At 70.1% G+C, this 49,817-nt stretch carries 43 protein-coding genes and 1 pseudogene; 26 read left to right on the plus strand and 18 right to left on the minus strand.

The features are described 5' to 3' along the window. Positions 1–367: 367 nt before the first annotated feature. A complete protein-coding gene (locus BIV25_RS03360; RefSeq protein ID WP_071370557.1) occupies positions 368–1,135 on the plus strand; it encodes a helix-turn-helix domain-containing protein in 768 nt (255 codons plus the stop codon). Continuing rightward, on the plus strand, positions 1,135–1,608 hold the full coding sequence (locus BIV25_RS03365) for an NUDIX domain-containing protein (protein ID WP_071370558.1): 474 nt from the start codon (positions 1,135–1,137) through the stop codon (positions 1,606–1,608). Before BIV25_RS03360 ends, BIV25_RS03365 begins: the two co-directional genes overlap by 1 nt. On the opposite strand, the gene BIV25_RS03370 is transcribed toward BIV25_RS03365, so the two are convergent. Both BIV25_RS03370 and BIV25_RS03375 read right to left on the minus strand, forming a co-directional pair. Continuing rightward, positions 1,596–2,165, minus strand: coding sequence for an HD domain-containing protein (locus tag BIV25_RS03370; protein ID WP_177235140.1), 570 nt, complete (start codon positions 2,163–2,165; stop codon positions 1,596–1,598). The genes BIV25_RS03365 and BIV25_RS03370 overlap by 13 nt on opposite strands. Before the next feature lie 11 nt (positions 2,166–2,176). Then, a complete protein-coding gene (locus BIV25_RS03375) occupies positions 2,177–2,623 on the minus strand; it encodes a winged helix-turn-helix domain-containing protein (RefSeq protein ID WP_071370560.1) in 447 nt (148 codons plus the stop codon). A gap of 189 nt (positions 2,624–2,812) precedes the next feature. Between BIV25_RS03375 and BIV25_RS03380 the strand changes: the two genes are divergently transcribed. Together BIV25_RS03380 and BIV25_RS03385 are read left to right on the plus strand one after the other, a co-directional pair. Continuing rightward, positions 2,813–3,562, plus strand: coding sequence for a hypothetical protein (locus BIV25_RS03380; protein ID WP_143076580.1), 750 nt, complete (start codon positions 2,813–2,815; stop codon positions 3,560–3,562). Continuing rightward, complete coding sequence (locus BIV25_RS03385) at positions 3,559–5,163, plus strand: hypothetical protein (protein WP_071370562.1); 1,605 nt, start codon at positions 3,559–3,561, stop codon at positions 5,161–5,163. The genes BIV25_RS03380 and BIV25_RS03385 overlap by 4 nt, the downstream gene beginning before the upstream one ends. Positions 5,164–5,288: 125 nt before the next feature. On the opposite strand, the gene BIV25_RS03390 is transcribed toward BIV25_RS03385, so the two are convergent. From BIV25_RS03390 to BIV25_RS03405, 4 genes are all read right to left on the minus strand, one after another. Next, entirely contained in the window at positions 5,289–6,959 is a 1,671-nt protein-coding gene (locus BIV25_RS03390; protein ID WP_071370646.1) for an HNH endonuclease signature motif containing protein, read from the minus strand. Between the two features lie 400 nt (positions 6,960–7,359). Then, positions 7,360–8,235 carry a hypothetical protein gene (locus BIV25_RS03395; RefSeq protein ID WP_071370563.1) on the minus strand — a complete coding sequence of 292 codons (876 nt, stop codon included), beginning with the start codon at positions 8,233–8,235 and terminating at the stop codon, positions 7,360–7,362. An 858-nt stretch (positions 8,236–9,093) separates the two neighbouring features. Beyond that, entirely contained in the window at positions 9,094–11,814 is a 2,721-nt protein-coding gene (ppdK, locus tag BIV25_RS03400; RefSeq protein ID WP_071370564.1) for a pyruvate, phosphate dikinase, read from the minus strand. A gap of 452 nt (positions 11,815–12,266) precedes the next feature. After that, positions 12,267–13,502: an ROK family protein gene (locus BIV25_RS03405; RefSeq protein WP_177235141.1), complete on the minus strand. Its 1,236-nt coding sequence runs from the start codon at positions 13,500–13,502 to the stop codon at positions 12,267–12,269. A 131-nt stretch (positions 13,503–13,633) separates the two neighbouring features. On the opposite strand from BIV25_RS03405, the gene BIV25_RS03410 reads away from it, so the two are divergent. From BIV25_RS03410 to BIV25_RS03420, 3 genes are all read left to right on the plus strand, one after another. After that, positions 13,634–15,124, plus strand: a complete 1,491-nt coding sequence (locus tag BIV25_RS03410; RefSeq protein ID WP_071370566.1) for a hypothetical protein — start codon at positions 13,634–13,636, stop codon at positions 15,122–15,124. Next, positions 15,121–17,061 carry a glycogen debranching N-terminal domain-containing protein gene (locus tag BIV25_RS03415; RefSeq protein ID WP_071370567.1) on the plus strand — a complete coding sequence of 647 codons (1,941 nt, stop codon included), beginning with the start codon at positions 15,121–15,123 and terminating at the stop codon, positions 17,059–17,061. Before BIV25_RS03410 ends, BIV25_RS03415 begins: the two co-directional genes overlap by 4 nt. Positions 17,062–17,166: 105 nt before the next feature. Next, on the plus strand, positions 17,167–18,990 hold the full coding sequence (locus BIV25_RS03420) for a sulfatase-like hydrolase/transferase (RefSeq protein WP_371272981.1): 1,824 nt from the start codon (positions 17,167–17,169) through the stop codon (positions 18,988–18,990). Positions 18,991–19,003: 13 nt separating this feature from the next. Here BIV25_RS03420 and dusB read toward each other — a convergent pair whose 3' ends face one another. Together dusB and BIV25_RS03430 are read right to left on the minus strand one after the other, a co-directional pair. Then, positions 19,004–20,137 carry a tRNA dihydrouridine synthase DusB gene (gene dusB / locus BIV25_RS03425; protein ID WP_071370568.1) on the minus strand — a complete coding sequence of 378 codons (1,134 nt, stop codon included), beginning with the start codon at positions 20,135–20,137 and terminating at the stop codon, positions 19,004–19,006. A 71-nt stretch (positions 20,138–20,208) separates the two neighbouring features. Next, entirely contained in the window at positions 20,209–21,096 is an 888-nt protein-coding gene (locus tag BIV25_RS03430) for a helix-turn-helix transcriptional regulator (protein WP_071370569.1), read from the minus strand. A 55-nt stretch (positions 21,097–21,151) separates the two neighbouring features. On the opposite strand from BIV25_RS03430, the gene BIV25_RS03435 reads away from it, so the two are divergent. Beyond that, a complete protein-coding gene (locus BIV25_RS03435) occupies positions 21,152–22,648 on the plus strand; it encodes an MFS transporter (RefSeq protein WP_079176406.1) in 1,497 nt (498 codons plus the stop codon). Positions 22,649–22,695: 47 nt separating this feature from the next. Further along, entirely contained in the window at positions 22,696–24,138 is a 1,443-nt protein-coding gene (locus BIV25_RS03440; RefSeq protein ID WP_071370648.1) for an MFS transporter, read from the plus strand. A gap of 247 nt (positions 24,139–24,385) precedes the next feature. On the opposite strand, the gene BIV25_RS03445 is transcribed toward BIV25_RS03440, so the two are convergent. Beyond that, positions 24,386–25,282, minus strand: a complete 897-nt coding sequence (locus BIV25_RS03445) for a helix-turn-helix transcriptional regulator (protein WP_071370571.1) — start codon at positions 25,280–25,282, stop codon at positions 24,386–24,388. Between the two features lie 101 nt (positions 25,283–25,383). On the opposite strand from BIV25_RS03445, the gene BIV25_RS03450 reads away from it, so the two are divergent. From BIV25_RS03450 to BIV25_RS03460, 3 genes are all read left to right on the plus strand, one after another. Further along, the gene (locus tag BIV25_RS03450) at positions 25,384–26,814 is read left to right on the plus strand and encodes an MFS transporter (RefSeq protein WP_071370572.1); all 1,431 of its coding nucleotides are present in this window, start codon (positions 25,384–25,386) and stop codon (positions 26,812–26,814) included. Positions 26,815–26,911: 97 nt separating this feature from the next. Continuing rightward, positions 26,912–27,130 (plus strand): hypothetical protein, encoded by a 219-nt coding sequence (locus BIV25_RS03455; protein ID WP_071370573.1) that lies wholly within the window; start codon positions 26,912–26,914, stop codon positions 27,128–27,130. Between the two features lie 194 nt (positions 27,131–27,324). After that, complete coding sequence (locus BIV25_RS03460; RefSeq protein ID WP_071370574.1) at positions 27,325–27,777, plus strand: hypothetical protein; 453 nt, start codon at positions 27,325–27,327, stop codon at positions 27,775–27,777. On the opposite strand, the gene BIV25_RS03465 is transcribed toward BIV25_RS03460, so the two are convergent. Further along, positions 27,758–28,354 carry a TetR family transcriptional regulator gene (locus tag BIV25_RS03465; protein ID WP_071370575.1) on the minus strand — a complete coding sequence of 199 codons (597 nt, stop codon included), beginning with the start codon at positions 28,352–28,354 and terminating at the stop codon, positions 27,758–27,760. The two genes, BIV25_RS03460 and BIV25_RS03465, sit on opposite strands and share 20 nt — an antisense overlap. A gap of 40 nt (positions 28,355–28,394) precedes the next feature. Further along, entirely contained in the window at positions 28,395–29,405 is a 1,011-nt protein-coding gene (locus tag BIV25_RS03470) for an aldo/keto reductase (RefSeq protein WP_071370649.1), read from the minus strand. Positions 29,406–29,590: 185 nt separating this feature from the next. Between BIV25_RS03470 and BIV25_RS03475 the strand changes: the two genes are divergently transcribed. Further along, positions 29,591–30,634 (plus strand): chitinase, encoded by a 1,044-nt coding sequence (locus tag BIV25_RS03475; protein ID WP_071370576.1) that lies wholly within the window; start codon positions 29,591–29,593, stop codon positions 30,632–30,634. Positions 30,635–30,702: 68 nt separating this feature from the next. On the opposite strand, the gene BIV25_RS03480 is transcribed toward BIV25_RS03475, so the two are convergent. After that, positions 30,703–32,085 (minus strand): glycine--tRNA ligase, encoded by a 1,383-nt coding sequence (locus tag BIV25_RS03480; protein WP_071370577.1) that lies wholly within the window; start codon positions 32,083–32,085, stop codon positions 30,703–30,705. A gap of 175 nt (positions 32,086–32,260) precedes the next feature. On the opposite strand from BIV25_RS03480, the gene BIV25_RS03485 reads away from it, so the two are divergent. The 4 genes from BIV25_RS03485 to BIV25_RS03500 are packed head-to-tail and all read left to right on the plus strand — an operon-like array spanning position 32,261 to position 35,393. Next, a complete protein-coding gene (locus tag BIV25_RS03485) occupies positions 32,261–33,220 on the plus strand; it encodes a metal ABC transporter substrate-binding protein (protein WP_071370578.1) in 960 nt (319 codons plus the stop codon). Positions 33,221–33,240: 20 nt separating this feature from the next. Further along, positions 33,241–34,008, plus strand: a complete 768-nt coding sequence (locus BIV25_RS03490; protein WP_071370579.1) for a metal ABC transporter ATP-binding protein — start codon at positions 33,241–33,243, stop codon at positions 34,006–34,008. Next, complete coding sequence (locus BIV25_RS03495; protein ID WP_071370580.1) at positions 34,008–34,922, plus strand: metal ABC transporter permease; 915 nt, start codon at positions 34,008–34,010, stop codon at positions 34,920–34,922. Before BIV25_RS03490 ends, BIV25_RS03495 begins: the two co-directional genes overlap by 1 nt. Positions 34,923–34,982: 60 nt before the next feature. Continuing rightward, positions 34,983–35,393 carry a Fur family transcriptional regulator gene (locus BIV25_RS03500; protein WP_071370581.1) on the plus strand — a complete coding sequence of 137 codons (411 nt, stop codon included), beginning with the start codon at positions 34,983–34,985 and terminating at the stop codon, positions 35,391–35,393. Positions 35,394–35,440: 47 nt separating this feature from the next. On the opposite strand, the gene BIV25_RS03505 is transcribed toward BIV25_RS03500, so the two are convergent. Then, entirely contained in the window at positions 35,441–36,292 is an 852-nt protein-coding gene (locus BIV25_RS03505; protein ID WP_071370582.1) for an isoprenyl transferase, read from the minus strand. A 24-nt stretch (positions 36,293–36,316) separates the two neighbouring features. After that, on the minus strand, positions 36,317–37,066 hold the full coding sequence (recO, locus tag BIV25_RS03510; RefSeq protein ID WP_071370650.1) for a DNA repair protein RecO: 750 nt from the start codon (positions 37,064–37,066) through the stop codon (positions 36,317–36,319). Positions 37,067–37,166: 100 nt separating this feature from the next. Between recO and BIV25_RS03515 the strand changes: the two genes are divergently transcribed. Both BIV25_RS03515 and BIV25_RS03520 read left to right on the plus strand, forming a co-directional pair. Beyond that, on the plus strand, positions 37,167–37,442 hold the full coding sequence (locus BIV25_RS03515; protein WP_071370583.1) for a hypothetical protein: 276 nt from the start codon (positions 37,167–37,169) through the stop codon (positions 37,440–37,442). Next, on the plus strand, positions 37,439–37,843 hold the full coding sequence (locus BIV25_RS03520) for a hypothetical protein (RefSeq protein ID WP_071370584.1): 405 nt from the start codon (positions 37,439–37,441) through the stop codon (positions 37,841–37,843). Before BIV25_RS03515 ends, BIV25_RS03520 begins: the two co-directional genes overlap by 4 nt. 14 nt (positions 37,844–37,857) lie before the next feature. Here the strand turns inward: BIV25_RS03520 and BIV25_RS03525 are convergent, their stop codons facing one another. Beyond that, entirely contained in the window at positions 37,858–38,073 is a 216-nt protein-coding gene (locus BIV25_RS03525; protein WP_071370585.1) for a hypothetical protein, read from the minus strand. A 56-nt stretch (positions 38,074–38,129) separates the two neighbouring features. Between BIV25_RS03525 and BIV25_RS46365 the strand changes: the two are divergent. From BIV25_RS46365 to BIV25_RS03555, 6 genes and pseudogenes are all read left to right on the plus strand, one after another. Then, positions 38,130–38,339: pseudogene (locus BIV25_RS46365) on the plus strand (helix-turn-helix domain-containing protein); the annotation flags it as partial. Positions 38,340–38,692: 353 nt separating this feature from the next. Beyond that, positions 38,693–40,327 carry an ABC transporter substrate-binding protein gene (locus tag BIV25_RS03535; protein ID WP_071370587.1) on the plus strand — a complete coding sequence of 545 codons (1,635 nt, stop codon included), beginning with the start codon at positions 38,693–38,695 and terminating at the stop codon, positions 40,325–40,327. 4 nt (positions 40,328–40,331) lie between these two features. Next, positions 40,332–41,288 carry an ABC transporter permease gene (locus tag BIV25_RS03540; RefSeq protein ID WP_071370588.1) on the plus strand — a complete coding sequence of 319 codons (957 nt, stop codon included), beginning with the start codon at positions 40,332–40,334 and terminating at the stop codon, positions 41,286–41,288. Beyond that, positions 41,288–43,258: a dipeptide/oligopeptide/nickel ABC transporter permease/ATP-binding protein gene (locus BIV25_RS03545; RefSeq protein WP_071370589.1), complete on the plus strand. Its 1,971-nt coding sequence runs from the start codon at positions 41,288–41,290 to the stop codon at positions 43,256–43,258. Before BIV25_RS03540 ends, BIV25_RS03545 begins: the two co-directional genes overlap by 1 nt. Further along, positions 43,255–44,274: an ABC transporter ATP-binding protein gene (locus BIV25_RS03550; RefSeq protein WP_071370590.1), complete on the plus strand. Its 1,020-nt coding sequence runs from the start codon at positions 43,255–43,257 to the stop codon at positions 44,272–44,274. Before BIV25_RS03545 ends, BIV25_RS03550 begins: the two co-directional genes overlap by 4 nt. Then, positions 44,275–45,201, plus strand: coding sequence for a dihydrodipicolinate synthase family protein (locus BIV25_RS03555; RefSeq protein ID WP_071370591.1), 927 nt, complete (start codon positions 44,275–44,277; stop codon positions 45,199–45,201). Here BIV25_RS03555 and BIV25_RS03560 read toward each other — a convergent pair. From BIV25_RS03560 to BIV25_RS03570, 3 genes are read right to left on the minus strand one after another with little or no spacing between them, the layout of a single operon-like run. Beyond that, on the minus strand, positions 45,198–46,367 hold the full coding sequence (locus BIV25_RS03560) for an exo-alpha-sialidase (protein ID WP_071370592.1): 1,170 nt from the start codon (positions 46,365–46,367) through the stop codon (positions 45,198–45,200). The two genes, BIV25_RS03555 and BIV25_RS03560, sit on opposite strands and share 4 nt — an antisense overlap. Next, positions 46,364–47,101: an ABC transporter ATP-binding protein gene (locus BIV25_RS03565; RefSeq protein WP_071370593.1), complete on the minus strand. Its 738-nt coding sequence runs from the start codon at positions 47,099–47,101 to the stop codon at positions 46,364–46,366. Before BIV25_RS03565 ends, BIV25_RS03560 begins: the two co-directional genes overlap by 4 nt. Beyond that, on the minus strand, positions 47,098–48,207 hold the full coding sequence (locus BIV25_RS03570) for an ABC transporter permease (RefSeq protein WP_071370594.1): 1,110 nt from the start codon (positions 48,205–48,207) through the stop codon (positions 47,098–47,100). The genes BIV25_RS03565 and BIV25_RS03570 overlap by 4 nt, the downstream gene beginning before the upstream one ends. 192 nt (positions 48,208–48,399) lie before the next feature. Here BIV25_RS03570 and BIV25_RS03575 point away from each other — a divergent pair, with 192 nt between their 5' ends. After that, positions 48,400–49,647: a sensor histidine kinase gene (locus BIV25_RS03575; protein WP_071370595.1), complete on the plus strand. Its 1,248-nt coding sequence runs from the start codon at positions 48,400–48,402 to the stop codon at positions 49,645–49,647. Positions 49,648–49,817: the final 170 nt, after the last annotated feature.

Below are 49,817 nucleotides of genomic sequence, written 5' to 3' on the forward strand. Positions count from 1 at the left end.
GCGTATGGAGACATGACCTTTCGGTCTAAGCCCTCCCGAATGACCAGGGGTCGGGTGCGCCCTCGGCCCGCTCTGTCCCGGGCCCCTTGAGGCCGCGTCCGTGGACGTGGCCCCCATTGGTCGTGCGCTCGTCGGCGTGCTGACGCATCCCGACGAGAGGAACATGTATTACGTGTTCCTCATCTTGCAGAGAGGAGTTCGCCCCGTCAAGCCCTTCGGCTGTTTGAGTTCTGCGAGCCCCTCGCACTCGATGTACCTACAGACTGGCGCCGCCAACGACGACGATCGACTTCGCGACTGACCGGCTCAGGTCGTACTTGGCTCCCGTAAAGTCGAACCAAGTCGTCCCAACAAGTCGGAGGTTGGCGTGGCGAACGAGCGACTGCGCGGCGCGATAGTGGACTTGGGCCTGACGCTCGATGAGGTCGCCGAACGGCTAGGGGTCGCGTCCAAGACGGTCGAACGATGGATCAACGAACCTGAGCGCAAGCCATATCGCCGCTTCCAGTACGCGACAGCCTCGCTTTTGAAGTGCGAAGTGTCGTACCTGTGGCCAGACGAGCGCACATCAGCCGAGGTCACCGCCTCTGGCAACGCGGAGTTGGTCAGGCTCTATCCGCACCGGTCCGTCGTGATGCAAACCCTCTGGACGAACCTCTACTCCAAGGCGACCCGTCAGTTCGACCTGTTGGTGTACTCCGGGTTCTGGCTCACGGAAGACGCGACGTTCCACCGGATCGTGAAGGAGAAGTCAGCCGACGGAGTACCCATCCGCTTCATGTTGGGAGAGCCCACGTCGCCGGCTGTGGCGGTGCGCGGCGAGGACGAAGGAATCGGCGCGACGATGGCAGGCAAGATCCGGAACGCCCTCATCAACTACGGCCCGCTCTTCGGCCTCCCCGGAGTGGAGTTCCGGTTGCACGGTACGACCCTCTACAACTCGATCTACCGGGCCGATGACGAGATGCTGGCGAACGGGCACCTCTACGGCGTCGGTGCCTACATGGCCCCCGTGCTGCACCTGCGACGCGTGCCCGGCGGTGAACTCTTCGATGCCTACGCTGAGAGCGTTGAGAAGGTCTGGGAATCGGCCCGTCCGATCACCTCACCCGTCGAATGGGAAGGCACTGCCTGATGAGCCGCATCGACTACTTCCGCGACCCGAACGCCCCTCAGGCCAACTCGGTGGTGCCCTCGGTCACTGCGGTCGTCCGGGACGACTCGGGGCGGTTGCTGCTCATCCACAAGACGGACAACGATCTGTGGGCACTGCCCGGCGGTGGCCACGACATCGGCGAGCACATCGGAGACACCGCCGTCCGTGAGGTCTCGGAAGAGACCGGCATCGACGTTGAGGTAGACAGCATCGTCGGTCTCTACACCGACCCTGAACACGTGCTGGCGTACGACGACGGAGAGGTCCGGCAGCAGTTCTCCATCTGCTTCCGGGCTCACCCCGTTGGCGGCTCCCTGCGTACGAGTAGCGAGTCGAAAGAGGTCCGCTGGGTTGACCCAGCGGACCTTGACGGACTAGACATCCATCCGTCGATGATGCTGCGCATTCGCCACGGTCTCGACGACTCGCGGCACGAGCCCTACATCGGCTGACCCTCGGCAGAGACCTGCGCCAACCGACCCTCAACGCGCTTCGCCGCTGCGTGGATCTCGGGGGCCGCGCGCTGAATGAACCGTCCGACGATCGTGTCCGGGCCATACCTCTGCACGATCTCGTCCAGCCGCTCGACCGGCGTGGTCTGCGTCCCGTCCGGCGTCGTGGTCATGTCGCAGTACAGCAGGGCATCGACCAGGTCCGGACGCTCTAGCTCGAACTCCCCCTCTAGCTCCTGCCTCAATCCGCGTTCCTCGGCTTCCAGCAGGGCACAGGAGTGGTGAGCCACAAGACGAACGACCCGGTCGTCCGCCATTTCCTGGTCACGGAGGAAGCGCGCGCCGTCCAGCGGGTGAAAGCCGGTTGTGGCGATGGCCGGCGCGTACCCGATGTCATGCAGCACCGCGGCGGCTTCCAGCAACTCAGCATCACCGCCCAGGATCGAACCCAAGGAGCGAGCGCGCTTGGCGACCCCCAGCGAGTGCGCCCACCGCCGCGGGAGCGGATCGGACAGCAGCGATTCGGAGAGCGAGTACGCCCATTCAGTCAGTCCCATGGCGGCCAAGGCTACGGCCGGCCGGTGGGAGTCGGGAGAGCGCGTACGGTCCGCCCCTTGCCGTGGACCGTGGCGAGCAGGCCGTTTCCCTCCATCTGCGCAAGGACGCGACGCACGGCGGTACGGGACGCGCCGAACCGCTCGCAGAGCTTCGCTTCAGACGGGTACGGGTCGCCCACCGAAAGCGAGTCCTCCGTGATCACATCGGCCATACGCTCGGCAAGAGACCGACGGTCCTCACCCCGAACGACGCGCCACCCGATCCCGGGGGCGGACTCAACGAGACCGTCGGCTTCGAGAAGCTTGAGGGCACGACGGATCGTGTTGCGGCCAACACCCTGCGAGCGCATCATGTCGGCTTCCGACGGAAGGGTGTCGCCCCCCTTCCCTTCTTCGATGGCGGTCCGCAGTGCCTCTGCGATGACCAGGTAGGTTCCACGCGGACTAGCCTCGGGCACTTCCGCTCCTCTCGCGTCGCTCCATGACTCGACGCCAAGGGTCCCACGGTCGCGGAACGTCGAGGGGCGCCTCTGTGACGACCGGCCTATCTCCGGCAAGGTCGATCCCCCTGTCACTTCGTACGAAGCTTGATCTGCTCCTCCAAGAAGCCGACGACAGTCAGTGTTCACAGTGCTACATTAAGGCCCATGTCGCAGCGAAGCGCAGAAAATGCTTCGAGCGTTGAAAAAATAATGCTCAAGCTACACAAGTCCTGCCTGGACCATATCGAGCAGGCAACGGGATCCAACGAACTCGAAGTGAATCAGGTCTTGCACCTTGAGGCCGATCTAGCTGCTTGGCTCGAAGCCTTGGGCTCAAAACCAGAGGCTCAACAATTTCAATCGGCGCATCGCGACTTCGGACTTGCCTTCTATGCCGCAATGACCGGCCTCTATCGCCAGGCTTTCTCCACTCTCAGATCATTCCTTGAAGTGACGGTGGGCGCCACATATTTGAGTTCCCACGAATTCAAACGCCGCCAGTGGGTGAGTGGTAAGCACGACATAAGCTGGAAGGCAATCACCTCAACCGAGAGCGGCCTCTACTCCACCCCGTTCCTCGAGGAATTTTGCCCCGAGGCGGTAGACGAGCAAGAAGAGATGCTCGAAAAACTCAAGCGGACATACCGGCGATGCTCGGAGTACATCCACGGCAACGTCTCAACTTCCCAGATGCTCCCTACCGAGATTTCTTATCGGGAAGACATTACGAAGGAATGGCTGGCAGTTGCCGATTCCGCCCTCAATGCGACGATGCATTGCTTCATAGTCAGGTACTACAAGGACCTCTCTCGATCTTCTAAGGGAATCGTTGAAGGTTCCCTCGAGGATCATTTCTCTCACCTTGTATCCGTCAGGAAACTGCTGGGTCTACCACTCGAGGAGACGCGCTCTTGAGTAAGAACGAACTACAGTTTCGGACGGAAGACCTCACGCTGGAGGACGTCGGTAAGTTCTTTGTCGAAACCGAGTTTGACCGCCAGACCATCGACGTATTGAAGAGCAAGAAGACCGTCGTACTACAAGGTGCGCGTGGCGTCGGCAAGTCCTTCTTGCTGAAAGTAGCCCAGAAGGAGATGGATGAAGAATTCTCCAACTCCAAGACGCTCGCCGTTTACGTTACATTCAATAAGGCCGGACTCCTTCAAACGTCAGACCCGGAACGGTTCAAGCATTGGATGCTTGCCAAGATCTGCAATAGGATAATTCGCGAGGCTCGCAAGAAGGGGGTTTTGCAGAACACAAGCAGTGTATTCGCAACGCTGTCCAGCGGGGCAGACGACGAAGCTATCGCTTCAAGGCTTGAGACGCTATGGACCAGCCTGGAGGACGCCTGGAAGAACGACTCAGCGCCACTTGAAACAGATTCCGGTATCGACCCAGAGATGATCAAGGACGCGGTCGAGGATCTGTGCGATCAATCTGGCGTGAGAAGGATCGCTCTACTCATCGACGAAGCAGCACACGTGTTCATCCCCGAGCAGCAGCGCCAGTTCTTCACGGTGATGCGCGACCTGCGCAGTCCATACCTTTCAGTGAAAGCCGCGGTCTACCCCGGCGTCACATACTTCGGCGACTCATTCCAAATGAGTCATGACGCCGAATTGATCAACGTGAATCGCAACATCCTTGATCCCGACTACCTCGCCTCCATGCGCCAGATTGTAATTCGCCAGGATTCGACTCTGGAGAAGGTGATCAATCGAAATGGGGCAGTTTTCGACGCACTGGCGTTTGCCTCTAGCGGAAACCCGCGGACTCTACTGAAGACCATATCTGCCGCTTCACCCCTGAACACGACTAATGCTCAGCGTGTCATGAAGGAGTACTACCGAGATACCATTTGGTCTGAGCACTCAGCTCTGGCCGACCGCTATGTTGGTCACAACTCGGTGATCCATTGGGGAATCGAGTTCATTAAACAGGAGGTCATTTCAACCCTACGCAGAGGGTCACGGCAGGCAGGAGATCACGACAAGCGCGTATTCTTGTGGATCCATCGTGACGCCCCCGCCGCCGTGAAGGAGGCTCTGCGCCTACTCTGCTACAGCGGAATTCTACACGAATCCGGGACTTGGGTAGTCGCAACGCGTGGCCTAACCGGAACTCGATACATGCTGAATATCGGTACGAGGACCGCTCCCGAAGCTGACCCCGTCTCCGCCACGAACCAACTGAGGGGTTCCATTTCAATTAAGCGCTTTGTTGAATTTGGGGCCAACCATGAAGCCTATGAGAGCATTGCAAGGCTCGACGTCGAAAAGATGGATGAGGTACAGCAGGAGTACATCAGGTCACAGCTCGATCGAAGTGTCGACCTTTTGGACCTGACTGCTTTCGCTCGTAAGAAATGCAAAGAACTTGGGTACGACACTGTGAGAAAGATTTTGGCGGCGTCAGAGACTGACCTTCAAAAAGCCAAACAGGTCGGTCCGGTGAGGTCGCGTCGAGTGATGAACACCGCAACCGCAGCGGTAATGGAGCACCTCTCTGGTTGACGGATTTCGCCGGCTATAAATGGCTAAGTCACGGCCTCCTCTCAGACGAGAGGAGGCCGTGACTTAGCTTCATTGGCCCGTAGATCCATAATTCAAAGTGCGGAGTCAAGCGTCTGTCCTTCCCGCTACCCAACGGCCTCCGCATGCAGGCGGCGGGCAGTAGCTGCGAGTAGACGTCGAAGCTTGTCCTTGTTGGCGCCGTAGGTCTTTAGCGCATGGCAGTTCGGGCACAGGGCAATCATGTTCGAGGGGAGGTCAGCCCCGCCCTTGGCTAGGTCCTGTACATGGTCGACCTGCAAAATCGGCTCTCCCGCCGTGGTGCGTTCCTTCGGGTGACCCGCGCATTGGGGACTCTCGCAGTTGCCTCCACTACGTCGAATGACTGCTGCCCTGGCGCTCGGGTCACGAATGAAGCGATCAACAAGCGACGGCTTCTTGGTTTGTTCCCGCCGCTTGGCATTGGCCTCCGCGGCTTTTGCCAAGCGCTTGTAGGCGTCCTCGTCGGTCTCCGTCGTATCGCGTGCCTCGGCATCCAGATCGCCGGGGCGGTACCTGTCTGTGTCGTCGTGAAGCGCGCCGGTGTCGGCTTCGAGTGCCTCGAGCACGTCCGGAGCCCAGAGCTCGCGCTCTGGAGAGGGGACAGGGGCCAGAACCCAGAGGAACTCGCGGCGCCAGTGGCCGTCGGCTCCTCGGCCCCAGCGCAACCGGCGTTGAACAATGACGGCCCAGGTTTCGAAAGTGAACTGCTTCTGGAATGGCTTGTGCCAGTAGCGCAAGGGCCGGCCAGCGGCTTGGTACTCGGCCATGAGTTCGTTGCCATCCGCGATCCGCTGATCTCCGGAGAGACCGTCGCCGACGTAGGCGATCCAGCCTGTGTCGGGCAGACGGCCGTCGGCATAGGGGCCCTTGTCGTCCGAGAAGACGCTCAGAATGCCGTCAGCAAGGCAACCGATACCTGCCATCTTCTGTCCACCGTAGACGCGCCAGATGGCATCCCGGTCCTTGAAGCTCTCCCCGAGCTGTGGACGCAAAGCATCGGCCCACCTGCCAGCGAGCAAGTCGTGAAGACCAAAGTCCTCCAGCAGGCCTGCCGGCAGGGGGTAGAAGTAGCGCAAGAGGAGTCCTGCGGCAGCTTCGGCGGCAACCTGGGGTTGCGAACGCAGCAGCTCGTAGTCGTCCTCGCGCAGCCCTCCCGACGGGTCAACGCGATTCAGTGACTCGAGCGTCGGGCGCCGTCCCCGGCTGGTCAGAGTGAGCTCGTGTACAGGGTCGACGGTCCACAGGTCGTCGTTCACGAGCGCCCAAAACGGGTACAAGGCGCCGTCCTTGCCGTCCTCGGCATGGGCGTACTTCTCCAGCAGGGACGCCAATGCATCGCACGTGGTCGACCACGACTGCATGCGATGTGCGCCAGCTGCGGCCTGACCGATCGCCCACAGGAGAAGCGCGGGACGGTGCACTGCTGTGCCGCCTGTCCTGCGCGCCGGCCGCACGTCACCCACCCGCCTGAGAAACGGCTTCGGCGGCTCCACGACAGTGAATCCCTCCCGCCTCAGCCAAGCCACCGCGTGCTTGAGCCCACCGCTGAACTCCGAGGGCTTGAGCGCATCTCCGAAGTCATACCGGTGAGCAACGCCAGCTATGGATTTGGAGTCGTACTGCCGTCCCTCGTGAACGAGTAGGTACGTGACAGCCGCGCGATAGCCGTAGGCGTCACGGAATGTCTCTGGCCCAAGACGATCGTGCTCTGCGATCGCACGTAGGATCCCCGCGCGCGTGATCTCGGAAGGCGCCATGCGCCACACGGTAGGGGATGCCACCGCTGCACAGGAACGGCTTCGCGCACGCCAGCGGGTACTGCAGGATGAACTGGCGCAGGTTCAGCGACAACTGGAGACGATGGTGGCTGCCTCCCAGTGGCGGCATGCCCCCAGTGGCCCGAAGGGACGCGGCACCGTCTATCACACGGCGGCGAGCCGGCGTTGCTGCCTGACAAACGGGCCGGAAGAGATCACCCTCTATGAGGCCCTGCAGACCGGATTGGTCCCGCGCTCCAAGTGCAAGCCGAAGAGGGTCTAGCGCAGGCCGTGGGGCCGACCCTGCCGGTAAGGCGGGGCAACCTGTCCATCAGCCGGACCCACGCCTCTTGCTTCTTGCGTCCCCACAGCCCCCCATTTGTCAGGCACGCACGGGCTTTCAAGCCGCGTGCCCCAAGCGACCGTCAGCGCGCAGGATTTCGTAACCGACGATGGTCAGTAGCTCCCGGCAGCAGCCGTTGGCTAGGTCGTTTAGCGTCGGTTCGGCGAAGGCTGCGGCCAGTGTCCCCGAGGCGGCTGCTGCGAACTCGGAACGACGGGCCAGGTACTCGGACTTGGTACCTCGGTGCACCAGCCGGACACGCTCGAAGAGGCCGGTGTCGAGGTCTCCGTCCCGGATGCGACGGATCGCCGTGCACATGGCCTCAAGGTGGGTCAGGAAGTTTTCCAGCGTCAGTGCTGCTTCCGGGTGTCCCACAGCACGGATGAGGCCGGTTCCGGCGAACGCGCTGGAGGGCTCAAACACCGCCCGGGCCGCCCCGGCAAGTTCCTCCCGGTCGAAGCGCCCTGTGTAACCGACGTCTGTGAGTAGGCGCAAGAGCCGGTTCCGGGCTGTGTCCGTCGCGAGTGGGTGATCTAGCTGTTGCAACATGCCACGGGCTCCCTCTCTCGCGACATCCTTGTTGCGCAGCCCATCCCTTAGCCACGTGCGCAGTGCCTTCACCGCCTGACGCGTCGGGACGTACTCATCGCCGCAGTACAACCACAGGTTCAGCGGAACCAACGCCAGGCTGGGGATCTTAGGCATCTGCTGACGCTTCTCGAGAAGCAGCAGGAACAACTTGCGCTGATTGATCGCGTGGAGAGCCTTGTCCGATCCGCGCCGTCCCTTCGGCCTGCGGGTCGGCTTGTCCAGCAAGCCCTTGGCAACCCAGTCGTGCACAAGGCGGGCCGTCACCTTGTAGCCGGCCTCACCGGCATCGGCGACAAGGTCATCGATCGTGCCGGGTTCTGTGATTCTGCTCCAGGGCTCCACGGTTGGAAATTACATCGCCTTCGCCACCGGTGTGGGCCGTCTTTGGCACCGTGAGCCCAACTGTCCTATCTAGGCTCGAAATTGAGCAGGGAAGTCCCTCCGACTGCATGCTTTGGTCGGCTCAGCCGAAGGTCCTCCCCTGCCCGAGAGCGCATCCCCACACAGCAAGGAGGGCCCCATGACCGTTGACTCTAGCCCCGCCCCCTCGAATCACGCCCCGAGCAGTAGCAAGCGAACCTGGAAGCGACTGAGGCGCAGCTACGGCCGACTCGTCACCACCCAGTTCCTCAAGGGAGCGGCGAGTGCGGCGGGGGCAGCCATCATCAGCGCGGCTTCATGGTGGTTCCAACAGCGCTGAACGATCACTCACGAGATACAAGACGTGGGCGTCCGTCTCAGATTCCGTCTCGTTCATCGCCATACACAGCCGTACGGCGCAGTTCGCGCTACCCGGCGGGCGCGGCCGTTCATACGGGGCTGAACGACGACGGACGCACCCGACACAACGCTCTGAGCAGCGCCGCCAAACCTGCAAAGCGGGTCAAGCGGGCCCGGTTCCGCCTGGGGCGCACCCGGTACACGCCCTCGGCGGGAGCCACCGTGCGTAACTAGGGCCAAGCCGCGCCGGGAGGGCACAACGAGGGCACAATGGCCCCACGCGGGTTCAACGGCGACCAACGCCAACAAACGCCATTTCGCCTGGTCAGCGACGTAGCTTGACAGTCTCCCCAGGTGATGCACGGAGAGGCGACACCCCCGCACAGGGTGTCGCCTCTCCTTCTCGTGCGCCGGGGCCGCCGCCGATCGGTGAGGGTCGGGGACCGACGGCGGCTCCGGGGATCAGGTGGCAGCCGGGGCCTACCGGTGGTCGCTGCCCGCCGACTGGGTCGCCGCGCGGCCCGCCTCCAGGCGGGCGACCGGGATGCGGAACGGGGAGCAGGAGACGTAGTCCAGGCCGACCTCGTGGAAGAAGTGGACCGACTCCGGGTCGCCGCCGTGCTCGCCGCAGACGCCGAGCTTGAGGTCGGGGCGGGTGCGCCGGCCCGCTTCGGCCGCCAGCTTCACCAGGGAGCCCACGCCGTCCTTGTCGATCGTCTCGAAGGGGGAGACGCCGAAGATGCCCTTCTCCAGGTAGGCCGTGAAGAAGGAGGCCTCGACGTCGTCGCGGGAGAAGCCCCAGACCGTCTGCGTCAGGTCGTTCGTGCCGAAGGAGAAGAACTCGGCCGCCTCCGCGATCTGGCCGGCGGTGAGCGCGGCGCGCGGCAGCTCGATCATGGTGCCGATCGCGAGCTTCAGCTCGGTACCCGTCGCCGCCTCGACCTCGGCGATGACCTGGTCGGCCTCCTCGCGGACGATCTCCAGCTCCTGGACCGTGCCGACCAGCGGGATCATGATCTCGGCGCGCGGGTCACCCTTGGCGCTCCTGCGCTCGGCCGCCGCTTCCGCGATCGCGCGGACCTGCATCGTGAACAGGCCGGGGATGACCAGGCCGAGGCGCACGCCGCGCAGGCCCAGCATCGGGTTCTGCTCGTGCAGGCGGTGGACGGCCTGGAGCAGGCGCAGCTCGTTCTCGTGCGGCTCCTGGCGGGACTCGGCCAGGGCCACCCGGACCGACAGCTCGGTGATGTCGGGGAGGAACTCGTGCAGCGGGGGGTCCAGCAGGCGGACCGTCACCGGCAGGCCGTCCATCGCCGAGAACAGCTCCACGAAGTCCTGCTTCTGCAGCGGGAGAAGGGCCTTCAGGCTCTCCTCCCGCTCGGCCTCCGTGTCGGCCAGGATCAGGCGCTCGACCAGCTCACGGCGGTCACCGAGGAACATGTGCTCCGTACGGCACAGGCCGATGCCCTGGGCGCCGAAGCGGCGGGCGCGCAGCGCGTCCTCGGCGTTGTCCGCGTTGGCGCGCACCCGCAGCCGGCGCTTGCGGTCGGCGAAGGCCATGATGCGGTGCACGGCCTCGACCAGCTCGTCGGCGTCGTGGGCGCCCGCGTGCATGCGGCCCTCGAAGTACTCGACGACCGGGGACGGGACGACCGGGACCTCGCCGAGGTACACCTTGCCGCTCGAACCGTCGATGGAGATGAGGTCGCCCTCCTCCACGACCTGCCCGCCCGGCACCGTCATCCGGCGTCGCTTGGTGTCGACCTCCAGCTCCTCGGCGCCGCAGACACAGGTCTTGCCCATGCCGCGGGCGACCACGGCCGCGTGCGAGGTCTTGCCGCCGCGGGAGGTCAGGATGCCCTCGGCCGCGATCATGCCGTCGAGGTCGTCGGGGTTGGTCTCCCGGCGGACCAGGATGACCTTCTCGCCCGAGCGCGACCACTTCACGGCGGTGTACGAGTCGAAGACCGCCTTGCCGACCGCCGCACCGGGCGAGGCGGCGATGCCGCGCGCGACCTGGGCGACCTTCGCGTGCTCGTCGAAGCGCGGGAACATCAGCTGGGCCAGCTGGGCGCCGGTGACGCGCTGGAGCGCCTCGGTCTCGTCGATCAGGCCCTGGTCCACCAGCTGGGTCGCGATACGGAAGGCGGCGCCCGCCGTACGCTTGCCGACCCGGGTCTGGAGCATCCACAGCTGACCGCGCTCGATGGTGAACTCGATGTCGCAGAGGTCCTTGTAGTGGTTCTCCAGGGTCTCCATGATCTGCATGAGCTGGTCGTACGACTTCTTGTCGATCGACTCCAGCTCCGCGAGCGCGACCGTGTTGCGGATGCCCGCGACGACGTCCTCGCCCTGGGCGTTCTGGAGGTAGTCGCCGTAGACGCCCTGGTGGCCGGAGGCGGGGTCGCGGGTGAAGGCGACGCCGGTGCCGGAGTCGGGGCCGAGGTTGCCGAAGACCATCGAGCAGACGTTGACGGCCGTGCCGAGGTCGCCGGGGATGCGCTCCTGGCGGCGGTAGAGCTTGGCGCGGTCGGTGTTCCACGAGTTGAAGACCGCCTCGATGGCGAGGTCCATCTGCTCGCGCGGGTCCTGCGGGAAGTCCCGGCCGGCCTCCTTCTTGACGATCTTCTTGAAGGTGGTGACCAGCTTCTTCAGGTCGGCGGCCTCCAGGTCGGTGTCGACCGTGACCTTCTTGGCCTCCTTGGCCTTGTCGAGGGCTTCCTCGAAGAGCTCGCCGTCGACGCCGAGGACGGTCTTGCCGAACATCTGGATCAGGCGGCGGTAGGAGTCCCACGCGAAGCGGTCGTCGCCGGCCTGCTTGGCCAGGCCCTGCACCGACTTGTCGGACAGGCCGATGTTCAGGACGGTGTCCATCATGCCGGGCATGGAGAACTTGGCGCCCGAGCGGACGGAGACCAGCAGCGGGTTGTCCGGCTGGCCGAGCTTCTTGCCCATGTTCCGCTCAAGGGCGTCGAGGTGCGCACTCACCTCGTCACGCAGTGCCGCGGGCTCCTCGCCGCTCTCCAGGTAGACCTTGCAGGCCTCCGTGGTGATGGTGAAGCCGGGAGGGACCGGCAGACCGAGGTTGGTCATCTCGGCGAGGTTGGCACCCTTACCGCCGAGGAGGTCCTTGAGGTCCTTGTTGCCCTCGGTGAAGTCGTAAACGAACTTCGCTACGTGGGGTTCTTTGTTTTCCGACACGGGTCTCGACTCCTTGAGGCCACGGTGGCTGCCCTGACGGCGAGGAACATACCCAGATCGAAGGTTCCTGGGTACGTCTACTTGTGCGTCATGCGCCTGTAACCACCCGTCCGCCACCGGATCGAAAGTCAAAGCTTGGCAAGCCAATGCGGCTCGATGTGTTCATTTCTTGAACGCAAGCACCCCTCGACGCCGGGTATTCCGCTCAGATGAGCAGGGATACCGCACGTCTGATTTCGATCGATGAACGATCAAGGGGTGGCACCGAGTGCCACCCCTTGGAGAAGTGCAGTCGCCCATGATTCGCTCATCTGAGCGCAACCCTTATCAAGGGTGGCGAGAATCACGCTGCCACACCGGCCGGGATTTCACCATGCGGACCCTCGTCCGAGACGCGAAACGCGCCCGGAAACCCCTCGAAACCCCTCGTCACGCACCCGCCGGCAGCGGCGTCACACCCCCAGCGCCAGCAGCCGCGCCTCCACCCGCTCCGGCGCGTAGAGATGTTCCACGACCAGCGCCCCCGCTCCGATGAGCGCGGCCCGGTCGCCGAGTGCCGAGGTGACGACGTCCAGGTGGGCGGTGGAGCGGGGCAGGGCCCGCTGGTAGAGCAGTTCGCGCACGCCGGTGAGGAAGGGGGTGCCCGCGAGGTCGCCCGCGATCATCAGCACCCCGGGGTTCAGCAGGGTCACCACCGTCGCCAGCACGTCACCGACCCGGCGCCCGGCCTCCCGGGCCAGCGCCGCCGCCTCCGGGTGCCCGGCGGCCAGCAGGTCCCGTACGTCCGAGCCGGACGCGGCCGGCACACCGGACTCCGCCAGCCGCCGCGCCACGGCGCCCCCGCTCGCGACGGCGGCGAGACAGCCGTGGGAGCCGCACCGGCACAGCGCGTCCGCGCCGACCCGGATGTGCCCGATGTCCCCGGCGCCGCCGTCGGTGCCCCGGTAGATCGAGCCGTCGACCACGACCCCGGCGCCGATCCCGGTGGACACCTTGACCAGGACGAACGCTCCGCAGTCGGGGTGTCCGGCGCGCTGCTCGCCGTACGCCATGAGGTTGGCGTCGTTGTCGACCAGGACCGGGACGGGGGCCGTGGCGCCGGCGTGGCCGGTGTGCTCCGTGAAGGCGCGCGAGAGGCGGCCCCGTATGTCGTAGCCGTCCCAGCCCGGCATCATCGGCGGCTGCACCACCCGGCCGGTCTCGCTGTCCACCGGACCGGGCACCGCCAGCCCGATGCCGGCCACCTCCGTCGCCGCGTGGCCCGTCTTCTCCAGCAACGCGCCGAACCAGCGGCCGAGTTCACCGAGCACGGCCTCCGGCCCGTCCTCCACCACCAGCGTGCCCGCGTGCTCGGCGAGCGGTTCGCCGGTCAGGGACAGCACGGCCGCGCGGGCGTGCCGGGTGTCGAGGTCGGCGGCGAGGACGACGGCGTGGGAGCCGTCGAACTCCAGCGTGATGGAAGGGCGCCCGCCGAGCGGCGAGCCGACCGGGCCGCCCGCTCCCTCGCGCAGCCAGCCCGCCCGAAACAACCGGTCCAGACGCTGGCCGACCGTGGCCCGGGACAGCCCGGTGACCTGCTGGAGCGCACCCCGCGTCACCGCCCGGCCGCTGCGCACCAGTTCGAGCAGGTCGCCGGCGCCGGCCTGGCCGCCGCCCGTCCTGACGGCTTTTCCCGGACGTCCGGTCATGCGCACCCCCTTGTGTTCTTCAACTCTGCATTACATAGTGGGTTTTGCGTGTTAAGTAGACGTAACCCTACGGTAGCCACAACCGAACCCGGTCGGCCCGGCCGGGCGTCTTCGTCTTCGGGGAGCCCCGAGTGGATCGCACTGCCCAGCTCACCACCCGCGCCACGGAGCATGCGATCGCATACGATCCCCCGGCCCGCGGCGACGGTCTGCACGTCAGGGCGGCCCGGGTGCTCGCGGCGAACTGGACCGGCAACGCGACGGTCCCCTCCCGGAGCCTGTATCCGCACCAGTGGTCCTGGGACTCGGCGTTCATCGCCATCGGCCTCCGGCACGTCTCGCCGCTGCGGGCCCAGACCGAGCTGGAGACGCTGCTGGCCGCCCAGTGGGGCGACGGACGCGTACCGCACATCGTCTTCAACCCCTCCGTCCCGCTCGACGCCTATTTCCCGAGCCCCGACTTCTGGCGCTCGGCCACCGCCGGGCGCACCGCGGGCGCCCCGCGCACCGTACAGACCTCCGGGATCGTGCAGCCACCGGTGCACGCGCTCGCGGCCTGGCTGGTGCACCGCGCCGACCCGGTGCTCTCGCGCTCCCGCGGCTTCCTGGTCCGGGTGTACCCGCGCCTGGCCGCCTGGCACCGCTATCTGACGCACCGGCGGGACCGGGGCGGCGGAGGGCTCGTGTCGGTGGTCCACCCCTGGGAGCAGGGCATGGACAACAGCCCCTGCTGGGACGCCCCGCTGGCCCGGATCACCCCGGCCCCGGCCCGCTCCTTCCGCCGGGCCGACCTCGAACACGGGGCGGCCGAGGACCGTCCGACGGATCTGGACTACGGGCGGTACGTGCGGCTGGCCGCGGACTACCGGGACGGCCGGTACGCCGACGGCGAGGGCGAGTTCGCCGTCGAGGACCCGGCGTTCAACGCCCTGCTCATCGCCTCCGAGTACGCACTCGCCCGGATCGCCGAGGAGCTGGGCGCGACCGGCACCGCCCGCCGCGCGCGTGCGCAGCGACTGACGGCGGCGCTGGTGGAGCGGCTGTGGGACCCGGCGGCCGGCATGTTCCTGTGCCGGGACCTCACGGGCGGGCAGGAGCTCGTCCGCGAGCGGAGTGTCTCCGGGCTGATCCCGCTCCTGCTCCCCGGCCTGCCGCACGAGATCGCCGCCACGCTCGTCCGGACCCTGCGCGGCCCGCACTTCGGATTCGGGGCCGGGCCCGGCGACCGCACCCGGCTCGTGCCGAGCTACGACCTGCTCGGCGAGGCCTTCGACCCGCACCGGTACTGGCGCGGGCCCGCCTGGTTCAACACCGCCTGGCTGCTGGAGCGGGGCCTGCGCACGCACGGGGAGCCACAGCCGGCCGACACCCTGCGGGCGGCCGTGCTGCACCTCGCCGACGCCACCGGCTTCGCGGAGTACGTCGATCCGTACACCGGCGAGGCCTGCGGCGCGACCGGCTTCGGGTGGACCGCCGCGCTCGCCCTCGACCTCTGCCACGACCTGCGCGGTCAGCGCCGCCCACAGCCGTACCAAGAGCTTGTCAAGGGCGCCCGCGAGGGCGTGTCCAGCGCGGCCACCGGCACGTTCGACACGAGTGACGAAGGAGGAGACCGGCGATGACGGACCGGCATCATCTGCTCGTGCACGGGGCGACGTTCGCCGCTGTGGGCGACCGGGGCGACATCAGCGGAGTACGGGGCAGCGGTGCCCCGGACGGACTGTTCGTACGGGACGCGCGGCACCTCAGCCGCTGGCAGCTCACCGTCGACGGCGCCGTGCCCGAGGTGCTCACCCCGGTCACCGAGGGGGACGCGGCCCGCTGCGTCCTGGTCCCGCGCGGCGGCCGCCAGGAACCCCCGGCGCACACCGTCTTCCGTCACCAGGCCGTCGGCGACAGCTCGTTCGTGGAGTCGCTGCGGGTCACCAGCAACCGCCCGGTGCCCACCACGGTCCGGCTCGCCCTCACCGCCGACGCCGACTTCGCCGACCAGTTCGAACTCCGCTCCGACCACCGCACCTACGTCAAGCCCGGCGCCGTACGCTCCCGTGAAGTGACGGGCGACGGGATCGAGTTCACGTACCGGCGCGCCGAATGGAGGTCCCGTACGGCGATCACGGCCGACCCGGCCCCCGACGCCGTGGAGGAGACCGGCACCGGCGCCCGCCGTCTGGTGTGGACCCTGGAGCTGCCGGCGCACGGCACGAGCGAGCTGCTGCTGCGCGTGATCGCCCGTCCGCACGGCGAGAAGCGGGCCGTCCGGGTGCCGCGCGACCCCGCCGCCGTGCACGGACAACGGCAGGCGCACGAAACGGAGTTCATGGAGGGCGTGGCCTTCCCGACCGGCTGGCCGGAGCTGGCGGAGGCGTGCGCGCGCGGCCTCGCCGACCTGGCCGCGCTCCAGGTGCCGGCCGGCGGACCGGACGGCGAGGAGCTGCGCGTCCCGGCCGCCGGCGCCCCCTGGTACCTCACGCTGATCGGCCGGGACGCCTTGCTCACCTCCCTGTTCGCGCTGCCGTACCGGCCCCGGCCGGCCGCCGCCACGCTGCTCGCCCTCGCCGCGGCCCAGGCGACCGGCTCCGCCGCCCCCTCGCGCGTCGCCCAGCCCGGCAAGATCGTGCACGAGGTGCGGCACGGCGAGCTGGCGCACTTCGGGCAGGTGCCGTTCGGGCGGTACTACGGCTCCGTCGACGCGACCCCGCTGTTCCTGGTCCTGCTCGGCGCGTACGTCGAGCAGACCGGGGACACGGAGCTGGCCCGCGGCCTGGAGCGGCATGCCCGCGCCGCCGTCGGCTGGATGCTGGACCACGGCGGGCTGACCTCGCGCGGCTATCTCGTCTACCGCGCCGACGAGGGCGGCCTCGCCAACCAGAACTGGAAGGACTCCCCCGGCGCGATCTGCTGCGCCGACGGCACCCGGCCCACCGGCGCGGTGATGGCGGCGGGCGCGCAGGGGTACGCGTACGACGCGCTGCGCCGCACGGCCTGGGTGGCGCGGACGGTGTGGGCCGACGAGACGTACGCGGCGCTGCTGGAGCAGGCGGCGGCCGATCTGCGGGACCGTTTCCAGCGGGACTTCTGGATGCCGGAGCACTCCTTCCCGGCCCTCGCGCTCGACGGGCGCGGCCACCGTATCGACGCGCTGGCCTCCGACGCCGGGCATCTGCTGTGGTCGGGGCTGCTCGACAAGGAGTACGGCGAGGCGGTCGGCCGGCGGCTGCTGGAGCCGGACTTCTTCTCCGGGTGGGGCGTGCGCACGGTGGCCGCCGGGCAGGCCGCGTACCACCCGCTGTCGTACCACCGGGGTTCCGTGTGGCCGCACGACAACGCGCTGATCACGCTGGGGCTGGCGCGGTACGGGCTGCACGACGAGGCGCGGACCGTGGCGCACGCGCTGGTCGACGCGGCGAGCACCGCCGGACACCGGCTGCCGGAGGTCCTGGCCGGGTACGGGCGGGACACGCATCCGGAGCCGGTGCCGTATCCGCACGCGTGCGTGCGGGAGTCACGGTCGGCCGCGGCACCGCTCGCGCTGCTCACGGCGGTGGGCGGGGTATAGCCCGGGGTACTGGATTTGCCCGGTGTTTGCACAGTGGTCTGAACAGGGGTCCGCGGGGGGCCGTACGAGACTGCGGTACAGGTCTCGCACGGAAGGACCTTCGGGTTGTCTCAGGACACGAGCACGCGCCAGGAAACCGGTACGGACGGGGAGACCGAGGCGCCGGACAGCATCCCCGACGGAACTCCCGCGGACTCCCCCAAACGCCCCTTCACGCTCACCCTCAGGTCCCTTCCCCGGCCCCGGTTCGCCGTGCGGGCGCGGGCACGGCGATGGCGGGCGGCGCATCCGGGCGCCGCGCAGGCGCTGTCCGTCACGGTCACCCTGCTGGCCGCGGCGCTCGTCGTCGTCGCGCTGGGGATGCCCAACTCCGTCGACCGGGTGCACACGTCGACGTTCGTGCGGATACCGGCGGAAGCCGTGATCGGGGCGGCGGTGATGATCGCGCTGCCGCGCCGGCCGCGGGTGGCGCTGGCCGTCGTGTCCGGGGTGGCGCTGGCCGCGATGACCGTGCTGAACGTGCTGGACATGGGGTTCAACCAGTACCTCGGCCGGGGCTTCAACGCCGTGCTCGACTGGAGCCTGTTCGGTGACGCGGAGTCGTACCTGGTGGACTCCATCGGGCACACGGCCACGGTGGCCGCCGTGATCGCCGTGATCCTCCTGGTGCTGCTGATCTTCGTGCTGCTGGCGCTGTCCATGGTGCGGCTGAGCAATCTGCTCGCCCGTCACCCCGTCCTCGCGACCCGGGGCACGCTGATCGCCGGAGTCGTCTGGATCACCAGTTCCTCGCTCGGCCTGCAGATGTTCGGTATGCCGCTCGCCACCGACACCACCGCCAACGCGCTGAAGGACCAGGCCCACCGGATCTCGAACGCGATCAAGGACGAGGCGGCGTTCCGCAAGGTGGCGAAGGTCGACGCCTTCGGGAACACCCCGGGCAGTCAGCTGGTCCCGGATCTGCGCGGCAAGGACATGATCTTCACGTTCATCGAGAGCTACGGCCGCAGCGCCGTCGAGGACCCGATCATGGCGCCCGGCGTCGACGCGACCCTCGACGCCCGCACCAAGGCGCTGGCCAAGGCGGGCTTCCACGCCAAGAGCGGCTGGCTGACGTCGGCGACGTACGGCGGCAGCAGCTGGCTCGGCCACTCCACGACCATGTCGGGCCTGTGGATCAGCAACCAGCAGCGCTACCGCACGGTCATGGCGAGCGACCACCTGAGCCTGACCGACGCGTTCAAGAAGACCGGCGGCTTCGACACGGTCGGCGTCATGCCGGGCGTCCAGAAGGGCTGGCCGGAGCAGAAGTGGTACGGGCTGGACAAGGTCTACAACGCCTTCCAGCTCGGCTACCAGGGGCCGAAGTTCAGCTGGTCGACGATGCCGGACCAGTACACGCTCCAGCAGTTCCAGGACCGGGTGCACAGCAGGAAGCCGGCCGACGGCAAGTCACGGATGTCGTTCCTCATCCTGACCTCCAGCCACCAGCCCTGGGCGCCGATCCCGAAGATGGTCCCCTGGGACCAGCTGGGCAACGGCTCGGTCTTCGACTCCATCGAGAAGGCCGGTCACCCCTCGTCGTACACCCTCACCGACGACACGCACTCCAAGCAGGAGTACGGCAAGTCCATCCAGTACTCGGTGACCGCGCTGACCGAGTGGCTGGAGCGGTACGGCACGAAGGACACCGTGCTGGTCTTCCTCGGCGACCACCAGCCGAACGCCCACGCCAGCGGCAACCACGCCAGCCGTGACGTGCCGGTCTCGATCGTCGCCAAGGACCCGAAGCTCCTCGACAAGGTCGCGAGCTGGAACTGGACCGACGGCCTGCGCCCCGCGCACAACGCCCCCGTCTGGAAGATGAGCGCCTTCCGCGACCGGTTCCTGACGGCGTTCGGCTCGACACCACACCCGAAGAAGAACTGAGGCGAGCGCGGGCTCAGCCGCCGGAGGTGTCGAGTTCCGCGTCCTCGCTGATCCCCGCGTAGTCGTACGGGTCCTTCAGCCAGCCGTCCGGCAGCACCACGCGGTTGTTGCCGGACGTGCGGCCGCGGGGCCCGTCCGCGCCGGTCGGCCAGGGCTGGTCGAGGTCCAACTCGTCCAGTCCGGCGCGGAGTTCGGCGAGGGACGAGGTGATCGCGAGCCGCCCCCGCATCTCCGAGCCGACCGCGAAGCCCTTCAGGTACCAGGCGACGTGCTTGCGGAAGTCGACCACGCCCTTGGACTCGTCGCCGAGCCACTCGCCCAGCAGCGTCGCGTGCCGGACCATGACGTCGGCCACCTCCCGGAGCACCGGGCGGGCCAGATCATCGAGGCGCCCCTCGAAGGCGGCCACCAGGTCCGCGAACAGCCACGGCCGTCCCAGGCAGCCCCGCCCGACCACGACACCGTCGCAGCCGGTCTCCCGCACCATCCGCAGCGCGTCCTCGGCCGACCAGATGTCGCCGTTGCCGAGCACGGGGATCTCCGGCACGTGCTCCTTGAGCCGGGCGACGGCCTCCCAGTCCGCGGTGCCGCCGTAGTGCTGGGCGGCGGTGCGGCCGTGCAGCGCGATGGCGGTCACGCCCTCCTCCACGGCGATGCGGCCGGCGTCGAGGAAGGTGATGTGGTCGTCGTCGATGCCCTTGCGCATCTTCATCGTGACGGGCAGGTCACCGGCCCCGCTCACGGCCTCCCGCAGGATCGCCCGCAGCAGGTTCCGCTTGTACGGCAGCGCCGAGCCGCCGCCCTTCCTGGTGACCTTGGGGACCGGGCAGCCGAAGTTCAGGTCGATGTGGTCGGCCAGGCCCTCCTCCGCGATCATGCGGACGGCCTTGCCGACGGTCGCCGGGTCGACGCCGTACAGCTGGATCGAGCGCGGCTGCTCGCTCGCGTCGAACCTGATCAGCTGCATGGTCTTCTCGTTGCGCTCGACCAGCGCCCGGGTCGTGATCATCTCGCTGACGAACAGCCCCTTGCCGCCGCTGAACTCCCTGCACAGGCTGCGGAAGGGCGCGTTCGTGATGCCCGCCATGGGTGCGAGCACGACGGGCGGCGACACGGTGTGCGGGCCGACGGCGAGCGGGTGGGACATCAGACGGCTCCGGGACAGGTCTACGCCGCGGACAGCGGCGCGGGGAACACAGGGCAAGGACCCATTGTCCCTCACCCGGTCCCCTGCTCTCCCGCGAGCTCCGCCAGCCGCTCCAGCCGCTCCTCGCTCTCCTCGTCGGCGGGGACGTACGCGACCACCCGCTGGGCCGGCGATTGCGGGGCCAGCCACATGTTGCGGTGCTCCAGCCGGATCAGCCCGACCACCGGGTGCCGGTACCGCTTGACGTGCGGGGACATCGGCGCGACCTCGTGCCGCTCCCACAGCTCGCGGAACTCCTCCGAGACCGCCAGCAGCCGGTCCAGCCGCTGCTTCCACACCGGCTCGGCCATGTGCTCGGCCATGCCCGCCCGGTACTTCGCGATCAGGTCGCGCAGCATCTCGTCCCGGTCGAGGAAGTCCCGCTGCCAGCGCGCGCTGGTGGTCAGCAGCCACAGGCAGTTCCGGTCGGCCGGGGACAGCTCGGCGGGGTCGCCGAAGACCTGGGCGAAGGGGCGGTTGGCGTGGAGGATGTCGTAGCGGGCGTTCTGGAGGGTGGCCGGGTAGGGCGCGAGCCGTTCGACGACCTTGATCGCGGACCGGGCGGCGACCGTGCACTCGGCCTCGGTGCGCGGGTCGGCGGCCCGGGCGAGGGCGAAGAGGTGGGCGCGCTCGGCGGGATCCATGAGCAGCGCGCGGGCGACGGCGTCCAGCACCTGGGGGGAGACATGGGCGGCGCGGGCCTGCTCGATCCACGTGTACCAGGTCACCCCGACCGCGGAGAGCTGGGCGACCTCCTCGCGGCGCAGGCCGGGGGTGCGGCGGCGCGGGCCGCGCGGCAGGCCGACCTGTTCCGGGGTGACGCGCTCGCGGCGGCTGCGCAGGAAGGCGGCCAGCTCCCGGCGCCGCACGTGCTGCTCCCCGATGTCGTGGGTGTCGTGTTCCGGCGCTGCGATGGTCATGGGACCAAGGGTGCCGCGCCCGCGCACCCCGGTGCCAGGTGGTGCCGGTACCTGGATGAGCACCGCCTGGTACCCGGCTGGGCATGGGCGCAGAGTCGGGGACGTGACCACGAAGACGACTCCTCGCACGACTCCCACGACGACCGCCGGACCGCCCCGGCCGCCCGGCGCGCTCACGCCCCTGGGCCTGTTCACCCTGCTCCTCGGCACCGCGCTGCCGATGATCGACTTCTTCATCGTCAATGTCGCCCTGCCGACGATCGAGCGCGATCTGCACGCGCCGCCGGCCACGCTGGAGATGGTGGTGGCCGGGTACGCGGTGGCGTACGCGGTGCTGCTCGTCCTCGGCGGCCGGCTCGGGGACGCCTTCGGCCGGCGGCGGATGTTCCTGTGGGGCGTGGCCGGCTTCGGGCTGACCTCGCTGGCCTGCGGGCTCGCGCCGGGCGCCTGGTGGCTGGTGGCGGCGCGGGCGGCGCAGGGAGCGGCGTCGGCGGCGCTGCTGCCCCAGGTGCTGGCGACGCTGCACGCGACGACGTCCGGCGAGCGGCGGGCCCGCGCGGTCGCGCTGTACGGCTCGGTCGGCGGGGTGTCCGTGGTGCTCGGGCAGGTGCTGGGCGGGGTGCTGATGGCGGCCGACCTGGCGGGCACCGGCTGGCGCGCGGTGTTCCTGGTGAACGTGCCGGTGGCCGTCGCGGCGCTGGTGTGCGCGCTGCGGTCGGTGCCGGACAGCCGGGCGGAGCGCCCGGCGCGCACGGATCTCGCCGGTACGGCGCTGCTGGCGGCGGCGCTGACCGCACTGCTGCTGCCGCTGACCGAGGGCCGGGCGACGGGCTGGCCGCTGTGGTCGGTCCTGCTGCTGGTCGCGGCGCCGGTGTGCGCGGCGCTCTTCTACGGCGTGGAGCGGCGGGCCGAGCGGGCCGGCGCCGGCCCCCTGCTGCCGCCGTCGCTGCTCACCTCCCCCGGGGTGCGGCGGGGGCTGCTGCTCGGCGTGCCGGTGTTCACCGGCTTCGCGGGCTGGATGTTCGTGAGCGCGGTGACGCTCCAACAGGGCCTGGGGTACGGGGCGTTGACGGCGGGGCTGACGTTGGCGCCGATGGGGGTGGCGCAGTTCGCGGCGTCGATGCTGGCGCCGCGTGCGGTACGGCGGTTCGGCGGGCGGGCGGTGACGCTCGCGGCCGTGGTCCACATCGCCGGTCTGGCGACGGTGGTGGCGACCGCCCTGCTGGGCCCCTGGCCGCATCTGAGCCCGCTCGCGCTCTCCCCCGGTCTGGCCCTGTGCGGCATCGGGCAGGGCCTCCAGCTCCCGCTCTACTACCGGATTCTGCTGGCCGCGATCCCGGCGCGGCTGGCGGGCGCGGGCAGCGGACTGGCGGCCACGCTGCAGCAGTCGTGCCTGGCCGTGGGGGTCGCGACGCTGGGTTCGCTGTTCCTGTCCCTCGCGCCGGGGCTGGGGATGCGGGAGGCGCTGGCGGTGGTGCTGGCGGTGCAGGCGGCGGGGCTGCTGGGGCTGGGGTGGCTCGGTCTGCGGCTGCCCTCGGCAAAGATCATGTAGCAGTCATTAGTTAGACGCACTATTGAAATGAGCGTACAGTGAAGCTCATGCCCGAGCTGAGCCCTCGCCGTCGTCTGCTCGTGCTCGCGATCTGCTGCATGAGCCTGCTCATCGTGAGTCTCGACAACACCGTCCTGAACGTGGCGCTGCCCTCCATGCAGCGCGATCTGCACGCCTCGACCTCCGGTCTCCAGTGGACGATCGACGCCTACACCCTGGTGCTGGCCTCGCTGCTGATGCTCGCGGGGTCGACGGCCGACCGGATCGGCCGCAAGAAGGTCTTCATGACCGGCCTGCTGGTGTTCACCGTCGGCTCCGTGCTCTGCTCGCTCGCGCCGAACCTCTCCCTGCTGATCGTGTTCCGCATGGTGCAGGCGGTCGGCGGCTCCATGCTCAACCCGGTCGCCATGTCGATCATCACCAACACCTTCACCGACGCCCGTGAGCGCGCCCGCGCGATCGGCGTGTGGGGTGCGGTGGTCGGCATATCCATGGCGGCCGGTCCGCTGGTCGGCGGGCTGCTGGTGCAGTCGGTGAGCTGGCGCGCGATCTTCTGGATCAACCTCCCGGTCGGCCTCGTCGCCGTCCTGCTCACGCTCCGCTTCGTCCCCGAGTCCCGCGCCCCGAAGGCCCGCCGTCCCGACCCGGTCGGCCAGTTCCTGGTCATCGCCCTGTTCGGCTCGCTGACGTACGCGATCATCGAGGCGCCGGACTCCACCGCGTCCGTCGTCGCCCCCTTCGCGGCCGTAGCCGTCGTGGCCCTCCTCGCCCTCCTCCGGTACGAACCCCGCCGCGACGAACCCCTCATCGACCTGCGCTTCTTCCGCTCGGCACCGTTCAGCGGGGCCACCGTGATCGCGATCAGCGCGTTCGCGGCGCTCGGCGGCTTCCTGTTCCTGTCGACGCTGTACCTGCAGAACGTCCGCGGCCTGGACGCCCTGCACGCGGGCCTGTGGATGCTCCCGATGGCGGTGCCCACCTTCCTGTGCGCGCCCCTGTCCGGCCGCCTGGTCGCCGGCCGCGGCCCCCGCCTCCCGCTCCTGATCGCCGGTACGGCGATGACGGCGAGCGGCGTCCTGTTCGCGGCCTTCGACGCGGAGACCTCGAACACCACCCGCCTGTTCTGCTACGCCCTGTTCGGCATCGGCTTCGGCTTCGTGAACGCGCCGATCACCAACACGGCCGTGTCGGGCATGCCGCGCGCCCAGGCCGGGGTCGCCGCCGCCGTCGCCTCCACCAGCAGGCAACTGGGCCAGACCCTCGGCGTCGCGGTGATCGGCGCCGTCCTGGCCTCCGGCATCGGCTCGTCCTCGCAGCCCCAGGCCTTCACCTCGGCGGCCCGCCCCGGCTGGTGGATCCTCACGGGGTGCGGCCTCGCCGTCCTGGTGCTCGGCCTGCTCACCAGCGGCCGCTGGGCCCGCGCGACAGCGACCCGCACGGCGGAGAGCCTCCAGGCACCGGAGATCCGCCAGCCGGTGGGCACCGTCTGAGCGCTCCGCTGGAAGTGCCGCAATGTGCCGTCGGTCATCCGCGGGTCCGTCGTGGCTGGTCGCGCCCACGCGGCGGAGCCGCATGTCGATGGAGCCCCGCGCCCCTTCGGGGCGCCGCCGAACCGCACCGGACTGCGCCGGACCCGCTCAGAGGTCCGTCGTCACATTCCCGTCCTCGCCCGAGGGGCGGCCTCCCGGCGTCCGGTACGTGCTCCGGAGTCCCCCCGGCCGAACGTCTCGGCGGGGCCTAGGCACCGCCGACGGACGGCAGCGGCTCGCAGGACATCTCGTACAGCCTCTCCAGCCGCTCCCGGGTCTCCTCGTCCTTCGCCGTGTACATCACCATGCGGGCGCCCGCCTCGGGGCCCAGCCACAGGTCCGTGTGCACCAGCCGGAGGTGGCCGACGTAGGGGTTGCGGTACTCCTTGGTCTTCGTGCGGGCGCCGACCACCTCGTAACGCTCCCAGTGCTCGCAGAACGCGGGGGACGCCGACTCCAGGCGCTTGAGGAGCATCTTCCAGGCCGGTTCGCCCAGATGACCGGCGAGGGAGGCACGCAGCCGGGCGGCCATCACCCGCTGGGTCTCCTCCAGGTGGACGACCGCCTCCTGCCACTCCTTGTTGGTGTACACGAGGATCATGCAGTTGCGGTCCTCGGGCGCGATCGCGTCCAGGTCGCCGAGGAGGCGGCCGTAGGGGCGGTTGTAGGCGAGGATGTCGTACCGGCTGTTCTGGATGCAGGCCGGGAGCGGCTCCAGCCGGCGCAGCATCTCGCGCAGGGCCGGGGTGACGCTCGGGCAGCTCGCGGCGGGCGTCGGATCGGTGGCACCGGCCAGCCGGAACAGATGGGCGCGCTCGCTGGCGTCCAGCATCAGGGTGCGGGCCAGGGCGTCCAGGACCTGCACGGAGACCTGGATGTTGCGGGCCTGTTCGAGCCACGTGTACCAGGTGACGCCGACCGCGGAGAGGTGCGCGACCTCCTCCCGGCGCAGTCCGGGCGTCCGGCGCCGGGCCCCGCGGGGCAGGCCCACCTGCTCGGGGGTGATGCGCTCACGGCGGTTGCGCAGGAACGCGGCCAGCTCGTGCCGCCGGATCTCCGCGCCCCGGGCGGACCGCGTCGCGCCGTCCTGTGCCATCGTCGTCATGCGTCCAGGGTGCCGCCGGGCCGATCCTGTTGCCAGGTATTTCTTCTACCAGGATGAACACACTCTGGTACCCGTCTGAGCGAGGGCACAGGGTCGAAGGCATGAGCGAAACCGTCGTCTCCACCCGGGCCGTCCGCCCGACGGCCGCGCCGCCCGCACTCGGCGGGCTCGGGCTGTTCACCGTGCTGCTGGCCGCGGCACTGCCGCTGATCGACTTCTTCATCGTCAACGTCGCGCTGCCGACCATCCGCACCGATCTCGCCGCGAGCGAGGCGGTGTTGGAGCTGGTCGTCGCCGGGTACGGGGTCGCGTACGCCGTGCTGCTCGTGCTCGGCGGGCGGCTCGGGGACCTGTTCGGCCGGCGCCGGATGTTCCTCGGCGGGATGGCCGCGTTCGGGGTGACCTCGCTGGCCTGCGGGCTCGCGCCGAACGCGTGGAGCCTGGTCGCGGCGCGGGGCGCGCAGGGCGCCGCGGCCGCCGCGATGCTGCCGCAGGTGCTCGCCACCATCCAGGCCACCACACGCGGCGCGCACCGGGCGCGGGCCATGAGCCTGTACGGCGCGACGGCCGGACTGGCCATGGTGGCCGGGCAGATACTCGGCGGGGTGCTCGTCGCCGCCGACATCGCCGGGACCGGCTGGCGGGCCGTGTTCCTCGTCAACGTGCCCGTGGTCGTGGCGGGTCTGCTCCTCGCCGTACGGTTCGTGCCCGAGACCCGCTCGGCGCACCCCGAGCCCGTCGACGGCCCCGGCACCGTCCTGCTCGCGGTGTCCCTGCTGACGCTGCTCGCGCCGCTGACCGAGGGCCGCGCGGCGGGCTGGCCGCTGTGGACGTGGCTGTCGCTGGCCGTGTTCCCGTTCACTGCCGGTGCGTTCTGGGCGGTGGAGCGGCGGGCCGACCGGGCGGGGCGGACCCCGCTGGTGCCGCCGAGCCTGCTGGCGCTGGCCTCGCTGCGGCGCGGTCTGCTGCTGATCGTGCCGTTCTCGATCGGCTTCAGCGGCTTCATGTTCGTGATCGCGCTGGCGCTGCAGCAGGGCGCCGGTCTCTCCCCGGTGCCGGCCGGGCTCGCGCTCGCGCCGATGGCCGTGGCGTTCCTGCTCACCTCCCTCGCCGGCCCCCGGCTGATCGCCCGGTACGGCACCCGCGTGGTCACCGCCGGTGCCGTCGTCCAGGGCGTGGGCATCCTGCTGCTGGTCCTGGCCGCCTGGCGGGACTGGCCGCACGTCGGCCTCGTCTCGATGCTGCCGGGCGCGGCCGTCGCCGGTGCCGGGCAGGCGCTCCAACTCCCCAATGTCATGCGGCTGGTGCTGTCCGAGGTGCCGCCGGCCCGGGCCGGGGTCGGCAGCGGCGTGATGGTCACCACCCAGCAGTCCGCGCTCGCCCTCGGCGTCGCCACGCTGGGCACGCTGTTCCTCACCCTCGTACCGCGCGTGGGCATGCGGGAGGCGCTGGTCGTCGCGTTGCTGGTGCAGTTGGCCGGGATCGTGCTGACGGGCCTGCTCAGCCTGCGGCTGCCGCGCGAGATCGGCTGAGTCCCGGCCACGACTCGCCCAACCGACCGTGAACAACCCCCTGTTGATGTTGCTTCTGCTGCACACTCCCAGCGGGCACGCAGAGACGGAGGCAGGGATGGCGCGGGACAACAGCACGAGCAAGGTCAGCCGCTGGGACCGGCACGGCCGGGAGCACGTCGTGCGCGTGGAGCGCACGGGCGTGCAGCGGCTGATCAGATGCGACACCTGCGGCTGGCGCAGAAGCGCGCAGTTCCTGCCGTGGCTGAAGGCGGAGGAGCACCTGGCCGAGGCCCACCAGGCGACGGTCGACCCGGCGAACAGTCACCAAGGGTAAAAAACGGGTAACGGAGAGGAGCGGGAAAACGTTGTCCAACCTGCGCTTTTACGGAAAGCGATAGACGTTTCAACGGCTGCCGGGGCCTGCTCGACATGCCGCCCCGGCACACTCGGGCGAGCCTGGACTGGCGAGCAGGCCCCGCGAGGTTCGCTCGCGACAGGGGGGAACTCCCTCGAAAACAGGAGACCCACATGAGCTTCACCCGGAGCCGCTGCGCCCGAGCGCTCGCCGCCGGCACCCTCTCCGTCGCCCTGCTGTCGGCCGGTACGGCCGCGGCCTTCGCCGCGAACGAGAAGCCGAGCCCCTCACCCACCACCCACATGACGGGAAAGCCGAAGCCCACGACCAGCCCCAGCATGGTCAAGGCCTCGATCACCCTGACGGCCAAGCCGACTTCGGTGAAGGCCGGCAAATCGGTGAAGCTCGCCGGACGCACCACGGGCCTGAAGATCGGCTCTCCGCTGGTGCTCCAGCACGAGACGAACGGCAAGTGGACCAAGCTGACCCCGACCGCGGTGGTCAAGAAGAACAACTCCTACGCCTTGACCGCCAAACTGCCCAAGGGCACACACGTCCTGCGGGTCGTGAGCGTGACCAAGTCCGGCAAGGTCGTCTCCCCGACCGTCACGGTGAAGGTGAGCTGAGTCCCCTCACCAACAGGTCCACCACCGCCGTGAACTCCTCGTCGATTCCGGGGCTGGTCCAGTCCCGGGCGTAACAGGGGTCGTGGAAGCGGCCGGTGGCCTGGAAGACGGCGCGGGCCGCAGGGGCCGGGTCGGGTACCGCGAAGGTGCCCGCCTCGGCCCCTGTCTCGATGATCCGGGTCAACTGCCCGGTCAGTTCGTCGATGTGCCCGGCGACCGCCGCGACGTTCTCGTCGGTCAGCACCGTGTACGTCGCGAACAGCTCCGGATCGTCACCCGCCTTGTGCCGCTTGGCGTCGAACAGCGCCGCGAGCCAGGCCCGCAGCCGCTCCTCGGGGGTGCCGTCCATGGAGACGATGCCGGCCAGCCGCTGGGACGTGCGGTCCAGCCAGCGCTTGGTGACCGCCTCGCGCAGTGCCGCCTTGGTGCGGAAGTGGCGGTAGACACTGCCGTGGCTGACGCCGAGCGCGCGGGCCACGTCGACCACGGTGGCCTTGGCCGGGCCGTGCCGGCGCAGCACCTCCTCGGTGGCTTCGAGGATGCGCTCGGCGGTCAGGGTCCCGGTGGGCGGTGTCATGTCATAGACCGTACGTCATCGGCCTGGTCCGGCTGCCGGGTCAGCGCTCGCTGTCGAGCGTCGTCATCTGCGCGGACGGGTAGCGGTCGCCGGCCGCCGCGTCCGCCGGCACGGCCTCCTCGATCGCCGCCAGGTCGGCCGCGTCCAGGGCGACGTCCAGCGCGCCGAGCGACTCGGTGAGCCGCTCGCGGGTGCGGGCGCCGACCAGCGGGACGATGTCGTCCCCGCGCGAGAGGACCCAGGCGATGGCGGTCTGCGCGACCGTCGCGCCCTTCTGCTCGGCGATCTTGCGCAGCGCCTCGACCAGGTTCAGGTTGTGCTGGAGGTTCTCGCCCTGGAAACGGGGCGAGTGGGCACGGAAGTCGGTCGGGGCGAGCTGCCGGTCGCGGGTGAAGTGGCCGGAGATCAGGCCGCGGGACAGCACGCCGTACGCGGTGATCGCGATGCCCAGCTCGCGGACGGTCGGCAGGATCTCCCGCTCGATGCCCCGGCTGATCAGCGAGTACTCGATCTGGAGGTCGGCGATCGGGGCGGTGGCGGCGGCCCGGCGAACGGTCTCGGCGCCGACCTCGCTGAGGCCGATGTGCCGGACGTAGCCCTTCTCGATCAGTTCCGCGATCGCACCGACGGTCTCCTCGATCGGCACGTCCGGGTCGAGGCGGGCGATCCGGTAGACGTCGATGTGGTCGACGCCGAGGCGCTGGAGGGAGTAGGCCGCGAAGTTCTTCACGGCGGCCGGGCGGCCGTCGTACCCGCTCCAGTTGCCCTCCGGGTCGCGCAGGGCGCCGAACTTCACGCTGGTCAGGGCCTTCTCGCGCAGGGCGGCCGGGGCGGTGCGCAGGGCCTCGCCGACCAGCATCTCGTTGTGCCCCATGGCGTAGAAGTCGCCGGTGTCGAGCAGCGTGACGCCCGCGTCCAGGGCGGCGTGGACGGTCGCGACGGACTCCGCGCGGTCGGCTTCGCCGTAGAGCGCGGACATGCCCATGCAGCCGAGGCCGAGGGCGGAGACGGTCGGGCCGGTGGTTCCGAGGTTTCGGGTTCGCATCGTCATGCCGTCCACTCTGTCATGACGGATGACAGATTTCAACATCTGTCATCTGTCATTCCATCTTCGTCAACCGTCGGAAGAATGGTCCAGACCTATTGACGAGAGGTCTGGACCACGAGCAAGGTCAAAGAACGAACTGTCATGCCTACGACACCTCACCGCATCCCACCCCCACCGGGAGGCCTCGCATGCTCAGACGTCTGCTCGCCGCCGCGCTCACGGCCGCCGCCCTCGTCCCCCTTTCCATCGCCACCGCCCCCGCCGCCTCCGCCGCCGACACCTGCGCCGTGAAGTCCCGGCCGGCCGGCAAGGTGCTCCAGGGCTACTGGGAGAACTGGGACGGCTCCGCCAACGGCGTCCACCCGCCGTTCGGCTGGACCCCGATCACCGACTCCCGTATCCCCGCGCACGGTTACAACGTGATCGACGCGGCCTTCCCGGTGATCCGGTCCGACGGCACGGCGCTGTGGGAGGACGGCATGGACACGGGTGTGAAGGTGGCGACACCGGCGGAGATGTGCGCGGCCAAGGCGTCCGGCCAGACCGTCCTGCTCTCGATCGGCGGCGCGGCGGCCGGCATCGACCTCAACTCGACGGCCGTGGCGGACACGTTCGTCTCGACGATCGTCCCGATCCTGAAGAAGTACAACTTCGACGGCATCGACATCGACATCGAGACCGGCCTGACGGGCAGCGGCAGCATCAGCCAACTGTCCACGTCCCAGGCCAACCTGATCCGCATCATCGACGGGATCCTCGCGCAGATGCCGTCGGACTTCGGCCTGACGATGGCCCCGGAGACGGCGTACGTCACCGGCGGCAGCGTCACCTACGGCTCGATCTGGGGCGCGTACCTGCCGATCGTCAAGAAGTACGCGGACAACGGCCGGCTGTGGTGGCTGAACATGCAGTACTACAACGGCAGCATGTACGGCTGCTCCGGCGACTCCTACGAGGCCGGCACGGTCGCCGGCTTCACGGCGCAGACCGACTGCCTGGACAAGGGGCTGGTGGTGCAGGGCACGACCGTCAAGGTGCCCTACGACAAGCAGGTCCCGGGCCTGCCCGCGCAGCCCGGCGCGGGCGGCGGCTACATGTCGCCGTCGCTCGTCTCCCAGGCCTGGCAGCACTACGGCGGCTCACTCAAGGGCCTGATGGACTGGTCGATCAACTGGGACGGCTCGAAGAACTGGACGTTCGGGGACAACGTGAAGGCGCTGCAGGGGCGTTGAGGCAGGCGGGACATGCGAAAGCCGGGCGGGCCGAGATGATCGGCCCGCCCGGCTTCACGGCTGGGTGACTAGGCGCCGATGAGACGCTGGGCGAGGTACCCCTCGATCTGGTCCAGCGACACGCGCTCCTGCTTCATCGAGTCACGCTCACGCACGGTGACGGCGTTGTCCTCAAGGGTGTCGAAGTCGACGGTCACGCAGTACGGCGTGCCGATCTCGTCCTGGCGGCGGTAGCGGCGGCCGATGGCGCCGGCGTCGTCGAACTCGATGTTCCAGTTCTGCCGCAGCGCCTGCGCGAGGCCCTTGGCCTTCGGGGACAGCTCGGGGTTGCGGGAGAGCGGGAGGACGGCCACCTTCACCGGGGCGAGGCGGTGGTCCAGGCGCAGCACCGTGCGCTTCTCCATCTTGCCCTTGGCGTTCGGCGCCTCGTCCTCGACGTAGGCGTCGAGCAGGAAGGCCAGCATGGTGCGGCCGACACCGGCGGCGGGCTCGATGACGTACGGGGTCCAGCGCTCCTGGGCCTCCTGGTCGTAGTAGGCCAGGTCCTGGCCGGAGGCCTTGGAGTGGGCGCCGAGGTCGTAGTCAGTGCGGTTGGCGACACCCTCCAGCTCGCCCCACTCGCTGCCGCCGAACTGGAAGCGGTACTCGATGTCGGCGGTGCGCTTGGAGTAGTGGGAGAGCTTCTCCTTCGGGTGCTCGTACCAGCGCATGTTCTCGGTACGCAGGCCGAGGCCCGTGTACCAGTTCCAGCGCTGCTCCATCCAGTACTCCTGCCACTTCTCGTCCTCGCCCGGCTTGACGAAGAACTCCATCTCCATCTGCTCGAACTCGCGGGTGCGGAAGATGAAGTTGCCGGGCGTGATCTCGTTGCGGAAGGACTTGCCCATCTGGGCGATGCCGAACGGGGGCTTGCGGCGCGAGGTGGTCTGCACCTGGGCGAAGTTGGTGAAGATGCCCTGGGCGGTCTCGGGGCGCAGGTACGCGACGGAGCCGGAGTCCTGGGTCGGGCCGAGGTGGGTGGACAGCAGGCCGGAGAACTGCTTGGGCTCGGTGAACTGGCCCTTGTTGCCGCAGTTCGGGCAGTTGATGTCCGCGAGGCCGTTCGCCGGGGCGTGGCCCTTCTTCTCCTCGTACGCCTCTTCCAGGTGGTCGGCGCGGAACCGCTTGTGGCACGCGGTGCACTCGGTCAGCGGGTCCGTGAACGTGGCGACGTGGCCGGACGCGACCCAGACCTCGGAGGCCAGGATGACGGACGAGTCGATACCGACCACGTCCTCGCGCGACGTCACCATGTAGCGCCACCACTGGCGCTTGATGTTCTCCTTGAGCTCGACACCCAGCGGTCCGTAGTCCCAGGCGGCGCGCTGTCCGCCGTAGATCTCACTGCACGGGAAAACGAAGCCACGGCGCTTGCTCAGGCTGACGATGGTGTCGATCTTGTCGGCGGCCACGGTGCTCTCTTCATGACGATTACGACGACGGGCGATGGAGCGAGATGCATCCAGCTTGCTTGCGAATGATTCAGGGTACCGGCGGGGGCTCCCCCTCAATCAAATCGGTACCGCTCCCGGTACCGCTCACCAGGCTTGTTGACAACGGTTTCCATGTTTGTTGAAAATGACTGTCATGAACGTACGACGACGCCTCATACCCACCGCCGCGCTCACCGCGGTCACCGCCCTCGGTATCGGCACCCTCTCCGCCTGCTCCTGTGACAAGGCGGAGGCGGCGGGCACCGGCAGGTTCGACGTCGTCGCGTCCTTCTATCCCATGGCCTTCCTGGCCGAGCAGATCGGTGGCAAGCATGTGCACGTCACCAGTCTCACCTCCCCCGGCCAGGAACCCCACGACCTGGAGATCAGCCCCAAGCAGATCGCGCTGCTCCAGGACTCCGACGCCGTGCTGTACCTGAAGAACCTCCAGCCCTCCGTCGACGACGCGGTGGCCCAGTCCCCGGTGCGGACCAAGGTCGACGCGGCCGCCCTGACCACGCTGGAGAAGCACGGCAACGAGGTCGGCGGCCACGCGGCCTCCCACGACTCCGCCAAGAACGAGGAGCTGGCCGGCCTCGACCCGCACATCTGGCTCGACCCGGTGCGTTACGCCCAGGTCGCCCAGGGCGTCGGCAAGGCCTTCGAGAAGGCCGACCCGAAGCACGCGGCCGACTACGAGAAGAACACCGCCACGCTGGTCAAGAAGCTGAACGGCCTGGACAGGCAGTTCAAGGACGGCCTGGCCGGCACGAAGACCAAGGTCTTCATCACCACGCACGCCGCCTTCGGCTACCTCGCCGAGCGCTACGGCCTGACCGAGGAGGCCATCACCGGCCTCGACCCCGACTCCGAGCCCAGCGCCGCGCGCGTGAAGGACCTGGAGAACATGGCCAAGGCCGACGGCGTCTCCACCGTCTTCTACGAGACGCTCGTCAGCGACAAGACCGCCAGGACGATCGCGGGCGACGCCGGTCTGAGGACCGACGTGCTGGACCCCATCGAGGGCATCACCGCCAAGTCCCGCGGCAAGGACTACTTCTCCGTCCAGGAGGCCAACCTCAAGGCCCTCCAGCAGGCGCTGGGCGCCAAGTGACCGGCAGGGAAGGCAGGATCATGGGAGAGCCCGTCATAGCCCTGCGCGGGGTGAGCGCCGAACTCGGCGCCCGTCCCGTGCTGCGCGGCATCGACCTCACCGTCGGCCGCGGCGAGGTCGTCGCACTGCTCGGCGCGAACGGCTCCGGCAAGTCCACCGCGATCCGCACGGTCATCGGCCAGGTGCCGGTGAGCGGCGGCACGATCGAGCTGTTCGGCACCCCGCGCCGCTCCTTCCGCGCCTGGTCGCGCGTGGGCTACGTACCGCAGCGCACGACGGCCGCCGGCGGCGTCCCCGCGACGGTGACCGAGATCGTCTCCTCCGGGCGGCTCTCCCGCACCCGCTTCGGCGTCTTCCGCCGGGCCGACCGGGAGGCCGTGCAGCGGGCCCTGACGGCGGTCGGGATGGCCGACCGCGCCAAGGACTCGGTGAACGCCCTCTCCGGCGGCCAGCACCAGCGCGTGCTGATCGCCCGCGCGCTCGTCGCCGAACCCGAGCTGCTGATCATGGACGAGCCGATGGCGGGCGTCGACCTGGCCAGCCAGGAGATCCTCGCCCGCACCCTGAGGGAACAGGTGGCTGCCGGCGCCACGGTCCTGCTCGTGCTGCACGAACTCGGCCCGCTGGAGCCGCTGATCGACCGCGCGGTGGTCCTGCGCGACGGCTGCGTGCTCCACGACGGCCCACCGCCGCGCGCCGTCGGCCAGCACGCCCTGCCCGGCCACGACCACGTACACCCGCACGCGGCGACGGGTGCCGAACCTCTGCGGACGGGACTGCTGAGCTGATGGACTTCCTGAACTACGCCTTCATGCAGCGGGCGCTGCTCGCCGCCGTCCTGGTCGGCATCACCGCCCCCGCCGTCGGCATCTACCTGGTCCAGCGCCGCCAGGCCCTGATGGGCGACGGCATCGGCCATGTGGCGATGACGGGTGTGGGACTGGGCTTCCTGCTGTCGACGTCCCCCGTGTGGATGGCGACGGCGGTCTCGGTCCTCGGCGCGGTCCTGATGGAGCTGATCCGCTGGTACGGGAAGACGCGCGGCGACATCGCCCTCGCCATGCTCTTCTACGGCGGCATGGCCGGCGGCGTGATGTTCATCAACCTCGCGCCGGGCGGCTCCAACGCGAACCTGACGTCGTACCTGTTCGGCTCGCTGTCCACGGTGTCGCAGTCGGACGTCGTCTCGATCTGCCTGCTGGCCGCGTTCGTGGTGCTGGTCACCCTCGGTCTGCGCCGCCAGCTGTTCGCGGTCAGCCAGGACGAGGAGTTCGCCCGGGTCACCGGCCTGCCGGTGCGCGCGCTCAACCTCCTGACGGCGGTGACGGCGGCGGTGACGGTGACCGTCGCGATGCGTGTGGTCGGGCTGCTGCTGGTGTCCGCGCTGATGGTCGTGCCGGTGGCGGCGGCCCAGCAGCTCACCCGCAGCTTCACCGCCACGTTCGTGATCGCCGTCGCGATCGGCATCGCCGTGACCGTCAGCGGCACGATCACCTCCTACTACCAGGACGTCCCGCCCGGTGCGACGATCGTTCTGCTGACCATCGCCGCGTTCGTCGCGCTGACCGCGCTGGCCACCCCGCTGGCCCGGCGACGCGCCCGCGCGGCGGCCCAGGCCGGGCCCGCCGGGGACCCGGCGGAGTGCTCGATTCCGGCCACGATCCCGACCACGCGAGGGGCCGGGGACGAGGTCGGCGTCTGACTGCCGACTGCCCGGGCTGGCACAATGGCCCGGGCACAGGCGAGACGGAGGAGGCAACCGGTGACGACCGCTGGACCGCCCGTGAAGGGCCGCGCGACCCGACAGCGGGCAGCCGTGTCGGCGGCCCTGAACGAGGTGGACGAGTTCCGCAGCGCGCAGGAACTGCACGACATGCTCAAGCACAAGGGCGACTCGGTCGGGCTGACCACGGTGTACCGCACCCTCCAGTCCCTCGCCGACGCCGGCGAGGTCGACGTCCTGCGCACCTCCGACGGCGAGTCCGTCTACCGCCGCTGCTCGACCGGCGAGCACCACCACCACCTCGTGTGCCGGGCCTGCGGCAAGGCCGTCGAGGTCGAGGGCCCGGCCGTCGAGAAGTGGGCCGAGGCGATCGCGGCGGAGCACGGTTACGTCAACGTGGCGCACACGGTGGAGATCTTCGGAACGTGCGCGGACTGCGCCGCGGGTTGAGCCGGGGCGCCCCCTGAAGGGGCGCCGACAGGCTTACGAAGCCGGGCTTACGAAGTGGCGTCGTTGCCCTTCATCGCGGCCTCCATCGCGAGCAGTTCCTCGTTCGGGACGGCTCCGCCGAAGCGCCGGTCGCGGGAGGCGAACTCCATGCAGGCCCGCCACAGGTCACGCCGGTCGAAGTCCGGCCACAGCACGTCCTGGAAGACCATCTCGGCGTACGCGCTCTGCCAGAGCAGGTAGTTGGAGGTGCGCTGCTCACCGCTCGGGCGCAGGAACAGGTCCACGTCCGGCATGTCGGGGTAGTACAGGTACTTCTGGATGGTCTTCTCGTTGACCTTGCCCGGGTCGAGCCGCCCGGCCTTCACGTCCTCGGCCAACGCCTTGGCGGCGTCGGCGAGTTCGGCACGGCCGCCGTAGTTCATGCAGAAGTACAGCGTCAGCAGGTCGTTGTCCTTGGTCTGCTCCTGGGCGACCTGGAGCTCCTTGGCGACCGACTTCCACAGCTTGGGCATCCGGCCCACCCAGCGCACCCGGATGCCGAGCGCGTCGAGCTGGTCCCGGGTCTTGCGGATGAAGTCACGGTTGAAGTTCATCAGGAAGCGGACCTCGTCGGGCGAGCGCTTCCAGTTCTCGGTCGAGAAGGCGTACAGGGAGATGTTGCGCACACCGACCTCGATGGAGCCCTGCAGCACGTCGAGCACCCGCTCGGCGCCGACCTTGTGGCCCTCCGTCCGGGGCAGCCCGCGCTCCTTCGCCCAGCGCCCGTTGCCGTCCATGACGATGGCCACGTGGTTCGGCACCAGCTCACCGGGGAGCTTCGGCGCGCGGGCCCCCGACGGGTGTGGCTCCGGCGCCTGGTACTCGCGACGCTGACGCCCCAGGATCCCGCGTACGACCATGTGCTTCTCGTCTCCCTACTACCGCTAGCTTTTTTCCACGTACCGCAATGAGCGCAGCCCGCGCTCCAGATGCCAGTGCAGGTAGGCCGACACCAGCCCACTGCCCTCACGGACGTACCGCGCCTCGCACGTGTCCGCCGTCTCCCAGTCTCCCGTAAGCAGGGCCCCCAGGAGAACCAGGGCCTGTGGCGAGGGTACGACGCTGCCGGGCACCCGGCAGTCGACGCAGACGGAGCCGCCGGAGGCCACGGAGAAGAACCGGTTGGGCCCGGGCATCCCGCACTTCGCGCAGTCGCCGAAGCTGGGCGCGTACCCGTTGACGGCGAGGGACCTCAGCAGAAAGGCGTCGAGGACGAGATGCGGCGCGTGCTCCCCGCGCGCAAGCGTCCGCAGCGCACCGACGAGCAGCAGATACTGCTGCACCGCCGGCTCCCCCTCGTGATCGGTGAACCGCTCGGCCGTCTCCAGCATGGCCGTCCCGGCGGTGTAGCGGGCGTAGTCGGTCACGATCCCGCCGCCGTACGCCGCGATGGTCTCACTCTGCGTGCACAGCGGCAGCCCGCGCCCGACCAGCTCGCTCCCGCGCGCGAAGAACTGCACGTCCACGTGCGAGAAGGGCTCCAACCGGGCCCCGAACTTCGACTTCGTCCGCCGCACCCCACGGGCTACGGCACGTACCCGCCCGTGACCGCGCGTGAGCAACGTGATGATCCGGTCCGCCTCACCCAGCTTCTGGGTGCGCAGCACGATGCCGTCGTCGCGGAACAGGCTCATGGCGTCCATTCTCGCGTACCGGCAACACGCAACCGCTCATCTGGATGAAAACAGCCGATATGCCTGGCCCGCACCCGCTCCGGCCAGTAAGACTCTGAGTATGAGCCTGGAACGCGTCACCATCACGATTCCCAGCGAGACCCTTGAGGCCGCGAAGACGGCCGCCGAGCGCGAGGGCCTGAGCGTGTCGGCCTGGCTGTCCCGCGCGGCCGAACGAGCGGCGAAGATCGAGGCAGGGCTTGCGGCGGCGGCGGAGGCCATGCAGCACGTCGCTCCACCAACACCGGAAGAACAGGCATGGGTGGACGACTTCATGGACCGCGTCACCCGCCCGACGTCCTCCGTTCAGGCCGATCAGTCGCGAGGTGCCGCATGAGCGTACTCAGGCCCACGGTGTACGACGCCGGAGCGCTGATCGCCGCCGAGAAGAACCACGCCGCCTTCTGGCGAGCCCACCGCTCCTACCTCATCGCCGGCGGCATCCCCGTGGTCCCCGCGCCGGTCGTGGCACAGGTGTGGCGAGACGGCGCCCGCCAGACCCAGTTAGCGCGCATGCTCAACGGATGCGACGTGGCGGCCCTCGACCACACCATGGCCAGGAAAGTCGGCAAGCTGCTGGGCCAGGCCAAGACGTCGGACCCGGTCGACGGGGCTGTTGCGGTGCTGGCAGCGGACGTCGGCGCCGTGATCGTCACCTCGGACCCGGGAGACATCCAGCACCTCCTCGACCAGCTCGGGCCTGACGGCAAACAAGCCGAGATGGCTCCCCTGCACTGACGCCGCCACCGGCGTCACAGCACCTCGCCGCGGCCGCGCGCGTTCTCGAACGCCGTGGCCGCGCGCAGTCGCTCGGTGCGGGTGGCGGGGCGTACGGCGTCCGGAGCGCAGTCCCACTCGCGGCCGCCGCCGTAGGGTCGGAGCCGGACGTAGGGCCCCTCACGGCCCATGACGATCCCGATCCGTCCGGTGGTCGTGTCCACGGCGTGGCCGCCGACGGGAGGCTTCACGGCGCCACCGCCCCCGGGGCCACCGCGAGCCGACGCGCGGTTTCGACGGAACACCGGCGTGGGAGTTCTTCGGAGCAGAGCTGAAACGACGGCGGGAGAACGCGAGTATCACGCCGACAGAGTTGGGGATGCGGGTTTTCGTGTCCGGTGGTTACATCGGCCAGTTCGAGCAGGCCATCCGCAAGCCGCAGTTGGATGTGCCCCAGCGGATCGACGACGTCCTGCAAACCGATGGCTTTTTCGAGCGGCTGTGCCGGAAGGTGATTGGCAGATTTGGGCGCGGCTCCGAACGGTTCTCGCTGCGCAGACGGGCGGTAGGGCAGGCAGCGGGTGACCCATGGCTACCAATTGCCGCCCGCTGAGTGCCCATTGGACGACTACTGGGCCTGCTGGGACCTGTGTGACACCAGAGACGCACCGGCCCGGTCCACTCCCCTCCCGCTTCCCTCCCGCTTCCCTGCGCTCACCCGACCTCACTTCGGCCCAGCCACTGGCTGGCTACGCCATTCGCGTGCGCCCCCTTGACCGCCCCCAAAGCCCCTTTTATGGTCACGCTGACCGAACCGGACGTAGGACGTCGTACCTCCTCTCTCACCTCCCCGACCTCGCTGGAGGCTCCGTGCGTGACGACGTGACCCGCGACCTGCCGGCCCCGCGCCGCCGGTCCTTTCTGAAAGGTGCCGGTGCCCTCGGGCTGGCCGCCGCTCTGCCGTCCACGCTGGCCGCCTGCTCGGGCGGGCCGCAGTCGACGAACGACACCGGGGGCGGCGGCAGCGGCAAGGACCGGACGCTGACCGCCGTGATCGGGTACGGCAACGACGGCAGCTGGGATCCGACACAGACGGCGTCGGCCTTCTCGATGGCCGCCAACAACCACATCTACGAGGGCCTGCTGGACACCGATCCGATCACCCGGGTGCCGTATCCCGCGCTCGGCACCGAGGTGCCCGCGGATCCCGGCGCCACCACCTGGAAGTTCACACTCCGTCCCAACGCCACCTTCCACGACGGCAAGCCCGTCACCGCCGACGACGTCGTGTTCGTCTTCGACCGGATCCTGGACCCGAAGACCCCGACCCTCGCCAAGGGGTTCTTCGAGAGCTGGCTGGAGGGCGTCCGGAAGGTGGACGACCGCACCGTCGAGCTCGTCCTCAAGTTCCCCTTCCCGGACGGGCTTTCGCGGCTCACCCTCGCCAAGGTCATGCCGAAGCACGTGTTCGCCCGGCCCGGCGGATGGGACAGGGCGATCACGGGGCTGGCCGTGGGGTCGGGGCCGTACCGGCAGAGTGCGCATCATCCGAAGTCGAACACGACGTTCGAGGCGTTCGCCGCGTACAACGGGCCGCGGCCGGCCGCCTTCAAGCGGATGAACTGGCTGACGATCGTCGATGCGGCGCCGCGCGTCGCGAAGATCTCCGGGGCCGGCGCCGGCGCGCAGATCGCGGACAACATCCCGTACGCCAACATCGCGCGGCTGGAGCAGGGCGGGCTGACGGTCTCGGGCGGGGCCGGGATGAACAACCTCTTCCTGATGTTCAACACCGCGCACAAGCCGTTCGACGACGTGCGGGTCCGACAGGCGCTTCACTACGCCATCGACCGGCGGAAGATGGTGCAGGTCGCCCTCCGGGGGCATGGGAAGCCGGCTTCTTCCTTCCTCAACGAGGGGAATCCGGCCTATCGGCGGGCGAAGACCGTCTACGGCTACGACCCCGAGAAGGCGAAGGCGCTGCTGAAGGCCGCCGGGGTCAGCGGGCTGAAGGTCAACATCCTTGCCGTGAACGTCAGTTGGATCGTGGACTGTCTGCCGACCATCAAGTCCTCCTGGGACGCGGTCGGCGTCGAGACGACACTGGCGCCGCAGGAGACCACGGCCGTGTTCACCAAGATGGACCAGAAGCAGGACTACCAGGTGGTGGCGGCGGCCTCCAATCCCAATCAGTTCGGGCTCGACGCCGACCTGATCATGCATTACAACTACGGGCCGCAGAATCTGTGGATGGGGTACACGCGGTGGGCCGGGAATCCCGTCGCGAGGCAGCTCTTCGCCGATATGGACCGGGCGACCAGAGAGTCCGATCCCGTGAAGAAGAAGGCGCTCATCCAGGATTACATCGACGTCGTCGCCGAGCAGGCCGTGTTGTATCCCGTCGTCCACAATGAACTGATGACGGCGTGGGATCCGCGCAGGCTCACCGGGATAAGGGCCCAGCCGTATCCCGGGATCAACGTGCTCCAGGCCAAGTGGGTCTGACGGGATGACGGCCGTCGTACGGATCCTGCTGCGCCGTGTCGCCCTGCTGGTGCCGCTGCTGCTCGGGATCGTGCTGTTCGTGTTCCTGGTGATGCGGTTCTCCGACGTCGATCCGGCGTCCGCGTTCTTCCAGGGCGCGAACCCGACCCCGCGGCAGCTGCACGACTTCCGGGAGCGCAACGGTCTGCTGGATCCGCTGCCGGTGCGGTACGTCCACTTCGTCGGCGATCTGCTGCACGGCGACCTCGGCACCAGCGCCCTGACCCGCGCGCCCGTCGTCGACCAGGTCACCACCGCGCTGCCGCTCACGCTCCAGCTGACCTTCCTCGGCCTCGGCGTCGCCGTGGTGCTGGCGCTGGTGGGCGGCGTCACGGCCGCCGTCTGGCGGGACCGGACGCCGGACCAGGTCATCCGGGTCGTCTCGCTCGTCGGGGTCGCCGCGCCCGGGTTCTGGCTGGCGCTGCTCATGATCCAGTACCTGGCGGTGGACCGGGGCTGGTTCCCGACCGGCGGGTACATCAACCCGGCGGACTCGCTCACCGGTTGGCTGAGGACGATGGCGCTGCCCGCGTTCGCGCTCTCGCTGCCGGTCGCCGCCCAGCTCATCCGGATCGTGCGGACGTCCGTCGTGGAGGAGCTGGACAAGGACTACGTCCGGACGGCGATCGGGAGCGGGCTGCCGCCCCTCGTCGTGGTGGGGCGGAACGTGCTGCGCAACGCCCTGGTCAATCCGCTCACCGTGCTCGGGCTGCGGGTCGGCTATCTGCTCGGCGGTGCCGTCGTCATCGAGACGATCTTCTCGCTGCCCGGCATGGGCAAGCTGATGATCGACGCCGTGCAGAACGGCGATCCGGCGGTGGTGCAGGGGGTCGTCCTCACCACGGCCACCGGGTTCGTCGTCGTGAACCTCGTCATCGACCTCCTGTATCTGCTGGTCAACCCACGTCTGAGGGCGGCCTGATGAACACCCGCGCCAGCCTCGTCGAACGGCTCACCCGACCAGGCGGCGTCCGGCTGCGCGGCTGGCGCCGGCTGCCGCTGCCGTCGAGACTCGCCGTCTGCTTCCTGGCGGTCGTGATCCTGGTCGCCGTGCTCGCGCCGCTCCTCGCGCCCGACGACCCGCTCGACCAGCAGGACCCGGTCGGCGGCAGCGGGCATCCGTCGGCCGCGCACTGGCTCGGGCAGGACAGTCTCGGCCGTGATCTGCTGAGCCGGCTGATGTACGGCGCCCGCTGGTCGCTGGCGATCGGGCTGGGGGCGACGGGGCTCGCGCTGGTCGCCGGGGCCGTCGTCGGGGCGGTCGCGGCCACCTCCCGCAAGGGGGTCGACGAGACGCTGATGCGCTGCCTGGACGTCGTCATGGCGTTCCCCGGCATCGCGCTCGCGGCCGTCCTCGTCGCGGTGTTCGGCGGCGGCATCGGCGTCCTGATCTGCGCCATCGCGTTCCTCTTCACACCGCCCGTCGCCCGGGTCGTACGCGCCAACGTGCTCGACCAGTACGGGGAGGACTACGTCACCGCCGAGCGGGTCATCGGGGCCCGCACCCCGCACATCGTGCTGCGGCACGTGGCCGTCAACTGTGCCGCGCCGGTCCTCGTCTTCTGCACGGTCCAGGTCGCCGAGGCGATCGTGTTCGAGGCGTCGCTGTCGTTCATCGGCGCGGGTGTGCGGCCGCCGGATCCGTCCTGGGGCAGTGTCATCGCCGACGGCAAGAACATGGTGCTGACCGGCGGCTGGTGGGCGACCGTCTTCCCCGGGCTGCTGATCCTGCTCACCGTGCTGTCGCTGAACATCCTCTCCGAGGGGGTGTCGGACGCGTGGGCCGCGCCGGTCGCCACGCGTGAAGTGGCGGCTTCGGAGGACCAGTTGGAGAAGGCCGAGCCCGGTGACGTACTCCCGCTGCCCGGACTGCCGCAGGCGGCGCGGCGGCTGCGGGAGCGTGCCCGGCCGCGGCCCGACCGCGGCGGGCAGCCGGTGCTCGCCGTGGAGAACCTCGCCATCGGCTTCCCGGACCGGCACCGGGGCGTGGACATCGTCGCCGGGGTCGGCTTCGAGGTGTACCCCGGCGAGGTGCTGGGCCTGGTCGGCGAGTCGGGGTGCGGCAAGTCGCTGACCGCGCTCACGGTCATGGGGCTCCAGCCGAGGGAGGCCCGGGTGCGCGGGCAGGTGCGCTTCCGGCAGCGGAACCTGCTCGCCGAGCCGATGCGGGTGCGGCGGCGGCTGCTCGGGCACGAGATGGCGATGGTCTACCAGGACGCCCTGTCCTCGCTGAACCCCGCCATGACCATCCGCGCCCAGCTGGGGCAGCTGGTGCGGCGCGGGGGCCGCCGTGGCCCGGCCGAGCTGCTGGAGCTGGTCGGGCTGGACCCGGAGCGCACCCTGCGCAGCTATCCGCACGAGCTGTCCGGCGGGCAGCGCCAGCGCGTGCTGATCGCCATGGCCCTGTCCCGTGAACCCGGGCTGATCGTCGCCGACGAGCCGACGACCGCCCTCGACGTCACCGTGCAGGCCCAGGTGATGGACCTGCTGCTGCGGCTGCGCGAGGAGCTGGGCTTCGCGCTGATCCTCGTCTCGCACGACCTCGCGCTGGTCGCCGATGTCACCGACCGGGTGGTGGTGATGTACGGCGGGCAGATCGTCGAGAGCGGGGTGACCGCCGACCTGGTGGCGGCGCCGGCCCACCACTACACGCGCGGGCTGCTCGGCAGCGTGCTGTCGCTGGAGTCGGCCGAGGAACGGATGACACAGATCAAGGGGGTCGTACCGGCGCCCGCCGACTTCCCGGCGGGCTGCCGCTTCGCCGACCGCTGCCCGCGCGCGAGCGAGGTGTGCCACGAGCACGCGCCGGTCCTCGCCGGTACGGCCACGCACACGGCCGCCTGCCATCACCCCGCCGTGCCCGTGGAACCCGTGGAGGAGGCGCTCCAGTGACGCCCGCGGTCATCGACGTACGGGACGCCCATGTCGTCCACAAGGCGCGCGGCGGCGGGCTGTTCGCCCGCGCCCGGGTGTACGCCCTGACCGGCGCCGATCTGTCCGTGGCGGCCGGTGAGACGGTCGGGGTGGTCGGCGAGTCGGGGTGCGGGAAGTCGACGCTGGCGAAGGTGCTGGTCGGGGTGGAGCGGCCGGCCTCGGGGGCGGTGGCGTTCCGGGGGCGGGACCTGTGGGCGATGCCGGCCGGGGAGCGGCGGGCCACGGTCGGCGCGGGCGTCGGCATGATCTTCCAGGACCCGTCGACCGCGCTGAACCGGCGGCTGCCCGTGCGCCGGATCCTGCGCGACCCGCTGGACGTCCACGCGCGCGGCAGCCGGGCCCAACGGGACGAACGGGTACGGGAGTTGATGGGGCTGGTGGGCCTGCCCCGGGCGCTCGCCGACGCCCTGCCCGGGCAGCTCTCCGGCGGTCAGCGCCAGCGCGTCGCCATCGCCCGCGCGCTCGCCCTGGACCCGGCGCTGGTCGTCGCCGACGAGCCGACCAGCGCGCTCGACGTGTCGGTGCGCGCGCAGATCCTCAACCTCCTGCTGGACCTGAAGGACCGGCTCGGGCTGGCGCTGGTGTTCGTCTCGCACGACATCCAGACGGTACGGCGGATGAGCGACCGGGTGATCACGATGTACCTGGGCCGGATCGTGGAGGAGACCCCGGCCGACCGGGTGACCGACGCGGCCCGGCACCCGTACACCCGCGCGCTGTTCTCGGCCACGCCCGGGCTGCTGGATCCCGTCGACCCGATCCCGCTGACCGGGCCGGTGCCGTCGGCGACCCGGCCGCCGAGCGGCTGTCCGTTCCGCACCCGGTGCTGGAAGGCGGACGCGGTGTGCGCGGAGTCGATGCCGGACTTCTCGGCCGCGTCACGGCCCGGACACCGCTACCGCTGCCACCATCCTGTGGAGGAGGACCGGCCGACCAGCGACCTGGCCCGACAGAGCCTGCCACAGGAGCCCTGAATGACGTTCCCCGTCCCGCTCACCGGTGTCGTCCCGCCCGTCTGCACGCCCCTGACGCCGGAGCGGGAGGTGGACGTGCCCTCGCTGCTGCGGCTGGTGGACCATCTGGTGGAGGGCGGGGTGCACGGGCTGTTCCTGCTCGGGTCCACCTCCGAGGCGGCCTTTCTGACGGACCGGCAGCGGCGGCAGGTCGTGTCGGCGGTCGTCGGGCACGTGGGCGGCCAACTGCCCGTCATCGCCGGGGCGATCGACATGACCACACCCCGCGTCCTGGACCACGTCACGGCGGTGACGGCGGCCGGGGCCCAGGCGGTGGTCGTCACCGCGCCCTTCTACACCCGCACCCACCCCGCGGAGATCGTCCGCCACTACCGGCGGCTCGCGGCGGTGAGCGAGGTGCCCGTCATCGCCTACGACATCCCGATGGCCGTGCACACCAAGCTGCCCGCCGATCTGGTGCTGGGGCTGGCCGCCGACGGGGTGCTGGCGGGGCTCAAGGACTCCAGCGGGGACCTGGGCGCCTTCCGCGAGGTCGTCACGGGCGCCCGCGCGCACGCCGGGTTCAGCGTGCTGACCGGCTCCGAGCTGATCGTGGACTCCGCGCTGGCGCTCGGCGCCGACGGGTGTGTGCCGGGGCTCGGCAACGTCGACCCGCACGGGTACGTCCGGCTGTACCGGCTGTGCCGGGCGGGCGACTGGGAGGGGGCGCGGGCCGAACAGGAGCGGCTGTGCACGCTGTTCGGGCTGGTCGGGGTGGGCGACCCGGCACGGATGGGCGGGGGTTCCTCGGCGCTGGGCGCGTTCAAGGCGGCGCTGCACCTGCGCGGGATCATCGACTGCCCGGTGACGGCCGAGCCGCAGGTGCCGCTGTCCGGCGAGGAGACGGAGAAGGTCGGCAAGTTCCTGGCGGCGGCGGGACTGCTCTAGGAGACGTCCAGTCTGCGGAACTCCAGGCTCTCGTAGCTGTGGGCGACGCCCGTCTCGTACAGGACGCCGACCGTGGCGGGGCCCAGCTGGACGAGGTCGGAGTAGGCGGCCGGGCGGGCGGAGAGGGTGAGCCGCTTGGTGAAGGTGCGGCCGGCGTCCGTGCTGGACCAGAGGGCGAGCGCCCGCCGAGCGGTCGGCACGGAGGGTGCGGTGAACAGCAACGGGGCGTCCGGTCCCCGGAGTTGGAGGACGCTGCCCTGGACCACGGGGACGTCGGACAGGCTCGGCTGACGGGCGTAGGGGCGCTCCAGGGACCGGCCGCCGTCCCCGGAGTAGGCGTCGAGGCGGTTGCCGGGGGCGGTGCCGTACTGGTCACGGGCGTTGAAGTAGAGCCTGCCGTCGGTGAGTTGGGCCGCCGTCGTCTCGTTGACGTTGGCCACGCCGTGGGGGGCGTCCGCCACGAAGCCCAGGTGCCAGGTGCGGCCGCTGTCGTCGCTGTACAGCGCGTGGCCGCCGTCGTGGCCGGGGCCCGAGGAGCCGGCGGACGGGGCGACGGAATGGTTGGCGGGAACGAGGAGGCGGCCTCGGTACGGGCCCCGGGTGAGGGCGACGGCGTGCCCGGGACCGGTGGCGTACCAGCGCCAGCCGGACCACTTCACCTGCGCGGTGATGTCGGCCGGGGGCGAGAAGCGACGGCCGTCGTCCCCGCTGCGCTGGACGTACACCCGGCGCTCCGCTTCCCCGCGCATGATCTGGCGCTCCGTCGCCGACCCGCTGTTCCAGCAGGTCACGAGGACGACGGCGCCGGTACGCGGGTCCACGACCGGCGCCGGATTGCCCCGGGTGTCCCCGTCCCCGGCCGTGACGACGGTCAGCGGGCCCCAGGTGCAGCCGCCGTCGGTGGAGCGGCGCAGGACGACGTCGATGGCTCCGGTGTCCGCCGCGTCGTTCCGCCGCCCCTCGGCGAAGGCCAGCACCGTGCCGAGCCGGGTGCGGACGACCGCCGGGATGCGGTACGTGTGATAGCCGCCCCGGCCCGAGACGTACGGGACGGAGGAGGCGCAGCCGTACGAGTGGTGGGCCGGCGCGGCCTCGGCGGGCGGGACGGCGGCGAGCGGGCCGAGGAGGGCGAGGGCGGAGAGCAGGGTACGGCGGAGCGGGGTCATCCGCTCATCGTCGTCGTCACCCCTCCCCCCGGCCGGTAGCCCACGCCCGCGCCACTACCGGACGGCGGCACACCGAGACGACCGTCACGGACCTCGACGATCCGGTCGGCGGCACGCAGGTGGGTGCGGTCGTGGGTGACCAGGACGGTGGCGGTGCCGCGCTCGTGGGTCAGCCGGGTGAGCAGGTCGACGACGGCGGCGCCGCGTTCGTGGTCGAGGGCGCTGGTGGGCTCGTCGACCAGGAGGAGGGTCGGCTCGTTCATCAGGGCGCGGGCGATGCCGACCCGCTGGCGCTGACCGCCGGAGAGCTGGTGGGGGCGCCGTCCGGCCCGGTCGGCCAGGCCCACCGCGGCCAGCAGCTCCAGGGCCCGGCCGCGGGCCCCGGCCGGTGACCGCCCGTCGATCGAGGCCATGAGCTGGAGCTGCTCGACCGCGGTGAGCGAGGGCAGCAGATGGGGCTGCTGGAAGACGATGCCGATGCTGCGGCGGCGCAGCCCGGTCAGTTCCGCGCGGCTCAGTCCGGTCGTGGTGACGCCGTCGACGCTCACCGTGCCGGCGTCGGGGGTGACGAGGGTGGCGGCGACGGCGAGGAGGCTGGACTTGCCGGAGCCGGAGGGCCCGGCCACGGCGGTCAGGGTGCCCTTGGGCACGCGCAGGGTGACGTGGTCGAGGGCGGTCAGGCGGTCGTCGCCGTCGGGGTAGCTGAGGGTGACGTCGGACAGGTCGAGGCTCATCGGGCGCTCCCCAGGGCGGTCAGCGGGTCCACCGAGGTGATGCGGCGGACGGACAGGGCGGCCCCGAGCGCGCCGAGCAGGATCATGACGGCGGCGGGGGCGAGGACGGTGGCGGGGGTGAGGAGGAACGGCACGGTGTCCGGTACGACGAGGGCGCCGAACGCGGCGGCGATGCCGGTGCCGAGGAGCGTGCCGCCGACGAGCAGGGCGGCGGCCTGCCCGAGGGCGTCCTTCAGCAGGTGCGCGGTGGAGGCGCCGAGCGCCTTCAGGACGGCGATGTCGCCGGCCCGCTGGATGGTCCAGACGGTGAAGAAGGCGCCGACGACGAGCGCGGAGATGGCGAACAGGAAGCCGCGCATCAGCTGGAGGGAGCCGTTCTCGGAGGCGTAGGAGCCGATCGCGGACAGCGAGCCGTCCTTGGTGACGGTCCTGGTGCCGATGGCCCGGTCTGCGGCGGCGACATCGGCGCCGGCGGTCGTGTCCAGGGCGATCACCGTGGCGCTCGCTGCGGAGTCGGTACCCGCGGCGGTTCCGGCGGCGCCGGGAGGTGCCACGCTCGCCCACGTGCTGAGGCCGGTCCAGATCACGGGGGTGTGGCTGAAGGAGGCGTCGCCCGCCACGGCCGCCACCGTCAGCTTCCGGCCGGCCAGGGCGAAGGTGTCGCCGGGTGCGAGGCCGCCGAGGTCGGCGGCGGCGGTGGTGGACAGCACCGCCGTACGGTCGTGGATCGCGCCGCCGTCGGGGGCCAGGCGGGAGCCGTTGCGGACGCCGAAGGCGGAGACCGGGGTGCTCCGGTCGCCCGCGGTGGCCCTGGTGGTGGTGATCCCGAGGGGTTCGGCGCGGGTGACGCCGGGCACCTCGGCCCACCGCTGCCACTGCCGGACGGTGACGGCGGAGTCGCCGTACGACAGACTCCGCCCCGGGCCGGGGGCGGCGAAGGCGATCCGGTCGGCGGGCAGGCCGGTGATCGCGGAGATGTTCTGCCGGCCCAGGCCGGCGGTCAGCGCGGACAACAGCCCGACCAGCAGGGTGATCAGGGTGATGACGGCTCCCATCAGGGCGAACCGGCCCTTGGCGAACCTCAGGTCTCTCCAGGCGACGAACACGGCTGCGACTGCTCTCTGCGGAGGTGGACGGAGTGTGCCTCCACGGTCGCCGCCCGCGCCCGCCGCGGGCATCCGGCGACGGAGGTCACTTCGCGGATCGAACGACGGCGCCCGGATTGCAACTTTCGGCAGAGGCCGGGCCGTGGCGCGTCTTCGTACCCTGGGGGGACTGTGAACCACGCTGGTAGGACCGTGAACGCCACCGCTCCCGCACCGACCCCGGCCACCCGGGCCCTGTCCTGGTGCCTGCATCTGCTCGTCGTCGGTCTGCTCGCGCTCGCCGCCGTCCGGGCCGTGACCGACGGCCGGCCGCACGCCGCGCCGACCCTCGCCGGGGCCGCCGGGTGCGCCCTGGTGTACGCGGCGGGCCCGCTGCTGCCCCGGATCCACGGCGACCGGCGGGCCGCCGCCTGGTGGCTGGCGGCCGTCGGCGCGGCGTGGCTGGTGCTGCTGGCGCTGTCCGCCGACGGTGTGTGGGTGGCCTTCCCGCTGTACTTCCTCCAGCTCCATCTGCTGCCGCGCCGCGCCGGCCTGGCCGCCGTGGCCGCGACCGCGGGCGCGGCGATCGCCGCGTTCGCCGCGCATCAGGGCGCCTTCAGCGCGGCCATGGCGATCGGCCCGGCGCTCGGGGCCGCCGTCGCGGTCGCGGTGGTGTGGGGATACCAGGCGCTGTACCGGGAGAGCGAGCGCCGCCGGCACCTGATCGAGGAACTCACCGCCACCCGCGCCGACCTGGCCGAGGCCCAGCACACCGCGGGGGTGCTGGCCGAGCGCGAGCGACTGGCACGCGAGATCCACGACACCCTCGCGCAGGGCCTGTCCAGCATCCAGCTGCTGCTGCGGGCCGCCGAGCGGACCCTGCCCGCCGGTGCGGACAGCGCGGCGCGCCACGTCGGCCAGGCCCGCCAGGCCGCGGTGGACAGCCTCGCCGAGGCCCGCCGCTTCGTCGCCGCTCTCGCCCCGCCCGCGCTGGAGGGCAGCACCCTGCCGGACGCGCTGGAGCGGCTGTGCGCCACCACCGGCACCCGGCACCGGCTGACCGCCCGCTTCCGCCCGGCCGGTGCGCCGCCCGCCCTGCCGACCGCGCACGAGGTGGCCCTGCTGCGCATCGCCCAGTCGGCGCTCGCCAACACCGTGCGCCACGCGGGCGCGACCGCGGTGGAGGTCACCCTCGGCCGCCGCGACGACGAGGCCGTCCTCACGGTCGTCGACGACGGCGCCGGGTTCGACCCCGGCCTGCTGCCCGCGCCCGACCCCGAGACGGGCGGCTTCGGCCTGGCCGCCATGCACGCCCGCATCCGCGCCCTGGGCGGCACCCTGACCGTCGACTCCGCCGCGGGCCACGGCACCACCCTGACCGCCCGGCTCCCCCTCACACAGCCCCCGACCGCCGGTACCGAAACCACCTCCGCCGAGACCGAGACCGAGACCGCCCGGTGACCACCCACCCGGACGACACCGGCCGCGCGGACCTCCCCCGCCCCGAAATCCCGCCGCTGCCCTCGCAGTTGCCCGCCGAGACGAAGGCCCACCCGTGACCACCCACCCCGGCCCCACCGCCCACACGGCCTGCCCCCGGTCCACCCGGACCCCACCGACCACCCCAGCCC

The organism is Streptomyces sp. MUSC 14, from assembly GCF_001866675.1.
Taxonomy (GTDB): domain Bacteria; phylum Actinomycetota; class Actinomycetes; order Streptomycetales; family Streptomycetaceae; genus Streptomyces.

Excerpts from the sequence above, each read along its gene's own strand:
- BIV25_RS03365 (WP_071370558.1), top strand. The coding sequence starts at position 1,135 with ATGAGCCGCATCGACTACTTCCGCGACCCGAACGCCCCTCAGGCCAAC.
- BIV25_RS03370 (WP_177235140.1), bottom strand. The coding sequence starts at position 2,165 with ATGGGACTGACTGAATGGGCGTACTCGCTCTCCGAATCGCTGCTGTCC.
- BIV25_RS03380 (WP_143076580.1), top strand. The coding sequence starts at position 2,813 with ATGTCGCAGCGAAGCGCAGAAAATGCTTCGAGCGTTGAAAAAATAATG.
- BIV25_RS03390 (WP_071370646.1), bottom strand. The coding sequence starts at position 6,959 with ATGGCGCCTTCCGAGATCACGCGCGCGGGGATCCTACGTGCGATCGCA.
- BIV25_RS03405 (WP_177235141.1), bottom strand. The coding sequence starts at position 13,502 with ATGACCGGACGTCCGGGAAAAGCCGTCAGGACGGGCGGCGGCCAGGCC.
- BIV25_RS03415 (WP_071370567.1), top strand. The coding sequence starts at position 15,121 with ATGACGGACCGGCATCATCTGCTCGTGCACGGGGCGACGTTCGCCGCT.
- dusB (WP_071370568.1), bottom strand. The coding sequence starts at position 20,137 with ATGTCCCACCCGCTCGCCGTCGGCCCGCACACCGTGTCGCCGCCCGTC.
- BIV25_RS03430 (WP_071370569.1), bottom strand. The coding sequence starts at position 21,096 with ATGACCATCGCAGCGCCGGAACACGACACCCACGACATCGGGGAGCAG.
- BIV25_RS03435 (WP_079176406.1), top strand. The coding sequence starts at position 21,152 with ATGAGCACCGCCTGGTACCCGGCTGGGCATGGGCGCAGAGTCGGGGAC.
- BIV25_RS03440 (WP_071370648.1), top strand. The coding sequence starts at position 22,696 with ATGCCCGAGCTGAGCCCTCGCCGTCGTCTGCTCGTGCTCGCGATCTGC.
- BIV25_RS03445 (WP_071370571.1), bottom strand. The coding sequence starts at position 25,282 with ATGACGACGATGGCACAGGACGGCGCGACGCGGTCCGCCCGGGGCGCG.
- BIV25_RS03450 (WP_071370572.1), top strand. The coding sequence starts at position 25,384 with ATGAGCGAAACCGTCGTCTCCACCCGGGCCGTCCGCCCGACGGCCGCG.
- BIV25_RS03455 (WP_071370573.1), top strand. The coding sequence starts at position 26,912 with ATGGCGCGGGACAACAGCACGAGCAAGGTCAGCCGCTGGGACCGGCAC.
- BIV25_RS03460 (WP_071370574.1), top strand. The coding sequence starts at position 27,325 with ATGAGCTTCACCCGGAGCCGCTGCGCCCGAGCGCTCGCCGCCGGCACC.
- BIV25_RS03465 (WP_071370575.1), bottom strand. The coding sequence starts at position 28,354 with ATGACACCGCCCACCGGGACCCTGACCGCCGAGCGCATCCTCGAAGCC.
- BIV25_RS03470 (WP_071370649.1), bottom strand. The coding sequence starts at position 29,405 with ATGACGATGCGAACCCGAAACCTCGGAACCACCGGCCCGACCGTCTCC.
- BIV25_RS03475 (WP_071370576.1), top strand. The coding sequence starts at position 29,591 with ATGCTCAGACGTCTGCTCGCCGCCGCGCTCACGGCCGCCGCCCTCGTC.
- BIV25_RS03485 (WP_071370578.1), top strand. The coding sequence starts at position 32,261 with ATGAACGTACGACGACGCCTCATACCCACCGCCGCGCTCACCGCGGTC.
- BIV25_RS03490 (WP_071370579.1), top strand. The coding sequence starts at position 33,241 with ATGGGAGAGCCCGTCATAGCCCTGCGCGGGGTGAGCGCCGAACTCGGC.
- BIV25_RS03495 (WP_071370580.1), top strand. The coding sequence starts at position 34,008 with ATGGACTTCCTGAACTACGCCTTCATGCAGCGGGCGCTGCTCGCCGCC.
- BIV25_RS03505 (WP_071370582.1), bottom strand. The coding sequence starts at position 36,292 with ATGGTCGTACGCGGGATCCTGGGGCGTCAGCGTCGCGAGTACCAGGCG.
- recO (WP_071370650.1), bottom strand. The coding sequence starts at position 37,066 with ATGAGCCTGTTCCGCGACGACGGCATCGTGCTGCGCACCCAGAAGCTG.
- BIV25_RS03515 (WP_071370583.1), top strand. The coding sequence starts at position 37,167 with ATGAGCCTGGAACGCGTCACCATCACGATTCCCAGCGAGACCCTTGAG.
- BIV25_RS03520 (WP_071370584.1), top strand. The coding sequence starts at position 37,439 with ATGAGCGTACTCAGGCCCACGGTGTACGACGCCGGAGCGCTGATCGCC.
- BIV25_RS03540 (WP_071370588.1), top strand. The coding sequence starts at position 40,332 with ATGACGGCCGTCGTACGGATCCTGCTGCGCCGTGTCGCCCTGCTGGTG.
- BIV25_RS03545 (WP_071370589.1), top strand. The coding sequence starts at position 41,288 with ATGAACACCCGCGCCAGCCTCGTCGAACGGCTCACCCGACCAGGCGGC.
- BIV25_RS03555 (WP_071370591.1), top strand. The coding sequence starts at position 44,275 with ATGACGTTCCCCGTCCCGCTCACCGGTGTCGTCCCGCCCGTCTGCACG.
- BIV25_RS03560 (WP_071370592.1), bottom strand. The coding sequence starts at position 46,367 with ATGACCCCGCTCCGCCGTACCCTGCTCTCCGCCCTCGCCCTCCTCGGC.
- BIV25_RS03565 (WP_071370593.1), bottom strand. The coding sequence starts at position 47,101 with ATGAGCCTCGACCTGTCCGACGTCACCCTCAGCTACCCCGACGGCGAC.